General features: G+C 38.0%; 60 protein-coding genes, 5 tRNA genes, 1 other RNA gene and 1 CRISPR repeat array (1 of these 67 only partly in view). Of the genes, 52 read left to right on the top strand and 14 right to left on the bottom strand.

The features are described from left to right. The 22 genes in view from trmD to OXU73_01635 are tightly spaced (at most 56 nt apart) and all read left to right on the top strand, a layout consistent with a single transcriptional unit that may run on beyond the window. On the top strand, positions 1-380 hold the 3' portion of the coding sequence (gene trmD, locus OXU73_01740) for a tRNA (guanosine(37)-N1)-methyltransferase TrmD (GenBank protein ID MDD9868031.1). Its footprint begins 265 nt before the window's first position; only the last 380 of its 645 coding nucleotides appear in the window; the start codon falls outside the window, past its left edge; its stop codon occupies positions 378-380. Between the two features lie 56 nt (positions 381-436). Next, complete coding sequence (infA, locus tag OXU73_01735; protein ID MDD9868030.1) at positions 437-658, top strand: translation initiation factor IF-1; 222 nt, start codon at positions 437-439, stop codon at positions 656-658. Between the two features lie 34 nt (positions 659-692). Continuing rightward, positions 693-809 carry a 50S ribosomal protein L36 gene (gene rpmJ / locus OXU73_01730; protein ID MDD9868029.1) on the top strand — a complete coding sequence of 39 codons (117 nt, stop codon included), beginning with the start codon at positions 693-695 and terminating at the stop codon, positions 807-809. A gap of 3 nt (positions 810-812) precedes the next feature. Further along, complete coding sequence (rpsM, locus tag OXU73_01725) at positions 813-1,190, top strand: 30S ribosomal protein S13 (GenBank protein ID MDD9868028.1); 378 nt, start codon at positions 813-815, stop codon at positions 1,188-1,190. A 1-nt stretch (position 1,191) separates the two neighbouring features. Then, positions 1,192-1,626 (top strand): 30S ribosomal protein S11, encoded by a 435-nt coding sequence (gene rpsK, locus OXU73_01720; protein MDD9868027.1) that lies wholly within the window; start codon positions 1,192-1,194, stop codon positions 1,624-1,626. A 6-nt stretch (positions 1,627-1,632) separates the two neighbouring features. Then, positions 1,633-2,241, top strand: coding sequence for a 30S ribosomal protein S4 (gene rpsD, locus OXU73_01715; protein ID MDD9868026.1), 609 nt, complete (start codon positions 1,633-1,635; stop codon positions 2,239-2,241). Between the two features lie 3 nt (positions 2,242-2,244). Next, positions 2,245-3,192, top strand: coding sequence for a DNA-directed RNA polymerase subunit alpha (locus tag OXU73_01710; protein MDD9868025.1), 948 nt, complete (start codon positions 2,245-2,247; stop codon positions 3,190-3,192). Between the two features lie 3 nt (positions 3,193-3,195). Then, complete coding sequence (gene rplQ / locus OXU73_01705) at positions 3,196-3,549, top strand: 50S ribosomal protein L17 (GenBank protein MDD9868024.1); 354 nt, start codon at positions 3,196-3,198, stop codon at positions 3,547-3,549. A 3-nt stretch (positions 3,550-3,552) separates the two neighbouring features. Further along, the gene (gene rplM, locus OXU73_01700; GenBank protein ID MDD9868023.1) at positions 3,553-3,897 is read left to right on the top strand and encodes a 50S ribosomal protein L13; all 345 of its coding nucleotides are present in this window, start codon (positions 3,553-3,555) and stop codon (positions 3,895-3,897) included. After that, positions 3,894-4,316 carry a 30S ribosomal protein S9 gene (gene rpsI, locus OXU73_01695; protein ID MDD9868022.1) on the top strand — a complete coding sequence of 141 codons (423 nt, stop codon included), beginning with the start codon at positions 3,894-3,896 and terminating at the stop codon, positions 4,314-4,316. The genes rplM and rpsI overlap by 4 nt, the downstream gene beginning before the upstream one ends. A 4-nt stretch (positions 4,317-4,320) precedes the next feature. After that, a complete protein-coding gene (locus OXU73_01690) occupies positions 4,321-4,827 on the top strand; it encodes a nucleotide exchange factor GrpE (GenBank protein ID MDD9868021.1) in 507 nt (168 codons plus the stop codon). Positions 4,828-4,863: 36 nt separating this feature from the next. Further along, positions 4,864-6,750 carry a molecular chaperone DnaK gene (gene dnaK / locus OXU73_01685; protein ID MDD9868020.1) on the top strand — a complete coding sequence of 629 codons (1,887 nt, stop codon included), beginning with the start codon at positions 4,864-4,866 and terminating at the stop codon, positions 6,748-6,750. Between the two features lie 9 nt (positions 6,751-6,759). Then, entirely contained in the window at positions 6,760-7,800 is a 1,041-nt protein-coding gene (locus tag OXU73_01680) for a J domain-containing protein (protein ID MDD9868019.1), read from the top strand. A 7-nt stretch (positions 7,801-7,807) separates the two neighbouring features. Beyond that, a complete protein-coding gene (locus OXU73_01675) occupies positions 7,808-8,278 on the top strand; it encodes a hypothetical protein (GenBank protein MDD9868018.1) in 471 nt (156 codons plus the stop codon). 1 nt (position 8,279) lies between these two features. Then, positions 8,280-9,263 carry a tryptophan--tRNA ligase gene (trpS, locus tag OXU73_01670; GenBank protein ID MDD9868017.1) on the top strand — a complete coding sequence of 328 codons (984 nt, stop codon included), beginning with the start codon at positions 8,280-8,282 and terminating at the stop codon, positions 9,261-9,263. 22 nt (positions 9,264-9,285) lie between these two features. Next, positions 9,286-10,605 carry an aspartate--tRNA(Asn) ligase gene (gene aspS, locus OXU73_01665; protein MDD9868016.1) on the top strand — a complete coding sequence of 440 codons (1,320 nt, stop codon included), beginning with the start codon at positions 9,286-9,288 and terminating at the stop codon, positions 10,603-10,605. Continuing rightward, complete coding sequence (locus OXU73_01660) at positions 10,602-11,333, top strand: segregation/condensation protein A (protein ID MDD9868015.1); 732 nt, start codon at positions 10,602-10,604, stop codon at positions 11,331-11,333. The genes aspS and OXU73_01660 overlap by 4 nt, the downstream gene beginning before the upstream one ends. Continuing rightward, the gene (locus OXU73_01655; protein MDD9868014.1) at positions 11,330-11,887 is read left to right on the top strand and encodes an SMC-Scp complex subunit ScpB; all 558 of its coding nucleotides are present in this window, start codon (positions 11,330-11,332) and stop codon (positions 11,885-11,887) included. The genes OXU73_01660 and OXU73_01655 overlap by 4 nt, the downstream gene beginning before the upstream one ends. A 3-nt stretch (positions 11,888-11,890) precedes the next feature. Then, positions 11,891-12,844 (top strand): hypothetical protein, encoded by a 954-nt coding sequence (locus OXU73_01650; protein ID MDD9868013.1) that lies wholly within the window; start codon positions 11,891-11,893, stop codon positions 12,842-12,844. A 50-nt stretch (positions 12,845-12,894) separates the two neighbouring features. After that, entirely contained in the window at positions 12,895-13,347 is a 453-nt protein-coding gene (locus tag OXU73_01645; protein MDD9868012.1) for a hypothetical protein, read from the top strand. 1 nt (position 13,348) lies between these two features. After that, positions 13,349-15,739 (top strand): type IV secretion system DNA-binding domain-containing protein, encoded by a 2,391-nt coding sequence (locus OXU73_01640; GenBank protein MDD9868011.1) that lies wholly within the window; start codon positions 13,349-13,351, stop codon positions 15,737-15,739. 11 nt (positions 15,740-15,750) lie between these two features. After that, a complete protein-coding gene (locus tag OXU73_01635; GenBank protein MDD9868010.1) occupies positions 15,751-17,820 on the top strand; it encodes a hypothetical protein in 2,070 nt (689 codons plus the stop codon). A 26-nt stretch (positions 17,821-17,846) separates the two neighbouring features. Here OXU73_01635 and OXU73_01630 read toward each other — a convergent pair whose 3' ends face one another. Next, complete coding sequence (locus OXU73_01630; GenBank protein ID MDD9868009.1) at positions 17,847-18,299, bottom strand: GatB/YqeY domain-containing protein; 453 nt, start codon at positions 18,297-18,299, stop codon at positions 17,847-17,849. Between the two features lie 27 nt (positions 18,300-18,326). On the opposite strand from OXU73_01630, the gene OXU73_01625 reads away from it, so the two are divergent. The 6 genes from OXU73_01625 to OXU73_01600 all read left to right on the top strand — a co-directional run bounded on the left by OXU73_01625 (position 18,327) and on the right by OXU73_01600 (position 24,382). Then, entirely contained in the window at positions 18,327-19,031 is a 705-nt protein-coding gene (locus OXU73_01625) for a VTT domain-containing protein (GenBank protein MDD9868008.1), read from the top strand. Continuing rightward, complete coding sequence (locus OXU73_01620; GenBank protein ID MDD9868007.1) at positions 19,028-19,486, top strand: DUF192 domain-containing protein; 459 nt, start codon at positions 19,028-19,030, stop codon at positions 19,484-19,486. Before OXU73_01625 ends, OXU73_01620 begins: the two co-directional genes overlap by 4 nt. Before the next feature lie 10 nt (positions 19,487-19,496). Next, positions 19,497-19,834, top strand: an RNA gene (gene rnpB / locus OXU73_01615) — RNase P RNA component class A. A gap of 64 nt (positions 19,835-19,898) precedes the next feature. Next, entirely contained in the window at positions 19,899-21,569 is a 1,671-nt protein-coding gene (locus OXU73_01610; protein ID MDD9868006.1) for an oligosaccharide flippase family protein, read from the top strand. Continuing rightward, on the top strand, positions 21,566-23,365 hold the full coding sequence (gene lepA, locus OXU73_01605; protein ID MDD9868005.1) for a translation elongation factor 4: 1,800 nt from the start codon (positions 21,566-21,568) through the stop codon (positions 23,363-23,365). The genes OXU73_01610 and lepA overlap by 4 nt, the downstream gene beginning before the upstream one ends. A 63-nt stretch (positions 23,366-23,428) precedes the next feature. Further along, on the top strand, positions 23,429-24,382 hold the full coding sequence (locus OXU73_01600; protein ID MDD9868004.1) for an MBL fold metallo-hydrolase: 954 nt from the start codon (positions 23,429-23,431) through the stop codon (positions 24,380-24,382). An 86-nt stretch (positions 24,383-24,468) separates the two neighbouring features. Here the strand turns inward: OXU73_01600 and OXU73_01595 are convergent, their stop codons facing one another. The 3 genes from OXU73_01595 to OXU73_01585 form a co-directional block, all read right to left on the bottom strand. Beyond that, entirely contained in the window at positions 24,469-24,897 is a 429-nt protein-coding gene (locus tag OXU73_01595; protein ID MDD9868003.1) for a hypothetical protein, read from the bottom strand. 135 nt (positions 24,898-25,032) lie between these two features. Then, on the bottom strand, positions 25,033-25,818 hold the full coding sequence (locus tag OXU73_01590) for a hypothetical protein (protein ID MDD9868002.1): 786 nt from the start codon (positions 25,816-25,818) through the stop codon (positions 25,033-25,035). Positions 25,819-26,060: 242 nt separating this feature from the next. Then, positions 26,061-26,834 (bottom strand): hypothetical protein, encoded by a 774-nt coding sequence (locus OXU73_01585; protein MDD9868001.1) that lies wholly within the window; start codon positions 26,832-26,834, stop codon positions 26,061-26,063. 354 nt (positions 26,835-27,188) lie between these two features. Here OXU73_01585 and OXU73_01580 point away from each other — a divergent pair, with 354 nt between their 5' ends. The 6 genes from OXU73_01580 to OXU73_01555 all read left to right on the top strand — a co-directional run bounded on the left by OXU73_01580 (position 27,189) and on the right by OXU73_01555 (position 29,341). Then, positions 27,189-27,566: a hypothetical protein gene (locus OXU73_01580; GenBank protein MDD9868000.1), complete on the top strand. Its 378-nt coding sequence runs from the start codon at positions 27,189-27,191 to the stop codon at positions 27,564-27,566. 55 nt (positions 27,567-27,621) lie between these two features. Continuing rightward, positions 27,622-27,858, top strand: a complete 237-nt coding sequence (locus tag OXU73_01575; protein ID MDD9867999.1) for a glutaredoxin family protein — start codon at positions 27,622-27,624, stop codon at positions 27,856-27,858. An 8-nt stretch (positions 27,859-27,866) separates the two neighbouring features. Further along, positions 27,867-27,940, top strand: a tRNA-Arg gene (locus OXU73_01570). A gap of 26 nt (positions 27,941-27,966) precedes the next feature. Continuing rightward, entirely contained in the window at positions 27,967-28,281 is a 315-nt protein-coding gene (locus tag OXU73_01565) for a hypothetical protein (protein ID MDD9867998.1), read from the top strand. 9 nt (positions 28,282-28,290) lie between these two features. Then, positions 28,291-28,363, top strand: a tRNA-Phe gene (locus OXU73_01560). 687 nt (positions 28,364-29,050) lie between these two features. Beyond that, on the top strand, positions 29,051-29,341 hold the full coding sequence (locus OXU73_01555; protein MDD9867997.1) for a hypothetical protein: 291 nt from the start codon (positions 29,051-29,053) through the stop codon (positions 29,339-29,341). Positions 29,342-29,407: 66 nt separating this feature from the next. On the opposite strand, the gene OXU73_01550 is transcribed toward OXU73_01555, so the two are convergent. The 5 genes from OXU73_01550 to OXU73_01530 all read right to left on the bottom strand — a co-directional run bounded on the left by OXU73_01550 (position 29,408) and on the right by OXU73_01530 (position 34,097). Continuing rightward, the gene (locus tag OXU73_01550) at positions 29,408-29,890 is read right to left on the bottom strand and encodes an Hsp20/alpha crystallin family protein (protein ID MDD9867996.1); all 483 of its coding nucleotides are present in this window, start codon (positions 29,888-29,890) and stop codon (positions 29,408-29,410) included. 43 nt (positions 29,891-29,933) lie between these two features. After that, positions 29,934-32,132 carry a valine--tRNA ligase gene (locus OXU73_01545; protein ID MDD9867995.1) on the bottom strand — a complete coding sequence of 733 codons (2,199 nt, stop codon included), beginning with the start codon at positions 32,130-32,132 and terminating at the stop codon, positions 29,934-29,936. 46 nt (positions 32,133-32,178) lie between these two features. After that, positions 32,179-33,351, bottom strand: a complete 1,173-nt coding sequence (locus OXU73_01540) for a tRNA (adenosine(37)-N6)-threonylcarbamoyltransferase complex transferase subunit TsaD (protein MDD9867994.1) — start codon at positions 33,349-33,351, stop codon at positions 32,179-32,181. A gap of 6 nt (positions 33,352-33,357) precedes the next feature. Next, positions 33,358-33,975 carry a rhodanese-like domain-containing protein gene (locus OXU73_01535; protein ID MDD9867993.1) on the bottom strand — a complete coding sequence of 206 codons (618 nt, stop codon included), beginning with the start codon at positions 33,973-33,975 and terminating at the stop codon, positions 33,358-33,360. Between the two features lie 48 nt (positions 33,976-34,023). Further along, a tRNA-Val gene (locus tag OXU73_01530) sits at positions 34,024-34,097 on the bottom strand. A 367-nt stretch (positions 34,098-34,464) separates the two neighbouring features. Here OXU73_01530 and OXU73_01525 point away from each other — a divergent pair. The 10 genes from OXU73_01525 to radC all read left to right on the top strand — a co-directional run bounded on the left by OXU73_01525 (position 34,465) and on the right by radC (position 44,782). Continuing rightward, positions 34,465-34,537: transfer RNA gene (locus OXU73_01525), tRNA-Glu, on the top strand. A 55-nt stretch (positions 34,538-34,592) separates the two neighbouring features. Beyond that, positions 34,593-34,664, top strand: a tRNA-Glu gene (locus OXU73_01520). A gap of 86 nt (positions 34,665-34,750) precedes the next feature. After that, entirely contained in the window at positions 34,751-35,161 is a 411-nt protein-coding gene (locus OXU73_01515) for a VOC family protein (protein MDD9867992.1), read from the top strand. A 67-nt stretch (positions 35,162-35,228) separates the two neighbouring features. Further along, positions 35,229-35,786 (top strand): NUDIX domain-containing protein, encoded by a 558-nt coding sequence (locus tag OXU73_01510; GenBank protein MDD9867991.1) that lies wholly within the window; start codon positions 35,229-35,231, stop codon positions 35,784-35,786. 211 nt (positions 35,787-35,997) lie between these two features. Beyond that, on the top strand, positions 35,998-36,903 hold the full coding sequence (locus OXU73_01505) for an SPFH domain-containing protein (GenBank protein MDD9867990.1): 906 nt from the start codon (positions 35,998-36,000) through the stop codon (positions 36,901-36,903). Between the two features lie 12 nt (positions 36,904-36,915). Next, the gene (locus tag OXU73_01500) at positions 36,916-37,389 is read left to right on the top strand and encodes a hypothetical protein (protein MDD9867989.1); all 474 of its coding nucleotides are present in this window, start codon (positions 36,916-36,918) and stop codon (positions 37,387-37,389) included. 110 nt (positions 37,390-37,499) lie between these two features. Continuing rightward, entirely contained in the window at positions 37,500-41,171 is a 3,672-nt protein-coding gene (gene cas12d, locus OXU73_01495) for a type V CRISPR-associated protein Cas12d (protein ID MDD9867988.1), read from the top strand. Next, complete coding sequence (gene cas1 / locus OXU73_01490) at positions 41,155-42,198, top strand: CRISPR-associated endonuclease Cas1 (GenBank protein ID MDD9867987.1); 1,044 nt, start codon at positions 41,155-41,157, stop codon at positions 42,196-42,198. The genes cas12d and cas1 overlap by 17 nt, the downstream gene beginning before the upstream one ends. 113 nt (positions 42,199-42,311) lie before the next feature. Then, positions 42,312-43,195: direct repeats of the CRISPR family, unit length 24 nt; unit sequence CCCCGATAATAAGGGGAGATAAGG. A gap of 265 nt (positions 43,196-43,460) precedes the next feature. Beyond that, the gene (locus OXU73_01485; GenBank protein ID MDD9867986.1) at positions 43,461-44,027 is read left to right on the top strand and encodes a hypothetical protein; all 567 of its coding nucleotides are present in this window, start codon (positions 43,461-43,463) and stop codon (positions 44,025-44,027) included. Positions 44,028-44,101: 74 nt separating this feature from the next. Next, the gene (gene radC / locus OXU73_01480) at positions 44,102-44,782 is read left to right on the top strand and encodes a DNA repair protein RadC (protein MDD9867985.1); all 681 of its coding nucleotides are present in this window, start codon (positions 44,102-44,104) and stop codon (positions 44,780-44,782) included. Between the two features lie 16 nt (positions 44,783-44,798). On the opposite strand, the gene OXU73_01475 is transcribed toward radC, so the two are convergent. Then, on the bottom strand, positions 44,799-45,419 hold the full coding sequence (locus tag OXU73_01475; GenBank protein MDD9867984.1) for a hypothetical protein: 621 nt from the start codon (positions 45,417-45,419) through the stop codon (positions 44,799-44,801). Positions 45,420-45,595: 176 nt separating this feature from the next. Between OXU73_01475 and OXU73_01470 the strand changes: the two genes are divergently transcribed. The 5 genes from OXU73_01470 (at position 45,596) to OXU73_01450 (ending at position 50,587) form a co-directional block, all read left to right on the top strand. Further along, a complete protein-coding gene (locus OXU73_01470; GenBank protein ID MDD9867983.1) occupies positions 45,596-46,540 on the top strand; it encodes a DNA adenine methylase in 945 nt (314 codons plus the stop codon). A gap of 5 nt (positions 46,541-46,545) precedes the next feature. Then, positions 46,546-47,331, top strand: coding sequence for a hypothetical protein (locus OXU73_01465; protein MDD9867982.1), 786 nt, complete (start codon positions 46,546-46,548; stop codon positions 47,329-47,331). 114 nt (positions 47,332-47,445) lie between these two features. Continuing rightward, on the top strand, positions 47,446-48,321 hold the full coding sequence (locus tag OXU73_01460; GenBank protein MDD9867981.1) for a hypothetical protein: 876 nt from the start codon (positions 47,446-47,448) through the stop codon (positions 48,319-48,321). 79 nt (positions 48,322-48,400) lie between these two features. Beyond that, a complete protein-coding gene (locus OXU73_01455) occupies positions 48,401-48,664 on the top strand; it encodes a hypothetical protein (protein ID MDD9867980.1) in 264 nt (87 codons plus the stop codon). Between the two features lie 69 nt (positions 48,665-48,733). Continuing rightward, positions 48,734-50,587, top strand: a complete 1,854-nt coding sequence (locus OXU73_01450; protein ID MDD9867979.1) for a hypothetical protein — start codon at positions 48,734-48,736, stop codon at positions 50,585-50,587. Between the two features lie 4 nt (positions 50,588-50,591). Here the strand turns inward: OXU73_01450 and OXU73_01445 are convergent, their stop codons facing one another. Further along, complete coding sequence (locus tag OXU73_01445; protein ID MDD9867978.1) at positions 50,592-51,866, bottom strand: pitrilysin family protein; 1,275 nt, start codon at positions 51,864-51,866, stop codon at positions 50,592-50,594. A 100-nt stretch (positions 51,867-51,966) separates the two neighbouring features. Between OXU73_01445 and OXU73_01440 the strand changes: the two genes are divergently transcribed. Continuing rightward, the gene (locus OXU73_01440; GenBank protein MDD9867977.1) at positions 51,967-52,533 is read left to right on the top strand and encodes a hypothetical protein; all 567 of its coding nucleotides are present in this window, start codon (positions 51,967-51,969) and stop codon (positions 52,531-52,533) included. A gap of 65 nt (positions 52,534-52,598) precedes the next feature. Here OXU73_01440 and OXU73_01435 read toward each other — a convergent pair whose 3' ends face one another. After that, positions 52,599-53,633, bottom strand: coding sequence for a hypothetical protein (locus OXU73_01435; protein ID MDD9867976.1), 1,035 nt, complete (start codon positions 53,631-53,633; stop codon positions 52,599-52,601). A gap of 41 nt (positions 53,634-53,674) precedes the next feature. Here OXU73_01435 and OXU73_01430 point away from each other — a divergent pair, with 41 nt between their 5' ends. Further along, positions 53,675-54,115: a DUF192 domain-containing protein gene (locus tag OXU73_01430; protein ID MDD9867975.1), complete on the top strand. Its 441-nt coding sequence runs from the start codon at positions 53,675-53,677 to the stop codon at positions 54,113-54,115. A 3-nt stretch (positions 54,116-54,118) separates the two neighbouring features. After that, complete coding sequence (locus tag OXU73_01425) at positions 54,119-54,505, top strand: hypothetical protein (protein MDD9867974.1); 387 nt, start codon at positions 54,119-54,121, stop codon at positions 54,503-54,505. A gap of 129 nt (positions 54,506-54,634) precedes the next feature. Here the strand turns inward: OXU73_01425 and OXU73_01420 are convergent, their stop codons facing one another. Both OXU73_01420 and ftsZ read right to left on the bottom strand, forming a co-directional pair. Next, positions 54,635-55,570, bottom strand: a complete 936-nt coding sequence (locus OXU73_01420; protein MDD9867973.1) for an FAD-dependent oxidoreductase — start codon at positions 55,568-55,570, stop codon at positions 54,635-54,637. A gap of 1 nt (position 55,571) precedes the next feature. Next, positions 55,572-56,694, bottom strand: a 1,123-nt coding sequence (gene ftsZ, locus OXU73_01415) for a cell division protein FtsZ (GenBank protein ID MDD9867972.1), incomplete at its 5' end; no start/stop codon positions are given.

Genomic DNA, 56,694 nt, shown 5'->3' with positions numbered 1-56,694 from the left:
CACCAAGCGGTGAAGAATTTACATCTTCCATATCAAACAGAATCAGAAAAAAATATAAACACATAATACTGATATCCGGTCATTATGAGGGGATTGATGCGCGTGTTCAAAAAATAACAAAAGCAAAAAAAATTTCGGTTGGTAGGTGCATATTGACGGGCGGCGAACTGCCTGCCATGTTTGTCATAGACGCCATTTCAAGACATCTGCCGAATGTCCTTGGTAACCCAGATTCCATAGAGGAATCCCGTGTCTCAAATAGCGAGGTATATACGAGACCAGAGGTATTTTGCTATAAGAATAGGAAATATAGGGTCCCAAAGGTCCTTTTATCAGGTCATCACGGGGATATAGATAAATGGAAAAAGGGCAGAAAATAGACACTTGCAAATAATTGGCCTATCTGTTATTATATAACTTGTCAAAACAATGATAGATGGAAGCAAATAATAAGAAAGCTAAGGGTGTCATGGGGACGATTGACGAATCACTTTCCAATGCAAACTTCCTTGTAACAGTCGATGATACAAAGGAGCAGGTTATTGCCTATGTTTCTGGAAAGATGAGAATAAATCGAATCCGTGTACTTGTTGGCGACAAAGTGATGATTGTATTAGACGAATATGGAGGTAAGGCGCGTATTATTCAGCGTCTTTAATCTTTGTGTGTTTTGACTTCTTGGTAAACAAAGTATGAAAGTAAAATCCTCTATTAAGAAAAGAGATAAAAACGATCAGATTGTCCGTCGCGGGGGACGAATTTATGTAATTAACAAAAAGAACCCAAGAAATAAGCAGCGACAAAGATAAAATATGAGAATAGCAGGGATAACAATTCCAGAAAAAACTCATCTTGAGATAGGCCTAACAACCATATACGGTGTAGGTCGTGTAAGTGCGCGTCGCATATTAAAGGAAGCTAATATAAAAGAGCACACCACCCCAGAAAATTTAACAGAAGCTCAAGATCAAGCAATAAGAAAATCTATTGAGTCTCTGAAAATAGAAGGTGACTTAAGAAGGGAGGTTTCCTCTAATATAAAAAGAAAAAAAGATATAGGTTCTTATCAGGGAAAAAGACATATGGTCAGATTGCCTGTTCGTGGACAAAGAACAAAGACAAACGCAAGAACAAGGAAGGGTGCCGTTAAAACAATGGGTTCTGGTCGCGTAAAATTGCAGAAGAAGTAGTATGGGTAAGAAACGATCTGTTCAAAAAGCGGGTGGGACAGCAGATAGAGGCCTTCTTTCAAGGTCGCTTTCACGCCTTCCAAAACGCAAGATAAAAACTGGTGTATTGCATGTAAATGCTACATATAACAACACAAAATTGTCTTTGTGTGATGAAAAGGGAAATTCTGTTATGTGGTCATCAACCGGTGCGCTTGGTTTCAAGGGAACCAAAAAATCAACTCCTTTTGCGGCAGCAAAGGTTGCAGCACTTCTCGCAGACAAAGCAGAAGCAATAGGTCTTCAAGATGTTGATGTGGTGATAAAAGGAGTGGGTCCTGGAAGAGAATCGGCTATGCGTTCTTTTGTTAATAAAGGTTTTGTAATTGGTTCTATCGTAGACAAAACACCAATTCCACATAACGGACCTAAGAGAAGAAAACCAAGAAGAGTATAGATTAGTATGATTAAACTTAAAAAATATAAAATAAGTAGACGACTCGGCGCTCCTGTGTTTGAGAAGTGTCAGACTGCTAAATATACTCGCTCCGAAGAGAGAAAAAGAAAAAGCAAATCTTCTTATTCTGGCGTGTCAGAATATGGCAAACAGCTTGTTGAAAAACAAAAAGCAAGATATACCTATGGAATACGTGAAGGTCAGTTAAAGAAATATGTAAGAGAAGCCGAAAAACAAAAAGGCATAGGAGTAACTGATTATTTTATTTGTTCACTTGAGAGAAGGGTTGATAATGTGGTGTATCGTCTTTCATTTGCAGAGACAAGAAAAAAAGCAAGGCAGATGGTTTCACACGGGCACATCACAGTAAACGGAAGAAAAATCCGCATACCTTCACGAGCCCTTCGTGTGGGTGATGTCGTAGGCATCCGAGAGGCGAGCAAGAATAAAAAGAATTTTGATGGAATGGCAGAATTGCAGAAGGAACGAAAAATTCCAAGCTGGCTGTCATTTGACAACAAAACCAGTGCAGGAACTGTAAAAGAATTACCAACAACTACACCTCAGGACATATTGTTTGATGTTTCAAGAGTGTTTGAATATTACAGTAGATAAATTATGATGTTAGATGAATATAGCATAAATCTTCCTTCTAAACCCCGTGTGGTAAAGGAAAACGAGACAAGTGCCGTCTATGAGATAGATGGTCTGTATCCAGGTTATGGATATACATTAGGAAATATTTTACGCCGTGTTATCCTTTCTTCAATACCAGGAACAGCGATTACAAGCGTGAAGATAGATGGAGTGTCTCACGAGTTCACTACCATAAAAGGAATAAAAGAAGAAGTTTTGATAATACTTCTTAACTTAAAGAGAATATTATTCAAAATGCATACAAATGAACCGCAGAAAGTAAAAATTAAGAAAAAAGGCATAGGTGTTATAACAGCGGGGGACATATCAAACAACCCACAGGTTGAAGTGGTGAATAAAGATTATAATATAGCCGAAATAACTGATCCTAAAGTAGAGTTCTCTGCAGAACTGACAATTGAAAGAGGTGTTGGTTTTGTTCAGAGAGATAGTCACAAAGATCGTGTTGAGATTGGAACCATAGTTGTTGATTCTTTTTTCTCTCCTATAAGAAGAGTGAATTATGAAGTAGAGCCAATGAGAGTTGGTGATAGGATTGATTTCAACAGGCTTCGCGTGTTTATAGAAACAGATGGGACGATAACACCAAAAGAAGTATTTCGCAGAACTGTTTCAATAATCATAACGCAGCTTCAGGCTATTGTAGGGTTTAAGGATGATTCAGACAGCGAGGAGATTAAGATGACAGAAAAAGAACTTGAGGCGGAGAGGGGAACGGTTGATCAGCTTGGCTTGAAAAATCGCGTAACAAATGCCCTCAAAAAAGCAGGGATAGTAAGCTTAAATCATTTGGAAGAAAAGACAAGAAAAGAGCTTGCAGCCCTCCCAGGTCTTGGTGAAAGGGCAATAGATGAAATTGAGATGGTTCTCGCAGAGAGAGGTCTTTCAATCAGAAAAGCAGATAAATAATTTATGAAAAAGAGAATAAAAGAAAGAAAATTTGGCAGAACTCGAGATATAAGGAATGCGCTTATGCGTTCTCTTGCTCGTTCTCTTATTCTCAATGAAAAAATAAAGACAACAGAAGCAAAAGCAAAGGAGTTGCGCCCACAGGTTGAAAAAATGATAACCCGTTCAAAAACAAACACTCTTCACTCAAGAAGGATTTTGTTAAAGGCGCTTGGTAATGACAACAAAACAGTGTCCAAACTTCTAAGTGCGATAGGTCCGCGATATATGGAAAGAAACGGGGGATATACACGCATAACCAAAATATCTTCTAATCGTACAGACGGTGCTAAAGAAGCAATAATTGAATTTGTATAAAATATGAAAGAAGTTACTATTGATGCAAAAGGACAAAGTTTAGGCAGGGTCGCTACAGAAGTCGCCAATGTGTTAAACGGAAAAACAGATGTAAATTATGCTCCAAATCGTGTGCTTGATGTTTCCGTGTTGGTTAAGAATGTGCCACAGATGAAAATAAGCGGAAACAAGCTGACAGATAAAAAATATTTCTCACATTCTGGTTATGTTGGAAACGACAAAACAAAAACAGTCAAACAAGTGATTGAGGCAAAGGGTAAGGAAGAAGTTTTGATGCGTGCAGTGTCGGGGATGCTTCCTAAAAACAAACTAAGACAAGTAAAATTAAATAAAATAAAATGCGTATGACCGTGGAAACCAAGCAAAAAAAGAATACTAATAGCAGTAGATACACAGAAGGAATAGGAAGGAGAAAAACTTCTGTGGCTCGTGTTCGTGTCGTGCCAAGTTCTAATACAGTTATATCAGTAAACAAGTCAGACCTTGAGCAATATTTTAAGAACAAGAGCCACCAGAAGAAAGTAAAATCTCCATTTGAGGTTATTGACGATGCATTTACAGTGGATGCAAGAGTAACAGGTGGCGGTCTCACATCCCAAGCAGACGCGGTTTGTCTTGGGATTGCAAGGGCGGTTGTAAAACACAAACAGGAGCATAGAAAATTATTAAAACAGAATTCTCTTTTGAGAAGAGATCCGAGAAGGAAAGAGAGGAAGAAATATGGCTTGAAAAAAGCAAGAAGGGCTCCACAGTGGAGCAAGAGATAGTGGTATGAAGAAAAAGCCACAACAAAAAGTGGGCGATAACGAAGAAAAGGTATTGAAAGAACTTGAAAAATGCAAAAAGGAGCGAGAAGAATACTTAAAAGGATGGAAGCGTGCTCTTGCGGATTCGGCAAACGAGAGAAAGCAATTTGAAAAAATGGGTGAACAGTCAAGATTGAACGGGATAATATATTGTGCAAAGAACATTATCCAAGTGATAGATAGCATTGAAATCGCACTTTCTCACGATTCTTCGGACAAAACTTTACACAAAGGTATCGTAGGCATCCACAAGCAATTCATAGATTCATTAAAGTCGTGTGGTGTTTCACAATTTGATCCAACTGATGAGATGTTTGATCCTATGAACCATGAATCTGTAGGGTCTTGCCCCGTTGAGAAAAAGAAAGATGACGGTAGGATTGTTGAGGTTGTGCAGAAGGGGTATAAGATAGAAAAAACGATTCTCAGACCTGCAAAAGTTATGATAGGTTTTTGGGAAGAAAAAAAATAAAATAAATTATAAAAAACTTTTAATTAATATCAAATTATGGGAAAAATAATAGGCATAGACTTAGGAACAACAAATTCCGCAATGGCGTATATGACCCCTGATGGTGCAAGAATAATTGAAAACACAGAGGGTAATAGAACGACTCCTTCAACGGTCGCAATTTCAAAGAACGGACAGCGGCTTGTTGGTCTTTTGTCAAAAAGACAGGCGGTAACAAATCCGAAGAATACAGTATATGGAATAAAACGGTTCATAGGTCATAATTTTGATGACAAGGTAGTCCAGGAAGATAAAAAAACAGTCCCATACGAAGTGAAAAAAAGTGAAAATGGTGGTGTGCTCGTTGTTATGGACGGCAAGGAGTACAGACCAGAAGAGATATCAGCAATGATATTGCGAAAACTAAAAGAAGATGCGAGTCAGAAACTTGGCACTCCTGTCACAGAGGCGATAATAACTGTTCCTGCATATTTCAATGATTCACAGAGAAAAGCAACAAAAGATGCGGGTAAAATCGCAGGTCTTGAGGTTAAGAGAATAATAAATGAGCCAACTGCCGCAGCGCTTGCTTATGGTTTTGAGAAAAAGAAAAATGAAAAAATTGTTGTGTTTGATTTTGGTGGCGGAACATTTGATGTGTCTATATTGGAGGTTGGAGATGACACTGTTGAAGTAAAATCTACTAACGGTGATTCTCATATGGGAGGTCGTGATATAGACAGAAAATTAATTTATTTCATTGCTGATGAATTTAAAAAAGAACAGGGTATAGATATAGTTAAAGATCCGTTAGCACTCCAAAGATTGGATGAGGCAGCAGAAAAAGCAAAAATTGAGTTGTCGCAAGCAAGCCAAACAGACATAAACATACCTTTCATAACATCCGATGCGTCTGGTCCAAAACATCTTGTTATGCAGATTAACAGAGCACAGCTTGATAAACTCGCTGGGGAATATGTTGACCGTGCACTTGATATAACAAAAAAAGCAGTTGAAGATTCCGGTATAACGGTTAATGAAATAAACGAGGTTATACTTGTCGGTGGTCAGACCCGCATGCCATTGATACAGGAAAAAGTTAAAGAATTCTTCAATAAAGAGCCCAATCTAAGCATAAATCCAGATGAAGTTGTAGCACAAGGCGCTGCAATTCAAGCGGGCATACTTGCAGGTGATGTGAAAGACATATTATTGCTTGATGTCATACCGCTTTCTCTTGGAATTGAGACTATGGGGGGCGTCTCCACAAAACTCATTGATAGGAATACAACACTACCAACAAGTCATTCACAGGTTTTTTCTACAGCAACAGACAACCAGCCATCTGTTGATATACACATAGTTCAAGGTGAACGCGCCATGGCTTCTGATAACAAAAGTTTAGGCAGGTTTCTTTTAGACGGAATATCTCCAGCACCTCGCGGTGTTCCACAAATCAAGGTGTCATTTGATGTTGATGCCAATGGAATACTTGATGTAAAGGCGGTTGATGAAAAAACAAAGAAAGAGCAGTCCATAAGAATTGAGGCGACATCTGGTCTTTCTGATGAAGAGATAGAAAAAATGAAGACTGATGCTGAAACACATGGCGAAGAAGATCTTAAGAAAAAAGAAGAAGTAGAGGCAAACAACTTTGCAGATCAGGCGATTTATACAGCTGAAAAGTTTCTAAATGACAACAAAGAAACAATAAGTGATGATGATAAAAATAAGATAACAAAATCTATAGAAGACTTAAAATCAGCAAAAAAAGAAGTTGGAACTGAAAAATTGAAAGAAGCAACAAACTCACTTACAAGTATTATTCAAGAAGTTGCACAGCGTAATGTGAAAACAAACGCAGAGAATCAAGCAGACAAAAAAGAAACACGGGATGCCGATGCGACAGAAGGAGAAGAAGCAAAAGACGACAAAGACAAATAACCATTGTATATGTCAAAGAAAGATTATTACAAAATACTTGGCGTCTCAAAAAACGCGACAAAAGAAGAGATAAAAAAAGCATTTAGGAAACTCGCACACAAACATCATCCCGACAAAGGAGGGGATGAGGCATCTTTTAAAGATATAAGTGAAGCGTATAATGTTTTGTCTAATGATAAAAAACGCGCTGAGTATGACACATACGGAATGTCTTTCTCGTCTGGTTTTCAAGGCGGAGCAAATGATTTTGACTTTTCTTCTTTTAGAAACACGGCTGACTTTAGCAACATTTTTGAAACATTTTTTGGCGGATCAAGAAGAAAGAGTAGAGGCGCAGACATAGCGGTTGATATAGAGATAACACTTGCTGAGGCTGTGTATGGAGTGGAGAGAAAAATAGAATTAACACATAGAACAAAGTGTGGTGCGTGTGGTGGCTCTGGAGGAGAAGCAGGTTCAGAAGAAATAACTTGCACGAAGTGTGGGGGCAATGGTTCTATAAATGAAAGTCGTAGGACAATATTTGGATCTATAAGCGCAACAGTCACATGTGAGATATGTTTGGGTTCTGGTAAAATTCCAAAAGTAAAATGCAAAAAATGTCTTGGTGAAGGGGTCAGCCGTATGACAGAATCAATTAATATCGTGATACCATCGGGCATTGAAGACAGTAATGTCATCCGTATGAACGGCTTTGGTGAGGCTGTGAGCAAGGGCATATCGGGTGATTTATATGTAAAAATCCATATAATTCAAGACAAAAATTGGTTTCGTGAAGGACAGACACTTATATACAGGCTTCCCGTAAAGATAACAGATGCCCTTCTTGGCGGCTCTTACTCCATTCAGACACTCAACAAAAAACCGCTTAGTATAAAAGTCCCACCAGGAGCCACACATGGAGAGCGATTTAGGATACGCATAGGGGGCATACCGCTCAAAGAAGGTATATATAAGAATGTAATGATAGAAGTATCTTTGAGTATGCCACAAAAACTTTCTACAAAAGCAAAACGCTTAATAGAAGATTTGAAAGGGGAAGGGGTATAATACTTTTATGGGTGTAACAATTGGAAGTCTATTCATACCCTATGACCTTCTCTCTTTTATTTTGTTGGTTATAGTTGGTTCTGTGTTCGCAGTGATGCGTAAGGAGTTAACACTTGCACTCATAATATCTTTTTATCCTGCGCTCATATTATATCCGCTCACTCCTTTTGAAAACTTTTTGCCAGAATCTTGGGTTAATTATGAAGCACTTCTTTTGTTTTTGATATTTTATGTATTTTCGTTTATGGTTGTGCATCAAATAATTTCAGATTCTCTGGGTGAAGTAAATGTAGCATTTTGGGAAGCAGTATTGTTAGGGATAAGTTTTGGAATACTGGTTGCCCTTGTTGTTTACAACACAATCGGTCTGAATAATGTTTTTGAAACTTCTGATATAATAGACACTATATTCGGCAAGCCATACAATTTTTACCAACAACTCATCCCCCTTGTATTAGTTTATCTCGCAACTCGTTAATATGACAAACAAAACAAAAACATTAGTAACAGGAATTCAACCGACAGGTAGGTTACACATAGGAAATTATTTTGGCGCATTTCATCAGTTTGTAGAATTACAAAACACATATGAGTCATATTTTTTTATCGCAGATTTACACGCCATAACCTCAAATGAAATACAAAAAGATTCAAAAAAATTTAATGACTTCATTAATGATATAGTCTTGGACTCTCTCGCACTTGGTGTTAATCCAGATGAAACTTATATATATAAGCAATCAGAAATACCAGAAATATCAGAGATAATGTGGATTCTCTCCAATTTCATAACGGTTCCGACTTTATCCTTGGGTCATGCCTACAAAGCGGCAAAGTCCAGTAAGAAGGAGCTTATGTTTGGTTTGTTTGCATATCCATTGCTTATGGCATCAGACATATTGTCTGTATCTGCTGATGTTGTGCCTGTTGGTAAAGATCAAAAACAACATTTAGAACTTACAAGGGAAATAGCAAGAAAGTTTAACAGCAATTATAAATGTGAACTTTTGAAAATACCAAAAGGGCATTTTTGTGATATGGAAGAAGTTGTCGGAACGGATGGAAGAAAGATGAGCAAATCATACAAAAACACAATACCTTTATTTGTCGGTAAAGATGATATAAAAAAAGCTGTAATGGGTATAGTAACTGACTCTAAAAAAGAAGGGGAGCCACTTGATCCGTCAAATTGCACTGTCTTTAATTATCACACCATATTCAGCAAAGATGCACTTTCAGACATTGAGGACAGATATAAAAGTGGAAAAATAAATTACAAAGAATCCAAAGAAATACTCGTTGATAGTATAATCTCTTATTTTGCTCCTTTTGAAAAAAAGCGTAAAGAATATGAGGACAATCCACAACTTGTGTCAGAAATTCTTGAGAAAGGAACTTCACAGGCAAGGAGCAAAATAACAGAAATTCTCAAACAAATCAAAAAAACTGTTGGAATCCTCTGATAAAGATTTATAATAAATGATGATGGAAAGAACTGTTATAAAAGACATAAAGAAAAATATAGGCAATACAATCCGTTGTTTAGGATGGGTTCAAAAAGTTCGCGACCACAGTAAAGTGGTTTTTGTAGTATTGCGTGATAGAAGTGGCACTGTTCAGTGTGTGGCAAAAAATGAAAATCTTTGCGGTGTTGCGAAATCATTAAACCCAGAAAGTATAGTTGAAATAACTGGGACTGCAACTGAAAGACCGTCAAAAGAGAAGCGCGATGAGGAAGATGTGGAGATATCTATTGAGTCCATAAATGTTATATCTCAAGCAGAAGAATTGCCATTTGATTTGAATACAAACCTAAATATAGACACACTTCTTGATAACAGACCCATAACTCTGAGATCCAAAAACCAAATGGCAATTTTTATGATTCAGGAGTGTGTTGTTAACGCTTTCAGAGAATATTTTAATAAAAATGATTTTGTTGAATTTCAATCGCCAAAATTAGTCGGTGATGATGCAGAGGGTGGTGCAGGCGTATTCAAAACACAATACTTCGGTTATGAAGCGTGTCTTGCAACAAGTCCGCAACTCTACAAACAGATAATGGTCGGTGTGTTTGAAAGAGTCTTTACCATAGGAAATGTCTATAGGGCAGAGAAGCACAGCACAACCCGCCATCTTAATGAATACACAAGTTTAGACTTTGAACTTGGTTTCATTGATGATCATAAAGATGTAATGAAACACGCGGAAGGTTTTATAAGACAAGCAGTGTCCAACATTGAAAATGTTTGTAATGAATATGTTGAGAAATTTGATGTTCCAAAAGTATTGCTTCCTAAAGAGACCTTTCCTTTGGTAACGCTGAAAGAGGCGCAGGAGATAGTTGAGAAGGAGTCCGATGAAAAATGTGTTGGTGCATCGGACCTTGATCCATCACATGAAAGAATACTCTGTGAGTTTTCCAAAAAAGAATATAAGTCAGATGTTATATTTGTTACACATTATCCAATCAGTAAAAGACCTATGTATACATACGAAGATGAAAACGCAAAAGGGCTTACAAAAAGTTTTGATCTATTGTTTCGTGGAAAAGAAATTGCAACTGGCGGTCAACGAATACACTCATACGAACAACTAAAAGAAAACATAAAGAAACGCAATCTAAATATTGAAAACTTTTCTTTTTACTTACAAGCGTTTAAATATGGAATGCCTCCACATGGGGGCGCCGGTCTTGGACTTGAAAGGATAACAGCAGCACTGCTTGGCATACAAAATGTAAAGGAAGCAAGCTTATTTCCAAGAGATATGGGTCGTATAGATAAACCATTAAAGGATATATGACAATAAATACTGATTACAGCGTGAATACAACAGCATTTAAAGGTCCATTGCCAATGCTGTACGATATGGTGGTAGAGAAAAAACTCTCTATAGATAGGGTTTCATTGTCAGAAGTTGCATCTACATACCTTGAAAAAATAAAGACAATACAGCCGTTTCCAGCAAATGAGGTAGCAGAAACATCAGTAATAATAGCAACATTGATGCTGATAAAAGCCCGTTCACTTCTTCCTCTCTTTGAACTTACTCAGGAAGAGGAGGAGAATGTCAGTGAGTTGGAAAGGCGTCTTAAAATATATTCTCATATAAAAAAGATTGCAAAACAGATCTCTGCTGATTATGACTCAAATTTTCTTTATCCATTAGAAAGAAAAAAAATGAGAGATGCAACTGTTGTGTTTTTTCCCGACAGTTTTGTGAGCAGTAATCAAATGTTAAGTGCAGTTTATGGCATGTCCAACAAAGAGTATACCGTTAAAGAAGAACTGCCAAAGAAAGTTGTTCGTGCAACAGTAACACTTGAAGAAGTGATGAAAGAAATAACAGAGCGCATTACAACCACACTCAAACAGACGACATTTTCAGATTTTGTTTCAGAGATAGGAAAGAATCGTTACGACACAGTAGTTTCTTTTCTCGCACTTCTTGAACTGGTCAAACAGGATATGCTGTTGGTCTCGCAGGATGATTTATTTGTTGAAATAAGTATGGTTCCAAAATCTTTATGAATAATATAACAAAACAACTTGAAGCACTTTTATTTTATACTGGTGAGCCAATGGCACGCGATGAGGTTTCAAAAATTCTTGGCATAAAAAAAGAAGAATTAGAAGAAGCAATAAGTGAAATAAAGGCAATATATGAAGACAGGGGCATTTCTGTTGTGGATAGTGGTAGTAAAATCGCCTTGGTAACTGGTAAAAATAACGCTGATATAATAGAAAAATATAGGAAAGAACAACTAAAAGGTGAAATTGGTAACGCAGGTGCCGAAACTCTTGCTATCATTTCCTATATGGGTCCGGTATCGCGTGCGACCATTGATTACATAAGAGGGGTTAACTCGCAGTTCATAGTTAGAAAACTTCTTATAAGAGGTCTTATCGAAAGGGCAGAATCAGGAGAAGACAAAAGGACTCCAAAATATACATTGAGCATAAACTCTCTCTCACATCTTGGTGTAAAAAGCAAAGAAGAACTTCCTGAATACGAAAGTGTGAAAACAAAATTGCAAGAATTACTTAATCAAAGACAAGAGAGCTTGAACAAATCAGAAGAATAATTTATGAGAAAAAATATATTTATACTCGCAGTTGGGTTATTGATAGTGGTGTTTGTCGCTTCTCTATTTTTTGTTGTCTTTGAAAGAAACACAACAGAAGGTGTGTTAGCTGAATCTGAAGAGGAAGAAAGAATACCATCCCTTGAAGTGCCAAACATAGAAGGTCTTGGTGCTGTTGTTTATGATATTGATAAAGATATGGTTCTTTATGGAAAAAATGAGAGAGTGCCTCTGCCTCTTGCTTCCATAACAAAATTGATGACGGTGATAACCGCTTATGACTACCTTTCCAGTGATTCAATAATAGTTATTAAAAAATCAGATACAGATGTGGAAGGTGAAAGCAATCTCCGCGTGGGAGAAAAATGGACCCTTGAAGACCTTTCTGCTTACTCTCTCGTTGTCTCATCAAATGACGGTGTCTCCGCGATTGCAAGAAGCGCTGAGGAGGCATCTTTTCAGAACAGCGGAGAGTATAAATCTTTTGTTGAACTGATGAACAAAAAGGCGAACGACCTTGGCTTTGTTCAGACCGTGTTTTTGAACCCTACAGGGCTTGATATGACCCCTGCGATAGCCGGAGGTTATGGTTCTGCCTACGAAGTCGCCATTTTAATGAAAATCTTTATAAAAGAATTCCCATCTCTTTCGGAGGCGACATCACAGAAAGAAATAGTTAAATCTCCCATAGGCGGTTTGCCCAAAAAGGCGAGGAACACAAACATAAGCACCGATGACATACCCTTCCTATTTTCCTCCAAGACTGGATTTACAGATCAGGCAGGCGGCAATCTCGTGCTTTCCTTTGCCCCTGGTGTGTCAAACCCTTTCATAGTCACCGTGCTTGGCTCAACAAAGGAGAAGAGGTTTATTGATGTAAAAACGCTTGTAAATAGAACCATTAGGCATATAAATACAAAGGAAGAGGCGGCCGATGAAACAGAACAATCAACTTAATTTTATAGTTTTTTATTAAAATATTACCTGTATTTGTTATAATTAAGGCAATGGCAAAAAGCGATAAAGCATCCCTTGAAAAACAGGACATACTAAACTCGGTGATAGGGCGATTAGAGGAGCGACTCGGTGGTGAAGAGAAGGATATAGAGCTTGACTTGGAATCCATAGGAGAAGAAAAAATTGAAAAAACTCTGGAATCTGAGAAAATAAAAATTGAGAATCCGTGGAAAAATAAACAGATAGGCAAATCTTTACCTATTGTGAATAACAATGTAACCAACCAAAACTCAAAACACTACACACAAGATATAGATGGCGAGACCGCGAAACAACTTGAAAAGATTTTTGACCTATTAAACAATGAAAAAATAAGCGCAAAATTTATAAAAGAACTGAACAAACAAAGCCCTTTTGTTATTGATGCGTTTCATGATGTCGTTGCAGATTTTCTTTATGATGACTTTGTCAAAAAGGGGATAATAAAAGAAAAAAACAAGTAATATGTTGAATCTTCTTTCAAATCCAATACTAATTCTGATAATAGCGGGGGCGTCTGCCATTATTCTTGGTCTGATAATTCTTTTTTTATTTTTTATCCGCAAAATCAATAAAAAAAAGATGATTGCCCAATCTCTTCAGATGACACTTCTTTCTGTATCTATATATAGGGATGAAAAACAAAAAGAAACAAAAAATCCAATAGAAGAGGTTGCAAGATCCGAACAGTTATTCAACGCACTTGCTGCGGTGAACAGCGTGTTTGCTTTTGAAATGGCGCTTCCTTATGGAAAACCATCTTTACAATTTTTTATAAGAGTTGCAAGAGATAAAGAAGATGTTACAGAAGAACAAATAAAGGGAATATTTCCAGAAGCAAAAGTGGTAAAGACAAATGACTACACTATTTTTAGTGAAAAATCGCACGCAGTTGGAGGGTATGTAGAAACAAAAAAGCATTTCTCAATTCCAATACGAACATATAAACTAACTGAAAAAGACACCTTTCTTCCGATACTAAACACTTTTACAGGCGCTTCGCAAAAAAACATAGGTCTTATGATGCAAGTAATTGTCCGCCAAAGTTCAAAAAGCAACAGCAGTACAGTCCATCGTATATTGGGCAGATTAACAAAGGGCTCTTCCTTGAAAAAAGCAATCAAGGCAGAAAATGCTTTTCATTCTCTCGTTTCCTCTTTTTCTGGTGCTAAAGATAAGAAAAAAGGGGAGGTACCACAGCAACCAGAAGTCAATCAGGATGAGGTAGAAATATTGAAAGCAAAGGTGGAAAAGCCGATACTGGATGTTGTTGTTAGGGTGTGTGCATCTGCAACAACAGAAGACGCCGCAGAGAGCCTTTTTGATGTTCTTTCAAGCGGCTTCGGTCAATTTTTAGGAACAAATTATAATGAGTTTGTGGTAAAGAAGGCAAAAGATATATCTAAGTTTGCTTCTGACTTGTCCTTCTCTCTTTTTGATGAAAGCAAAAGGATGCGTCTGAACCTTGCCGAGTTGGTAAGTATCTTTCACTTGCCCACATTTACAGATAGACACAGGCTTGTTGAGTGGGAAGAGAACAAAACAGTTGCACCACCACACGATCTTCCAACCGAAGGACTTTTGCTTGGAGAATATGTAGGCAAAGATGGAACAAAAGAAATCCGACTGTCACATGAAGACAGAAGAAGACATATTTATTCCATCGGACAGACAGGAACAGGTAAAACAAGTCTCATAAAAAGTATGGTGGTTCAAGATATATATGAAGGAAGAGGTGTGTGCGTTCTTGATCCCGCAGGTGACATGATAGACGATCTTTCCAGTCTAATACCAGAGCACAGAAGCGAAGACACAATTTTGTTTAATCCCGACAATTTGGAAAGACCATTTGCTCTCAATATGCTCGAATACGACCACTCAAGACCAGAGGAAAAAACTTTTATAGTAAACGAAATATTAAATATATTCAAATCACTCTTTTCGGAAGAAACAATGGGTCCAATGTTTGAACAATACATGAGAAACGCGCTGTTGCTACTTATGGAATCAGAAGAGGGAAGACCCTCAACACTCATAGAACTTCCGCGTATTTTTGTTGATGAAGAATTCCGTAGGAGAAAAATATCTCTTGCCAAGACGGGCATCGTCATTGACTTTTGGGAGAAAGAGGCATCAGTGGTTACAGGTGAGGCATCACTCTCCAACATAACGCCATATATAACCTCAAAATTCAATGTTTTTATAGCAAATGACTACATCCGTCCGATTATGGGACAGCCGTATTCCTCAATAGATTTTAGAAAAATAATTGATGAAGGTAATGTTCTTCTGGTAAAATTATCAAAAGGTCGTATAGGGGAAATAAATCAACACCTACTCGGAATGATGATAACAAACAAACTCACACTTGCTGCATTTGCTCGCGAAGATATCCCAGAAGAATCAAGAAAAGATTTTTATCTATATATTGACGAGTTTCAGAATTTCACCACCGACACCATATCAACAATACTTTCAGAGGCGAGAAAGTATAGATTGAATCTGATGATAGCCCACCAGTATGTCCAACAACTGTCCGACAAGATAAAAGGTGCTGTCTTTGGAAATGTCGGAACAATAGTGAGTTTTAGGATAGGAAATGAGGACGCCGAGATTCTTGAAAAACAACTGGAGCCATCCTTCTCTGCTTATGATCTCATATCAATGAAAAATCTGAATGCCGCAGTTCGCATTCTCTCTGGCGGTCATCCCAAGAAACCGTTTTCTATGAATGTTAAGTTTGTAGATAGAGGGGATAGGGAGATAGCCGATTTCATTGTTATGAAATCACTTGAAAGATATGGAAGTCCATCAGAAGAGGTTGAAGATAATATAAGAAAAATTACACAAATGTAGTATATATAATTATGGATGAGAGATTTTATAAAAGTAGAGAAGGTGAAGATATAAGAGTCCAGTGGAAGGTGTTTAGGCGATTTATTGAATCAGCAGATCAGATTGATTTTAAAATACTGGAAAAATTAAATGAAATAGTTCAACTTGCCGATACTATTGAAGATAAAGAAACTCGTCGGAAAATTGAAGGTCTATGTGTGGATGCGAAAAAGTTGGCTAATGAAAATATGGCGAGGGTTAAATTGATGAGAAAGTCAGAGGTATTGGATAAATTAGAAGCATTATTTAAAGGAATGTCACCAAGAGTAATAAAAATAATAATAGCAAGCGCAAAGAAAGATAAAGCGAGACAGGAAGCAATAAAGGCAGCGAAACAGAAAGCAACAGTAGATGAGCTTGAAAAGACAATTCCACAAGCACCGCCAACAGGACTAGGCAAAGATTTTTTGATACTTCCCGGTGAAGAGGAAGATGGGACCCCACAAGCACCAACAACCAGTGAAGGGGAAGATAAGACCCCACAAGCACCACCACAAGCACCGCCAACAGGATTAGGCGAAGGTTCTTTGAGAATCCCATCAAACAGACTTGGAGATACAAATCCACAAGCACAACCAACCGGTGAAGGGAAAGATAAGACCCCACAAGCACCACCACAAGTGTCACCGACTGGTGAAGGGGAAGAAACAGATGTGGGTGAAGGCTCAGTTTCTCCATTTGACGTTGGCGAGGCATACCCAAGCCAAGAAGATTTGAACAAGATAAATGAATCAAAAATGAAATTTTATGATCTTATAAATTCTGAGGTTGCGAAAAATGTTTCGGATAAAATGGCATTTTTTGGTGTGGAGAAGATTAATATGGCAGAACCACTTCCAGCATTGGAAGATATGATAAAGCAAATGTCAGAGAAAAAAATTAATGAAATCGTGATAGATTCACTGTCACCGCTATCATTTTCCGTTCTAGAAGAAATGTCCGAAAAACAAGTGGAAGAATTAAAAGCCACAACACTAAGTAAATTGTATGATTGTCAGGCAAGTCTGTTAAAAGAAAAAGATTCAGAGTATAAAAATTATAGGTTAGAAAAAATAGAGATTATGATGTTAGACATAGGCGCTATGACAACTAGCGATAAACTTGATGATTTATATGCAAGTCTATTAAAAGAAAATAATAAAACCGAAAAATATGAAGCATCTTCACCAAACCTATCAAAAGTGATTAATGATTATATATCAAATGGACTCCCTATTTCTAAACAAATAAAAGAAAATCTTGGTGGGGCGATAAATAGATATAATGAAAAACTGGAGAGACAGCCAGAAGGTATTTTGTCTGGAAAATCAATTGATGGGATGTCTGTGTTATCCAAAAGATTAGAAAAAATATATGCAAAGGCAGAGGAAAAAATAAATTCAATTCCATACCAACACGACAAGGAAGACTTATTGGAATTAGGTGCAAAAATCAAAGAGATAAAAAAGCTGGAGGGTATGATGGAAAACGATGAAATAAACTATGAAGAAACAGTAGAACAACTTGCAGACCTCAACGATAGTAAAGAAATTATAATGGAAAAGATGAAGCTAAAAGAAGATGCGCACTTCTCCAAGCAAAGACTGGCTCATAGAAGCAGAGTACTCTTTGACTACATCTCAAAGTTGTATGAAAGCGACATAAAGACAGACGAAGAAGCCAAAGAGTTCAACAAGACCTATATAAACAATATCAAAAAGGAGAAGAGGCACAATAGAGACTTATATAAAAAAATTGATGCAAATGCAGATATGATTTTCTACAATACAGAAGGTATGTTGGGAATTACAGAGATAGTTGAGAGTCTTTCGCAAGAAACTTTATTTCTACTTGACCAAATAGATAACCAATCTTATTTATCCAAAGGGGAAGAATTATATAAGCAGACAAGCATAATGCTTTCTAAATCTATTATGCTCCACGACTTTTTGAGACATATTGAAAAAGTAAAGGGTATTAAGTTGAGTGGAAAAATTGAGCAAGTGGAAAAAATTATAGGTGACGCAATGATCCATGAGAGGCAGTATAGCACAAACGCCTAAAACAAAAAGGCAGAACAACTAAATGATTAGTTGTCCCCCATCTTACTAAGTGCTTGCGACACTCTTTTTCCATCTACTTTTCCTGCAAGTCTTTCAAGAACAGTTTTTATCACACGACCCTTATCAGCAGGGGATGAAAGACCAATCTCTTCCACACACTCTTTCAAAACTTTTTCCAATTCTTCATCCGTTGCCTGCTCGGGTAATAACTCGCTCAATATTTCTGCTTCTTTTCGTTCAAGTTCTGCTTTTTCTTGCGCATTTGCCTCCTCATATTTCTCCTGCGCTTCATTCCTTTGTTTTAGAAGCCGTCTTATGATTTTTTCTAACGCTTCATTCGGCAAAGTATCAGTGGGCTTTTTCCCGCTCGCCACCAACTCATTTGTGATTGAGGTCCTTATATCCCTCAATACGCTTAGCCTCAGGGAGTCCCTTTCTTTCATTGCTTTTGCTATCATTTCTGTGATATCAGGTATCATATTGTTATATAGTATATATTTATTTTAATGAAAAATGCAAGTAAAAAAATAATAACAGCCATTGTGGTATTAGTGATAATTGCCCTTTTCTTCTTTATCTCCAGAGTGGATTTTATGAGCATACAAGATATGATTGTATCATTTATTGAAAGCGTTGGCGACAATATGGTGGAATCAGCACTCTTTTATGTCATCATTTATGTGTCTTTGACCATGGTGGGATTTTCAGCGTTAGCCCTCACAATTCTCGCAGGAGTTTTGTTTGGTGTCTGGTGGGGAGTAGTGATAGCGATAATCTCAGCAACCATAAGCGCTTCAATAGCCTTTTTTATAGGCAAGTTGTTTAGTGAAAAAGTATATGAATGGAAAAAAAATAACAAAGGCAAATTATCACACATATTTAACAAAATATCAGTCCACACTGGTAGACACGGATTTATCAGCGTAGCAATACTCCGTTTACTTTTCTTGCCTTACATACCTCTGTCATTGGTACTGGGGACAATAAAAGAGTTAAAATTCATTCCTTATGTTTCAGCAACATTTATAACAAATATAATTTCAACCACACTTCTCGTCTATTCTGGAACAGGGATATCTATGATATTTACAAATGGCACCACAGCCAGCAATTTCCTCATAATCATCATACCGCTTGTTATAATAGCAGTTATGGTTTCACTTTTACCTCGCTTGGTTGAAAGAGAAAATAATAAAAAACGATCCCAATGAAAAAAACCATAATTATAATAATAATTGCTTTATTATTTATACTCGGCTTTTTCCTCTACCCCAATGGAAATAGGGAAGACGGAACCATACCAATATCATTTGGCAACCTCACAATTCACACAGAAATTGCAGACACTAAAGATAAAAGAACTCTTGGCTTGGGAGGAAGAGATTCACTCGCACAAAATAGGGGAATGCTGTTTGTTTTTGAGGAAGAAGGTCTTTGGGGGTTTTGGATGAAAGACACCAGATTTCCAATTGATATAATTTGGATAAATTCAGATTACAATATCGTCCATATTGAAACAGATGTAAAGCCAGAAACCTATCCGACAGTCTTCAGACCAGATGAGCCAGCGCTTTATGTCATTGAAGTAAACGCAGGCGTTTTTGAAAGATCTGGGCTTCAAAAGGGCGGCACAATAGGGGGTATTTCACTTTTGGAGAATAAGTGATATAATGTAAATGCTTGGTTGAACGATTGCGTACATACATAGGTGATGTATGAGGAAAATCCGGACACCCCCGAAGAAATTCGGAGCAGGATGGCGGGTAACGCCCGTCCGCTGCAAAGCGAGGGATGCGAGCAGAGACGCCACAAATCGAGAGATATGTGGCACCTCATTTGAGGTGAGCTTGTATGGTGACATACGAGGTGAAACGGCAAAAATCCCATCTGGGTGCAAGACCGTGTCGTCTTAATTGGCGGAGTGTCGCATGAGGTTTGCGGTAACGCAGATCCCAGATAAATAATCGTTGTCTCGCAAGAGATACAGAATCCGGTTTATAGATCAAGCGCCAAAAAGCACACTGATAAAAAGGTGTGTTTTTTGGTATACTCATTGAAAGCATATAATAAATAAAAAAATGGTAAGAAAATTTCTTGTTTCGGTAGTTCATAAAAAAATATCTGAATTGCATCTCGCATCCTATGCACTGACAGGCATGTTTTTGCTGTCTTTAATAATGGCGTTCGCAAGAGATCGTCTTCTTGCTAATATATTCGGTGCAGGTGAAATTCTTGACATATACTTCGCAGCGTTTCGCATACCCGACATAATTTTTGCGCTACTTGTTTCTTTTATGTCCGTCTACGCACTACTTCCTTTTTTTGAAAGAAAACTCGCAGAATCACAAGAAAAATTCAAAGAGTTTATAGACAACACATTCTCATTTTTTCTTACAATGTTGATAATAATATCTGCAGCGGCATATATTCTTATGCCCGCAATAGCAGATATAGTTTTTAAAGGACTTGATGCTGATGTCCGTGAAAATGTGATAGCACTTTCTCGCCTGCTTTTACTTCAGCCAATTTTTCTTGGTGCTTCCAGTTTTTTCTCAAGCATTGCACAGTTGAAACATCGTTTTATAATATTTGGTTTAAGCCCAGTCCTTTATAATTTAGGAATAATTTTAGGCATAATCTTCCTAAACCCTATATTTGGAATAACGGGTGTTGTCTACGGCGTTGTTCTTGGCGCAATTTTCCATATGGCACTTGTCATACCCTTTCTATTGTCTGAAAAATCACTTCCACGCTACAGACCGAAAATTAAGTTTGATTCCGAGATAATAAGGGTAATAAAGACATCATTCCCGCGTGCAGCGGTCCTATCCGCAAACAACATAACCCTTTTTGTTCTCATAGGTATCGCATCTTTGCTTAGCGCAGGATCAATCAGTGTCTTTTCTTTTGCTTATAACTTAGGACAAGTCCCATTAACACTCATAGGTGTAAGTTACTCTGTTGTTTCTTTTCCAATACTCTCAAAACTCTTCATAGAAGGAAAAATAGATACATTTATTCAAAGACTTCAAACTGCTCTCAGACATATTATCTTTTGGGCATTCCCAGCAGTTGCCTTTTTTGTTGTCCTTCGCGCACACATAGTTAGGATAATTTTGGGATCTGGTGAGTTTGATTGGTATGACACCCGTTTGACCGCAGCAGCACTTGCGATATTCTCCATCTTTATAATCACACAAAGCATATCGCTCTTGTTGATAAGGGCTTGTTATGCCTCAAACAAAACAATGATCCCAGTGGTATCAAGTTTTCTATCAACAATAGTCTCTGTATCAATAGGTCTTTTATTCTTAAAAATTTACGAGGCGAACAACGAAATAAGTCAAAGCATAGCAGCAGCATTCAGAATCCTTGATGTCCCAGGTTCTGAAATCATAATTCTACCAGCCGCCTTTGTGATTGGATCCGTGATACAGATGTCAATACTTTTAATATATATAAACGCAGTATATAAACTGATATCAAGAGATGTGTGGCTTGCGTTCTGGAAAAGCGCAATAGCGGGCGGTGTGTTTGGCTTGTCGGCTTATGTGGTATTGCGCCTTTTAGACGGTGTCTTTGATATAAACACATTCATAGGCGTGTTTATGAACGGCTTCATAGCGGCGATAGTCGGGATTGTGGCTTGGTTTATAATCCTATTTATCTCAAGAAGCAGGGAATTGCTGGAATTTTTGGACACAGCGAGACCTGTCTTGTTGTGGGCACAGAGTAAAATAAAAAGATGAGTAATATAAAAAACATAAGAAATTTTTCTGTCATAGCGCACATAGACCACGGCAAATCCACGCTCTGCGACAGGATGCTTGAAATAACAAAAACAATAAGCGCAAGGGAAATGAAAGATCAAGTATTGGATCAGATGGATATAGAAAGAGAAAGAGGAATCACCATAAAAATGCAACCAGCAAAAATGCATTATGAAAAAGACGGCACAACATACACGCTGAACCTGATAGACACACCAGGACACATAGATTTTTCATATGAAGTATCTCGCGCACTCGCAGCAGTTGAAGGCGTCTTACTTTTGGTTGACTCCACGCAGGGAGTAGAAGCACAGACCTTATCAACACTTGATAGAGCAAAAGAATCCAATTTAATTATCATCCCAGTTCTCACAAAGGCAGATTCAAAAAACGCACAAATAGAAGAATCAAAAAAAGAAATAATGGAACTCATAAAATGCAACGAAGAAGACATATTTGTTGTGTCTGGAAAAACAGGAGAAGGCGTTCAGAAATTAATTGATGGAATAATAGACAAAATACCATCACCAGAAACAGAAAATAAAGATTCCTTCACATCATTGGTCTTTGATTTCTCATACTCAAGCCATTTAGGAGTGATTCTTTATGTTCGCGTTATGAGTGGATTTGTAAAAACAGGAGACAAATTAAAACTAAAAATAGCAGGCAAAGTTTTTGCAGCACAGGAAGTAGGTGTATTTATCCCAAACAGAACAAAAATGAAAAGTATCGGAGAAGGCAACATAGGCTACATAGTAACCGGCATAAAAGAAACAGGAATAGCAAAAGTGGGGGACACCGCAGCGGAAGAATATGACAAAAGCAACCCCCTCTCTGGGTATCACGACCCACAACCAATGATATGGACCTCAATATACCCTGAAAATCAAAACGATTTCAGCCTTATGAAAAAAGCACTTGGAACAATGCACCTGTCAGACGCATCCCTTGTATTTGAGGAAGAACACTCACAATCCTTCGGCAGAGGTTTCAGATGTGGTTTTTTGGGAATGTTACACCTTGAAGTTGTGGTTGAAAGAATAAAAAGAGAAAACAATCTTCAGTTTATACTTCTTCCGCCAACTGTCCGTTATGTTATATACGAAAAAAATGGCAAATCATACGAAGTTCATTCTCCAGAGAATTTTGTTGATACCAATCTCATAGAAAAAATAATAGAGCCATGGGTCTCAATAACAATCATCACCCCCTCTGATTATGTCGGAGAAGTAATGAAACTTTTCTTTGAGTATGAGGTTGAACACGAAAGCACAGAATCCTTTGGTGAAGACAGAATGAGAATAACATCTAAAATGCCACTGAGAGAACTGATGCGAAACTTTTTTGATAAATTAAAAAGCATAACATCTGGTTATGCGTCTTTCTCTTACGCCACAGACGAACCCCGTGAAGCATCAGTAACCCGTCTTGATGTTCTGGTTGCTGGATCTGTTGCACCCGAGTTTACAAAAATAGTCGCCAACAGAAGACTACAGGAAGAAGCAAAAACACTTGCTGAGCTCATATCAAAATCTCTCCCAAAACGAATGTTTGTGGTAAAAATACAAGCACAGGCAAACGGCAGGATAATCGCCTCAAGGACCATATCAGCACTTCGCAAAGATGTTACAGCAAAACTATATGGCGGTGATATAACAAGAAAAATGAAACTCCGCGAGAAACAGAAAAAGGGGAAAAAGAAAATGAAAGAAGTAGGGCGGGTCCAGATACCGCATGATGTCCTGCTAAAAGTGATAAGAGGCAAGGACTCTTAACAAAATTTGATTGCTGTGATAGGATTTATTACATAATAAAAAGTAAGAATTTTTAACATTATCATGAATACAAAAACAATAATCATATTACTTATAGTCGTGCTTGTCATAATAGCAATATTTTTCAGCACAAGTGAAACAGATGATTCCTATTATTCTGAAGACAGAAAGGAAATGGATGACGGACACGATCACTCAGAACCAATGATCCCTTCAGAGCCAACCTCAAAGAAACTTACTGATGGGGTTTATAGTTGGTTTGGATTTTTCACAAACAGTCTTATTGTAATCTCTGGCGATGATGTCTTAATCACAGATCCATCTAACGACCCACGCGCAGAAGCCCTTAAAAGTTATGTAGCAACACTAACGGACAAACCAGTATCTCACATAGCTCTTACACACGAACACTATGACCATGCAGGAGGAACAAGCATCTTTCCTGATGCGCGAGTGTATTGTCATGTAAATTGTCAGCCAATCTTTGACCTTAACACACTCGGTGATGTCCCAGAAGTAGATGAAACCTTCACAACACAAAGAACGATAAACATAGGTGACAAAAAAGTTGACTTATATCACTTTGGACCAGGAGACGGTGACGCGACTACTGTTATAGCTCTCCGTGACGAAGGAATTGTTCTTACAGCAGATATGTATGAATACAAGGAAATCACACATAAAAACTGGGTTGATGATAAGAACTTCACAGGAACAAGAAAAATCTTAAACACCATAAAAGAATGGGACATAACACACGCGATAAGCACACACACAGAATCCACAGACCCACAGTTGCTCATAGAAGGAGCAGAATATTACAACGACCTATATGATGTTGTGTATGCAGAAATTGTTAAAGTTCAAAAAGAACAAGGGCCATTTGCAGTTTATGGATTGTTTGATGTCCTTCCACAAAAAATTAAATTAGACAAATACAGCAGTTGGAAGAACTACGACTCCTCATTCCCAGACCATGTTCTTAGGATGATGCTCTCAATCTTCCACGGAGATTAAGATCTAGACAGATACTCAAAAGAAACCAAAATAAAAACGACCTTCCGCAGTTTTTATAACCGCGGAAGGTCGTTCGTTGGGTGGGATCAAGCAGATGGACTTGAGGGTACCTCTAACAGTGGTCTATTTTTATCATACCACTTGCGAGATTGCTCAAGTGCATTCCACAAACCACGAGGCTTTCTGTTTGTATCTCCATCCACTTTCACACCAGATGGACCGAATCTCTCAGCACCTTTGGCACAGTTTGCGACGATGTGACCTTTATACCCTTCAATGATAAGAGCACGAACAACATTAACGCCATTAAGACGCCGACCTTGCCCCAGGTCATAATTGACCAATATCACATTTGGTCTGAGATTCTTCACCCTTTCGCAAGTCCGTTCAATAGAATTAAACGGTTCGGCAGGCAGTAGTTCAAAGGCATCTTTGCGATTCCCACAGCCAGAAAGTTTCCAGAGCCTTTTGGCCCTGTGGATCCGATGGTCCACGATGTAGACGCTAACAATCATATCTTTCCTCCTTTTTGAAAAGTTCAGCTAAATTAAGGATAATATATTAAATCTCTTATGTCAACCCCAAGATTAAAATAAAAACGACCGCTCGCAAGCCATAGCTTTTGAGCGGTCGTGTGGTCGTCGGAGGCGTTAGGCAGTCTCGCCAGCGGCAAGGAGGTCCTTGAGGACGAGTCCCCAGTCCTTACCCCGGGCGTTGCCAGACCCTCTGCAGGTCTCGCAATCGTAGTCGCTGTCAATTTGCCCAGTACCTTCGCAGGCATGGCATACCCCTTCCACTTCCACCATCTCTGGGCTGTTGTAGAAACCTACCGTCGCTCCGTTGATTTTGAAGCGAGGTTTCTCTCCTTGACTATGGGTTACATAGTCAAGCATAGCAGAAACAGGGTGGTCATGGTGATTGGTATCAGTCACAACCGCCGCATACTTCACACTATGAAAGGGGTTGTCCACTGCCATGAGGACAAGACCGAAACCAGCCGGCATTTCCTCTCGGGCAAACTTCTCCTTCCTCCACCTCAAGCTTTCTCTACCATCCATGGTGTTCACTATATTTGCCGCTGGCTTCATGAACAGATCGCAGAGGACGACATCAAAGGCAAAGGGTGGAAAGTGCTTGTTAACAATCTCCTCCCTTGCCTTGTCACATGCCCTAAGATACTCACTCGGACTCCCATATGAATCGGGGTTAAGCTCGAGACACTCCATCTCTTCCTTCACCTTTTTGCTATAAAGCCTGGGAAAATCTTCCCGATTCAAGGTCACAAGCGCCTCCTGATGCGTCTCGATGATTGTGAGATCGTGGTCCGCGAGGGTGAGTCGGGCGCTCTTTTGGTGGCGTTCGCTGTCATCAATGACGAGAACGCGAAGGGGGGTGGTGCCCTCTTTACCCAGGGCAGGGTTGGTTTGCTTTTGCATACCGTTCTCCTTTTGTTGGTTTGTGGGACCACTCACGGTTGCGAGTGGCATTTTGGGCACCTAAGGGCACCCTTTCAAAACATAAATTCTTTGTCTGCCTTTTACCTCCTTTTTTGTGAAAGAGCAGTACTATTTTTAATTGTAGCACAAGACCCCCAATCTTGTCAAGCCCAAGATTAAAATAAAAACGACCGCTCGCAAGCAAAAGCTCTTGAGCGGCCGTGTGGTCGTCGTCGGAGGTGTCAGGCAGTCTCGCCAGCGGCAAGGAGTTTCTTGAGGATACACCCCCAGTCCTTACCCCGAGCGCTGCCAGACCCTCTGCAGGTCGGGCACTTGTATTCGCTGTCATGCCGTTGTCCAGTGCCGTCGCAGGCATGGCATACCCCTTCCACTTCCACCATCTTTGGGCTGTTGTAGAAACCTACAGCAGCACCATATCTGTCGCCAGTTGTTACACCGCGATGGCGATGGAAGCCGGTAATTGTGAATTGAACCTTAAAACTTAGGGGGTCAAGCATTGCGGATGCAGGGTGGTCGTGATGACCGGTGTCAGTCACAACCGCCACATACTTCGCACCATGCTTAGCTGCCTGGAAAGCGAGGCTGAAGCCGAAGGGCATTTCCTCCCCGGCATACTCCTCATTCTTCTGCTCCCTCAAAACCGACATATGCACCACTGGCATAAGCAGGTCGCAGAGGACTGCGTCAAAGGTCGGGAAGAGCTTCTTGGCGATTTCTTTCTGGACCTTGCGGAACTCTTCCCAGTCCTTGTATGACTTAACGTCAGTGCTAAAACCGAGACGCTCCATCTCTTCCTCCACCTTCGGGCCACCTGCCTTATAGATGGCAGGAAGCAGGATCTTCTCTGCCTCCTCGTAAGTCCCAACGATCGTGAGATCGTGGTCCGCGAGGGTGAGTCGCGCACTCTTTTGGTGGCGTTCGCTGTCATCAATGACGAGAACGCGAAGGGGGGTGGTGCCCTCTTTACCCAGGGCAGGGTTGGTTTGCTTTTGCATACCGTTCTCCTTTTGTTGGTTTGTGGGACCACTCACGGTTGCGAGTGGCATTTTGGGCACCTAAGGGCACCCTTTCAAAACATAAATTCTTTGTCTGCCTTTTACCTCCTTTTTTGTGAAAGAGCAGTACTATTTTTGAGTATATCAAACAACCCCAATCTTGTCAACCCCCCTATAAATACTGCAAATATTAATAGAAGAACGGCAGGAATAAAGAAGCTATCATTATTATCGCGAGCAATATCGCTATTATTGTCGCTATTATTTTTCTCATTTTTTCCATAGTATTCTTAATACATTTATTATTTCCTAATTATATCACATTAATCAGCATTTTTGTTATATCATATTAGTATGACATTAAGGCGAAGATTTTATAAACGCAGTTTCTTTAAATCCAGCATCTTCCACTATGGTGTTTTGCTGTTGTTTATCCTCATACTCCTTCCTTCACTTATAGATTCCGCAAAAAAGACCATATATGCGTGGAGAATAGACAGGGTACATACCAACAAACTCATAGAAACAAGCCAGCATAACGCATCAATTATGGCGGAAATAGAAAACCTAAAAAACCCATTCAGCCGTGAGCAGAAAATCCGCGATTACTTGAATATATCAGGTGAGGGCGAAAAGCTCATTCTCATATATGAGAAAGAGAGGAAAAATGGCGATAATAAACCAAAAACCTTTCCTAAAGACAGCACATATTCCTTTGATGTCTCTTTCTAAAAGTGGTATACTTTCTATATTATTACAATTAAATTAAGATTTATCAGTAATAAATATGGATAAAAAAGTAGAAGTTTACAGCAGCCCAACCTGTCCTTTCTGTGTTCAGGTGAAAGATTTTTTGGAAGAAAATAAAATAGATTTCAAAGAAATCAACATTCTTGAAGACGAAGAAAAGAGGGCAGAATTAACAGAACGCAGCGGTCAAGCACACATACCGGTTACATTTGTTGGTGAAGAAATGATTATAGGTTTTGATGAAGATGCGTTGAAGAAAGCGTTGGGATTATAACAATCAAGCTCCCTGTAGTTTAAGGGAAAAACAGATCCCTCCTAAGGATCAGATTCAGGTTCGATTCCTGGCAGGGAGACCAGGGAGTTCGGAATAAACAAGATTAAAATGAACAACGAAGAAATAGAAAAACTATTGAAACAAAACATAAAGTTATCTCGTGAGAACTATAGATTGTTGCGTGCTCTCAGGAGATCCACTGCGATAGGGAGCATAATTCGTTTTTTGTTTATTATAATCGTGATTGCTTTTGGTTACTACGGAACTATAAATTTTGTTGTCCCAGCAATAGATGTGTTCAGGGCATTTGAACAGAAAGTTGAAAGTGTTGAAGAAAAAATAGAAGATGAAACAGAAAGATATAAAGCCGTTGTTGAAGTGATTGACAATCTTGTCGTTCCACCTGAAAATAAAGAGAACTAACCAAAATCCGCCGAGATAGCTCAGTTGGTAGAGCACTTGTCTGAAGAACAAGGGGTCGTGGGTTCGAGACCCACTCTCGGCACTCGCTCGTTTCACTCGCTTCTATTTATTAACGCGAACAGCTCCGCTGTTCGCTTGACGCAACTCGCAGGCTCGTTGCGGTCAGACTTATTCTCTCCCAATCTATCACTTTTGCTATATCGCAAATTTGGGCAGGAAGTTCTTAACGAGCGATAGCGAGTTTAGAAACTTGACGCCGAGACCCACTCTCGGCACACCTTATTTATTATCGCTCGTGGCTTCGCCACTCGCTTGATTTTGCTCGCAAGCTCGCAAAGGTCAAGTTTCACGCCCTCCAACCCATTACTTCACTATTTGAACGCTTGACGCAACTCGCAGGCTCGTTGCGGTCAGACTTACACATTCCAATCTATTCCATTTGCTTGGCTCTTTTCATTTGACACCAACATTTATATACCCTATACTTAATAATAGAAGGCAACTCGTTGCCGAATAATCTTTTCAAAACAGGAGGGTAAATGGTATGAATGAAAAACATACCTCAGAAGACTCAGGTTTTGACGATTTTGACAAGTCCTTGATTACCGTCATCGCTTTGATAACAACCGTTTATATCGCTGATGCTGCGGTCTGCATTTTCTCGTCCTGCAGTTGAACCAAAGAGCCAAGCATTCCGCTTGGATCTTTTCATTTTTGGAACTACTTGACAAATTAAAGAGTTTGTAGTAACATTATAGAAGATGGCAGTTTGTCCATCACTGAACTTTTCATTCTTCAAAAGGAGGAAAAAGGTATGAAAACTGTAGAGCACATCCCAGAAGGGATGGATTCTAGTGTGGCTGTAGAGCCCATAGAGTACGACCGTTCAGTTAGCATGGAGACATTTCTTTTGTGGTTGATAAGACCCCAGAAGGACACGGAGTTGCTTCGCACATATAGAGCACTGTCTTCCGACGATAGGCAGGAGATGCGAAAGAGGGACCCTCAGGTCGCAGCCTACTGCGAACAACTCTTGCAGGAGAATCCCATAAGCGGATAGCCGCACGCAAGGGCGGGCATCGCTGAAAAAACCACAAGTGGTTTTGGAGGCGATGCCTTTTTATTTTTATCTCTTAGAAACCCTAACCTTTGTCTTTTTATCTTTATCTATTTTTGGAAGCACAATGGTAAGCATCCCATTCTTTGTATCTGCAGTAACATCTTCTACCTCTATTTCCTGTGGCAGAACAATAGTCCTTGATAAAGTTCCCCAATATAATTCTTGATAAAAATAATCACATTCTTGTTCTTCATGCTTTCTTGCATTTTTCGCGGTAATTATAATAACCTCTCTTGATACTGAAAGATCTATATTGTCGGGGTTAATCCCTGCAAGATTTGCTCTGATTATTATGTCGTCTGGCGTGTTTATCAAATCAACCGGCAAGTGTCGCTCCTCATCTTCATTTTGAGGTAAAGCCCTGCTTGTTTCACCCCCTTCTACTTCTTCTTCATCACTTAGTTCCTCTTCCAGTTCGTCTTCGTTTGTCCCAGTCAACAACTCAAAAAAACTGAACCCTTTTTTCTTTTTGCTTTTTTTATTTTTCATATTTATTTTAAAAAATCTTACTTATTAAAAATTGTATCACAATTTATGACAACTTGGGCCATTTTTCAACCATAAGCAAGTCCATATTTTTATGAGGCAGGGAAGACCATATTTCCTCAGTTATAGACGGCATAAACGGGTGGAGCATTTTAAGGTTTGTGGTAAGGATTTCATAAAGCACCCTTGCCCGTGATTGCTTTGCGGCTTCGTCCTGCCCGTTCAACACCTCCTTGCTTTCTTCAATTATGACATCCGCCAAATTGTGCCAGACATAAGCATACAACTTCTCAGCCGCAAGGTGAAATGAGTAAGAATCAATATTGTCAGTAACATGTTTTATATGGACTTGAAGTTCTTTATGCAGCACCAAATCTTTGTCTGTAAATTCCACATCTTTTTCAAAATCATAATTTGAAGGCATATTTGAAAGAATAAACCTTGTTATATTCCATATCTTGTTAGCAAAATGTTTTGCCGACTTCACTCTGTCATCTGAAAAATTCAGATCATTTCCTGGGGTAGAGCTTACAAGAATAGAAAAACGAAGAGCATCATTTCCATATTTCTCTATCACATCAATAGGGTTGATGGCGTTGCCAAGCGACTTACTCATCTTCCTTCCTTTTTCATCTCTCACAAGACCATTCAGATATACGGTCTTAAAGGGAATATCGCCAACACAAAAACCACTCATAAGTATCATCCTAACAATCCAAAAAATTAAAATATCATAACCAGTCGTAAGGGTTGAGGTAGGGTGATACACCTGAAAATCTTTTTCTTTTGTGTCTGGCCATCCAAGTGTTGAGAAAGTCCACAGCCCAGAAGAAAACCATGTGTCCAATGTGTCAGAATCCTGTTCCCATCCATCACCCTTAGGCGCAACAGCGTCACAATGTATATCATCACCTTTATACCATACAGGTATGCGATGCCCAAACCATATCTGTCTGCTGATGCACCAATCTTTTATATTATTTATCCAATTAAAATAAACTTTTGAATATCTCTCAGGCAAAATCTCTATCTGACCATTTTCAACAGCACACAACAATATTTTTTTGAGCGTTGTTTTATCTCCCGATTTAACCCCTTTTATATTTGACTTCTCAAGGACAAACTCTCTTTCAAGCCCCAGAAACCATTGCTCTTTTATCTGTGGCTCAATTATCCCACCACCCCTTGAATTTGTCGCTATGTTATGCTCGTATTTTTCGTCAATCTTTTCAAGCAGACCAAGAGATTTGAATTTCTCTACTATCTTATCCCTTGCTTTTTTAATATGCATCCCCTCAAACTCGCCGGCGATAGGGAGCAGGACGCCCCTAAAATCAATAATCTGTTCTTTATCAAGATTGTGCCTCTCTGCTATCTCATAGTCAGTTTCATCATGCCATGGGGTTATAGTCATCGCACCTGTTCCAAGTTCCATATCAATTGACTCATCTTTTATTACTGTCGCCTCAACCTTTCCATTTATCCAATCCACACTTATCTTTTGTCCATGCTTGTATTCCGTGTATCTTTTGTCATCTGGATGAACAACCACATATTTATCACCAAACTTTGTTTCTGGTCTTGAAGTTCCAATAACAAACGGTCCATATTTCAAATAATAAAAAGGGGAGACCTCCTGCTTGTATTCAATCTCATCATTAGAAACAGAAGTCTTCAATTTTGGATCCCAATTAACTATGCGATTACCACGATAAATAATTCCTGCATCATACATTCTTTTGAAAGCGGTATAAACTGCTTTCTCTCTCTTTTCATCAAGTGTGTATGCCTCGCGACTCCAATCAAGAGATGCAGCAGACCTTCTTATCTGGCTAACTATTGTGTTGTAATTATCTTTTGCAAATTTTTTAACCAATTCTAAAAATTTCTCTCTACCCAAATCCTCCTTTGTTTTTTTCTCCTCTTTGTATAAAATCTTCTCCACCTTCGCCTGTGTCGCGATGGCAGCGTGGTCTGTCCCTGGAATCCACAGAGTCCTTTTTCCCTTCATCCTGTTGTAGCGAATCAAAAGATCCTCAACCGCAACAACCATAGCATGACCGGTATGCAAAACACCTGTTACATTTGGAGGGGGAAGAACTATACAAAAAGGCTCTGCATCAGGGCTTGTGATACCATCTGCTACACACTTGTCAGGGTTAAAATAACCGCTATTTTCCCATTTTTTATAAATCTCGCCCTCGTATTTTTTAGGGTCGTAAGGTGACAAAAATTTCTCGTCCATATCTATATAATATACAATTTATTTAGTTTTTCCTAATTTGTAAATCTCAGTTTTTTAGATATGAGAGGGAACTGTCAGCCCTTATCTCATACACAGCCATTCCATAATCTTTCTGCATTGAGTTGAGATAACCCGACAGACCAATCATTATCGCGTTGTCAGTCGCATCTTTTGGTTTTGGTATGTGGAGCGAAACAGGGAAATCAAGCTCCGCCACCATCTTTGTCATAGCCTCCTTTATATTCTTGTTTGCAGCCACGCCACCGCCAACGGCAAGCGCACTCGGTCGGTGTTTCAAAATAGCCATTTTTGTCTTTGTCACAAGGACCTCTGTGACTGCATCCTCAAACTCACAAGCAACATCTTCTTTCTCCGCATCAGTTAAATTTTTTCCCTCAACAAAATACCTGACCGCTGTTTTAAGACCAGAGAAAGAGAAATCAAAACCATCATCTTTTATCATTGGGCGTGGAAATCTCACATCAATCTTTTTAGCCCTTGTGCGTGATAGACTTGCCAACCTTGCCACCTCAGGACCCCCTGGATAAGAAAGACCAAGAAGCCTCGCCACCTTGTCAAAACTCTCACCAACAGCATCATCTCTCGTGGAACCAATTTTTCTATAATCATTTTGTTTCTCTGAAAGGACAAGCTCTGTATGTCCTCCAGAAATTAAAAGCGAAAGCAACGGCATAGGAAATTTTTTCAAAGTATTGTTATCAAAAAATGAAGACACAATGTGTCCCTCCATATGATTCACAGGTATTATCGGCTTATCCCACAAAACAGAAAGCGCCTCTGCAAAATTGATACCCACCCAAAGGGTTGGCTCTAAACCAGGACCGACACAAACAGCGATAGCATCCACATCAGGCACCCCACACTTCGCAATTTCCTCAATAAAACTTTCCTTTAACTCCTCCTCCCGTTCAAGAATTTTTCCAATTTTCTCCTCATCATTTTTATCCATAACCCTGTCGCCAACCTTTTCTACACCCACCTCTTCAAGCGCTTTCAAAGTGATGGGAACAAGATTTTTAGCATGCTCGCGTTTCGCAAGAGTAGGGAACACGCCACCATATTCAGCGTGTTTCTCTGCCTGTGAGATTAATATATGAGACAGAACCTCTATCTTGTGATCGCCACCATCTTTCTCTACCGCATCCAAAAAACAAACAGCAGTTTCATCGCAACTTGTCTCAATAGCGAACAACCTCATAAAACCTTAACACCCAAATTCACCTGCCGTGCATCCTGTGTCAATAAGGAAAGGATTTGCATTTTCAAGGACACCTGGCTCGGGACCCTCTGTTACATATTGCTCTGGACTTGTATCTGCAAGTTCATGCTCAACATTCCATAAATTCCAAAAATATCTCCACTCATTCCAACCTATATTAAGATGCTTAACATAAATATCATTTTCAACAAGTAGCTTTCCAATTCTGCGACTCGTCATACACGGAACACTATAGCAATATGTTATTATCTCCTTGTCTTCTGGCAACTCCCTAAAAGAACCAACAATCCTCTCCACCTCATGATACGCACTTGTAAACTTATCACTATATGCAGGGATATTTATCGCACCCGTGATGTGCTCTCTTTCATATTCCTCCTGACTTCTTAAATCAACAAGTATAAATGTCTGATCACCCTTATCCATCCTCAATCTCAAGCCATGCGGACTCACACCAACAGCATTCTCAACCAAGTAATAATCTTTTATCAATTTGTTTTGGTTTTTATCACCCAAAGATTCAAACATATAAGCACCGCCAAAACCGCCCACAACTCCGACAACCAAAGCAACTAAAACCAATAGAATTTTTTGTTTATTCATATAAATAATATAATATGATAATTAAGTGTAAATGTAAATATGAGAATGTGGGCGATACAGGATTCGAACCTGTGACCTCTCCCACGTCAAGGGAGCGCTCTAGCCAACTGAGCTAATCGCCCAACATGGTAATTATACTAAAAGATTTAGGTTAAGGTAATGGGCTTGATTATCGGCTTTTCTTATACTTGACATATTTTGGGAGATATGATAGCATATAAAAATGGGTTAAACCCCAAAGTTCTTTTGCAAAAATCAACGGAGGTACTGATATGTGTCTTGCAGGCGCAGAAGGTTGGAAGTGTTCCACATGCTTGAAGGAAAACGAACCCACGGTGGATTTTTGTGATCAATGCGGACTTCCTTCTGATTTACCGCTACCGCCAGAGGTCGCTTTTGGTTTGGAACGCAACAAGGAACTCCGCAGGAAGTGATTCACCTTGCATACAGCCCCTCCCGCAAATGGGAGGGGTTTACAATTTCAACCGTGACCCTGTCGTCTAACCGGTGAGGACATCGCCCTTTCAAGGCGAAAATCGGGGTTCAAATCCCCGCTGGGTCACAACCCTTCCCATAACTGGGAAGGGTTTATAATTTTAGAGTATAATCTTATCATTGGCCCTATCGTCTAACGGCCAGGACATCGCCCTTTCACGGCGAAAATCGGGGTTCGATTCCCCGTAGGGTCACAAGGTCGCTGTTTATTTATAAAAGTCACAAAAGTCAAAACAGGCAGACAATGTTTGTTAAAAAAATATAGTATATAATTATCCCTATGCAAAAAACAAAAACATTCCTTATGTTTGTTGGTGATAAATGTGGTAAGGCAGAAGAAGCGCTAAAATTTTACACATCACTTATACCAAACTCAGAAATCAAGAGCATTAAAAGGTGGAGTGGCGATGAGCCAATGGGCGTCGCAGGACAAGTCAAAACTGCACTGTTTACACTCGCTGGCACTGAGTACATGGCATCAGAAAACCCCGCAGACCACAAATTCTCATTTACACCCGCAACCTCCATTTTTATTGAGTGTGACAGTGAAGATGAAATCAGACATATCCACAAAGAACCCTGTAATGAAGGCAGGGAACACATGCCCTTAGGCAACTACGGCTTTAGTAAATTGTTTGTGTGGGTAGAAGACCGCTACGGCGTCTCGTGGCAACTCAATCTCGCCGAGTGATCGGGTTTCCCCACAGAGCAATTTCTTTTCGTTAAGAGGTAAAAATTTCCGTGTTAAAATTACCCTAATGAACAATAATGAGATGCTTGAAGTTGTGAACGAGCAAGACGAAGTTATTGGTCTTGAAAATCGCACAAAGATACACAAAGAGGGACTACTCCACAGAGAAGTGCATATTTGGTTTTTTACTCCGAGAGGTGAAATTATCTTTCAACACAGAGCAAAAAACAAAGACACATATCCAGACCGACTGGATGCCAGTGTGGGTGGTCATGTTGAACCAGGGATGTCCTACGAGGAAACAGCCGTCAAAGAATGCAGAGAAGAAACAGGAATTGACATTGACTCAAGCGAACTAATTTTTCTTACTAAAAGCGCAGAGCGTTCCATAGACACAACTACAGGTTTAATAAACAACACCATCAGAGCGCAATACGCATACACACACACACAACCTATTGAGGCGCTTGTCGTAGAAGAGGGGGAGATATTAGGTTTTGAAGTGTGGAGCGTTGAAATACTTCCGAGACTCGCCGAAGAAGACAAAGAGCGTTTCATACCTTTCATTTTGTCTGACGAAACTCTAACTCTATTTGAAACCGCAAGAAAAAAACTATCAATATAATTTTTCATAACATAAGACCAACAACTCCACCCACACAAAGTGCCTTTGTGCCACCAAACCGAAGAGTTGCAAAAAGGGTTTTTGCCATAAATATGGGTACTTGATATTTTTCAATATATATGCTATTCTATAAAATAGCATTGGGCTTGAGAAAGCCCATGTTTTGAACCTTTTACACAGAGGAGGAAAACTCGTGAAAAAAACTATTGCAATGATGGCAATTTTGCTGGGCATGTTTGCCATGGGGGGGTGTGGCGAGAGAGTTGAAGTGCCACCTGCCCATGTCGGCAAACTCTCGACTGAGTCTGGTCTTCAAGAAAAGATCATACAGCCTTCAAAGTTTAGGCTGGAAGGTTTTTGTTGGAACTGTGACTCTCTCATCCTCGTTGAGGCATCAGACCATGCGGTTTTGGAACAGATGGTAATCTTTATGCCAAAGGACCAACTGAACCTCAATGTGGATGTGCGTGGCGTGTTTGCAATCAGCTCTGACAAAGAAAATGTTGAAAAGGTCTTTAGTCGTGTGACTGCCGACCAACAACCAAGCAATCGTGTCCGACTGATTTCAATGGCAAAGGTCTACAACACCTATGGACAGCCGGTCGTTCGTGAAGCAGTCCGCTCAATCCTTGCCGAGCACAGTATCGCACAGGTGATGGAAAACCGAAGCGAAATTTCTGCTATGCTTGTGAAGGATATTCGTGAGCGTTTGAAATCGACTCCTATCACGACCATAAGGTTTGGTTTGGCTGATATTCAGCCACCCCAAATCGTTGTCACTGCTCAGGAAAACAGAAAAGAACGCGAAATCGGGATTCAAAAAGCTGAAGCTGAAAAGCAGATAGCTTTGAAACAGGCAGATGCTGCCCTTGAAGTTGCTAAAAAACAACAGGAGGTTGACCTCAAGGAGGCAGAAACTCAAGCGCTTGTCAATCGCGTACTTGCTGACAGTGTGAGTGAACCATTTGTCACTCAGCGTTGGTTGAAGATTATGGAGACACTCGCCAAAAATCCAGATGGTCGTGTCTTTGTAATGCCCTTCGAGGGATTTAAGAATCCCGCAGTCCTTATGGGCACACTCAACAACGCCATGGCAGAATCGAACCAAGAAAAGTAAAGGAGGTATGTTATGGATATCACTGCCATCTCAGTCTTTGGGTTTGCTCTTATCAAAGTTGTTCTGTGGCTTGTAGTGATTGTTTCGGCAGTTGCTATTTGGCGCAGGATGGCGAACCAAGTGGAGCAAGCAGACCCCAAAATGGTTGACGGAAGCGAAAGAGCGTCTCCAGTCGGCGATGTACTTTGGTCAAACAAGTGGTGCATCGGTCTCTGGATGGTGTTTTTTGCGGCAGCCATTATCTACTCACAGGTAGAAATGGGGTATCGACCCAAAACGGTGATACAGCCCGCAAATCCTCTGCTTGAGGAGCAAGTCCGAGAGTATGACAAAGCTCCAACACCTGAAATCGGTCCTGCAGAGAGTGATTTGCGAGATGCTGCAAACGAAGGTTATAGTGAACGCAACCAGGAACAAAACGAGGTTGCGCGAGACGAGTTTATGAAGTTGATGCAGGATGCTGACTCAACACAGGATGGTGAATAAACCGTTTCTCCTCTAACCGAATTACGCCCCGAGTGCTCTTCGAGCCTCGGGGCTTTTTTTTTATATCGCTTTATTCCAAAATAAAAGTCTTTGTGCTAAAATAAACTGATATGAAAGCAAAACGATCAAGAAAATACAAGGGAATGACAGGTTATAAACTTCATCTAAGAAGGTTAAAATATACTGGTGGTAAGGCAATCAGAACAATAAAATTTCCAATTGTATTTAAGGATGAATCAGAAACAGAAAATCTTATGAATCAGATAAGATGTGATTATGAAGGTCAAGTTGGTCAGTTTAATGCAACAACATTGAAAGATGGCAGAGGAGAATATTCATTATTTGATTTATATCTTGATTTTCTAAGAGTTGGAAGTGTGTTTCATGACAATGTATTTAAAATAAAGAGTTTTATAGATGACAGTGCTAATAATGAGGTCAAGAAGGATATGAAGAAGAAAGATCTAAAATTCTTTGATTTAATAGATTTTGATTCTTTTAATAATAAAATAAGGCTCTCTGGCGGTGTAAGAAAGAAATCTGGAGAAGAAGAAATAAAAAATATATTTTATGGTAATCAAGATAGAATTGAAGGAATTTTATCAAAAGATAAAAATGAAGAAAAATTAAAGGGTAAAACAGGTATTTTTAAGCACAGTATATATATAAAAAATAGAAAAGAGGTTAGGAAATACACAGAACAGATATACAAAGGGATTTGTAAGTCGGATGGCGAGACTATAAAAGCAGATAAACAAAAAGAATTTTGGTCAAAAAATTTTGGAGTTAGTTTTATAGAAAAAGGTAATAATGAAGGTGCGTTGTTTATACACCCAGATTTTGAGTTTGCCAAAGAAGATGTTAAAGAACAGGATTTAATAGACAGAGTAAGGAAAAAGTATGGCGAAAACCCAATCTCTTTTTTGGCTATGGCAACCAATCATAACCCACTAAGTTATGCCTTTAATAAATTCCTTAAACCGGTTCGTGAAGGTGATATAGATAAAGCAAAAGAAATGATATTAAATATTAACTCTGATTTATGGAAGGGTAAAGAAAAAGAATTAGAAAAAAGATTAAAATGGTTATCGTCCCGTGCAAAATTATTACCCGAAACACCATATATGGCAAAAAGTTGGGCAGAATATAGAACAACGATGGGCGGTAAATTAAGTTCTTGGATAAGTAATACAGAAAATCAAAAAGAAGACATAGACCATGTTTTGTTTGGATATACCAAAAAAGATAAGGATGGCAAAGATGTAGGGGTTCCTGGACATGAAGAGCATTTAAAAACTTTGCTTGATATTATCAAAGAAAAAAATAATAAAAATATTGATAGATTAAAAAATTTAACAAATGAGTTGATAAATCTAAATAAATCAATAAAAACTAATTTATTGGCGAAATCATTTGATATATACTCAAGAATTTTAGGCGATCTTCGTGTTGAATTAAATAAATTTATACAAGCACAAAATCCAGAGATGGAAGAAAAAGAATTGAAGAAAGAGAGAAATAAATATAAATCAGTTTTTGCGACATTGCCAAAATTTCCAACTTTTCCTGGTATAAGAAAAAAAGAGCACTTGACAAAAATATTGAATTCAAAAGAAATGTACAAAGATGGTTTGGATATAATTGAACGATTAAGAAAGATGTTAGATAATGATTTAGAATTAAGGAAAATTGAAGATGAAGATGTTGAGAATGAAAAAATTACATTGTTAAGAAGATTTGATACTTTAAACAATCTATACAAAGATTCAACCCCTTGGGCACAGAATATAATTCAAAAGGCAATCACAACAACAACAGGCATTGATATTAAAGGACTTAAGGAGAAAGAAGTTTTTACAAAGTATAAGAGAAGAGGAAATTGGAAAGAGTTAGAATTAGGTAAAAATATAGAAGAAATTTTTGATTCAATACCAAAATTAATTGATTTACTGAGACCTGATTTTAAGAAAAGAAAATTAGAAAATATAAGAGAACATATTGATGCTATTGAACTTGAAAAGATTAGAATAGGATTAATTACTTACTATAAAAAGATAAGTGTCAGTAAAAGTGATTTTCTAAAAAATTTCTCTAAAACTAAACGTTTTGAAGAAGCTGGGGAATATCTAAAATTACAAGAGGGTAAGACATTGGATGGAGATAAAATTAATACAATTTTGCAAAGATATTTCTTTGCAGAAATGAAGGGAACGCTAAATATATTAAGCAAAAAAATATTTAAAGAAAGATATGTTGTTCAGCCCATGGGTTCTGGTGCTGATTTTCCTCTGGTTTTTGATAAAAAAGATAATCTTTGGTATATAGCCAAAAAGGAAAACTTATCTAAAACAAAAACAGAAACAGACTTTTTACAATTATCAGATAAGACAAAGGACCCATCAAAGAAGAAGAACTTTATACCAGTTGAAAATATTAATTGTGGTTTTAAGATCCAAAGTTCAAAATACCAAACTCAATTTTTGAACGAATCTTCTCCATTTTTTGGCAATTCTATTAATAAGGATTTTGATGTAAAAATTTCTGATTATTCATTTATAGGAGAAGAAGATTATCAAATTGACTGGTCAAAAGATCAGCCAGTTTTTAATAAAGTGAGGGGTAGTTCCAAAATCTTTATCTCTATTCCATTTGAGTTAAAGGTAAAAAAGAATTTGGGACAAAAAGAAATAAAGGCAGAGCTTGAAGAAAGGAATAGGTATCTTGGCATAGATGTTGGTGAATATGGTCTCGCCTTTTCTTTAATAGATATTAAAAATAAAAAACTTTTATTTTCTTGGTTTGATTATGAAAAAGGAATAAGGAAAGTCAGAGAGCGATTCAAAGAGAACAAAGAAAAACAAAAAGCAGCGACCTTTACATCCTCTAATACAAAACTTGCAGAAATCAGAAAATCAATAAGTAGTTCATTAAAAAACCGTATACATGATGTGGCTGTTCGGTATAATGCGATACCAAGTTATGAGCTTTCAATAAGTAACTTTGAGACGGGTAGCTCTCGATTGACTGCTTTATATAAAACAGTAAAAACTGCGGATGTTGCAACAGAAAATAATCCGTCAGAAAAAATGACAAGAGAGCATGTATGGGGCACTAGTAACTTTATTGGTGTTCATAAAAGTGCTTACGGGACAAGTTATGTATGTACAGAATGTTGGAGAAGTTTGTACACTATAAGAGATATGCAAAATGAAAAGTCTAAAAAGAAAGCAAGCAAAAAGAAGGAAACAGAAGAAGTTTCTTGGGAGTGGGAAAGAATCAATAATAGTAAATATATAAAAGCAACTATAGATAATGGGCAAGAAGTGTATGGCTTTTTGGAGGGAGATAAAAAGAAGGGTGCTATGAAAACAAAAGAACTAATAAAATCTATACAAGATTTTGCAAGACCTCCAATCTTTGATGTAGAAAATGAAAAGAATGTTAAATTAAACAGCGAGTCTTTTAAAGACCATCCAGTTATAAAAGACGCTTTCTTCAAGAAATATGATAACAAGGAACGGAAAAAGTTTTACGAGACAGCAGGAAACTCTGGAATTTTTGTTTGCCCATTTAAGGGCTGTGGACATATATCAGATGCAGATATACAAGCATCTTTGATTATAGGTTTAAGGGCTTGGTTTAAGAAAGATAAGAAAAATACAAAAGCCAATTTCCAAGATGAAATGAACAAATACAAAGATATGGGTTTCAAACCAGTAAAGTTAAACATGCCAAGAAAATCCTTTAATGATATTATAAGTAAAAATGCCAGGAAAAAGTAAAATACCAATTTGGTTGCCATATACTAGCGATATTTCTTGGCAAAAAGACAAGGCTACTTTTAAATTCAAGGGCGGAGTGCTTGATATTCCATGGAGTAGAATTTCCTCAATTTTATTTTATGGTGCTGTATGTCCTTTGGATGAAGAGTTTTTACAGTTATGCATTAGATATAACATACCAATTTGCATACATAGAAGGCATATGTCAAAGGCTATATGGATTACTGGTACCACAACAACGAATATAGATGACATACTGACTAAACAAATTATTTTCAGAGAAAATAAAATAAAATCTTTACATATAGCAAGGAAATTATTGTTAGCAAAAGTGAAATCAATGGAGTGGCTTCTGCCCAACAATAAACACACAATACATAAGATAAAATTTGCAAAAAGTGTAAAGGACTTAAGATCTATAGAAGCACTTCATGCGGTGAGGTATTGGAAGAAGTATTATGCAAAATTGGGAAACAAAGAATCAGAAAGAAGAAATAGAAAAAATGTTATAAGCTCTGTGTTAAACGCAGTGTCCAAGTTAATCAGCGGTGTGATTTTGAGATATATAACCTATCACAAAATGAGTCCATACCACGGATTTATGCATATACCAACTGACTATCCATCACTTGTATATGATCTTATGGAACCCTACAGAGGTTATATTGAAAAAAATATTTTTGAAACAATAAAAGGAGTACATAAAACTAACAGGGATAACAAAAATTTGGTTGCATTTGCGACTAAGGGCGTAGAAGACTTACTTGATAAAAAAGTTTATACACATCAAACAAGGCAGATAGTTACTTTTCAAGAACTTTTGCATGGTAACATATTGGCACTGAGGGCGTATTTATTGGGCGATGCCAAAAAGTTTATTGTTCCGATCCCCGGAAGGCCACTTGGAGGTCGTCCTAAAAAAGTTGGGTATAAGTTGTATGGTCGCTCTGCTGGACCTACCGACTTTAACATTGAAGCAGAAAGAGTTTCAAAGGATTGGGTTATCAACACCGATAGAGACAAGTAAATAAAAGTATGCTATAATTAAATAGTAGTTAATAAACATTGGTGTTTTGATATGACTTTTGTTTGTTAATTTTGTTCTTTAACAAGTATTTATATGGGGAAATCGGATAAACTCCCCGATAATAAGGGGAGATAAGGCAACCTTAAAAATTGAAAACCCCGATAATAAGGGGAGATAAGGCATGAATACAAAAAGAGCACCCCGATAATAAGGGGAGATAAGGCGTGTTCTTTTGAAGATGTCCCCGATAATAAGGGGAGATAAGGCATGTCGGTAATCGTATTTCCCCGATAATAAGGGGAGATAAGGCGAGGTCGATATAATCCTGCCCCGATAATAAGGGGAGATAAGGCCGATTCTGAGAGAATATACCCCGATAATAAGGGGAGATAAGGCGAAAACGAAGGACTAACTCCCCGATAATAAGGGGAGATAAGGCATCCGTGGGATTATCTCACCCCGATAATAAGGGGAGATAAGGCTAGTCATGATATGACACTCCCCGATAATAAGGGGAGATAAGGCGAGATGCCTTTTATAACCCCCCGATAATAAGGGGAGATAAGGCTTGTTGTAAGCGTAAAATCCCCGATAATAAGGGGAGATAAGGCATGTCTTTATCTTTTGCGCCCCGATAATAAGGGGAGATAAGGCCTGGGGGTGTTGACGCTTCCCCGATAATAAGGGGAGATAAGGCATTATAGAATGCGAGCGACCCCGATAATAAGGGGAGATAAGGCGAGGGGCAGAATGCATCCCCCCGATAATAAGGGGAGATAAGGCGACAAAGTCAGAAAGGAGCCCCGATAATAAGGGGAGATAAGGCCCGTGCTGGTTTGTGGCCCCCCGATAATAAGGGGAGATAAGGCCCAGTGAGATTACAACTACCCCGATAATAAGGGGAGATAAGGCGCGGTGGTTGTATTATCTCCCCGATAATAAGGGGAGATAAGGCGGTTAGAACTTCTGTCGCCCCCGATAATAAGGGGAGATAAGGTGAAAATAGTGTGAGCGCGAAGCGCGAACTCAATATTCAATATTGATTCTAGTCATTATCCAAGAAAAAACCTTTCTCCTCCTCATCTTCCTAAAACAAAAAAGTTTTTTCGGATAGTTTATATAAACTATCTTTGCCTTTAAACTTTTCTGATTGTCACCTATATAAGTACTTGTTAGAGAATAAAAGCATAAATTACTGGCTTAATGTCAAGCAGGTTTTGCGTGCTTGACAGGGGATGAGTGGTTGTGTGTATAATATATATATGAATTCAAGAGTTGTTAAAAATGTGATAGATGTATTGGCGGCTATTCCTTTGCTGGTTCTCATATCTGTCATGTTTTATGCACCGACTTTGTTACTCCAATCTCTAACACTACCGCTTTTAGTTGGTTCATTGTTTGTTTTGATTTATAGATTTTCTTCCCCAGAAAAGACAAATAAATTAATAAAAGTTTTGTTGGCAATTTTCTTACTGGCTTGGGTATCTGTTATTTTTTTTGGAGAGAATTATTTTGGAGTAGAATATGATTTACATTTAAGTTCTGGTAATTCGCCGATAGTGTTTTGGTTTATTGTTTTATTACCATATTTGTTTTTTATACTTGCATTTCTTTTTGCTACAACGAAAAGAGAAAATGCCAGGGTTTGGTTTTATAAAATAGTTTCAGTTCTTTCGCTTTTCACTTACCTACACCTAATGTATTCAATTTCTCCAGAGTTTGGAGGAATTAAAGAGTTAATCTTTTACAACACAATTACAACCATTCAACTGACAGTATCCGTCCTTGCTCTTCTTTGGACTGTCTATCGCGCTTGGGGTAGGTGGTGAATTAATAATAGAAGGCAATAAAATCATATTGCAACAATGGGCTGAGTATGGCATCATAGACCAATAGTTTTTGTATGGCGATAAAAAAATTTAGTGAATTAGAAACTGAAGATAGACCAAGAGAGATACTCAAAGAAAAAGGGGCAGAGCAACTTTCTGATGCCCAATTGATGCAGATATTGCTTGGTAGTGGAATAAGGGGCAAGGATGTTAAAAGGCTCTCAAGCGAGATATGGCGACTTCTTAGCAAAAAGAATTATAAGATTGAGAGGGCTGATTTGGAAAAGATAAATGGGCTTGGTGATGCGAAGATAAGCCAGATACTTTCCTGTGTTGAGTTGGCTGCAAGATTAAAGGGCGGCAGGTATCCAATAACTTCAGTTGATCCAAAGGAGATTTGGGAGAAGTTGGCTGATATCAGGGTGAGTCAGAAAGAGCATTTTATAATATTTTTTCTTGATTCAAGAAATAAAGAAATATCAAGAGAGATAGTGAGTATAGGAACGGTTAACGCAAGTTTGGTTCATCCAAGAGAGGTGTTTTCATACGCAGTTAAAAACAATGCGGCAAGTATATTGGGAGCACACAATCATCCTTCTAATGATAGCGAGCCGTCTGATGCAGATATAAATGTAACTAAGAGATTGGTAGAGGCAGGGAGTATCCTCGGCGTAGAATTTGTGGACCACATAATCGTCACCAAAGACCATTACTACTCAATGAAAGAAAACATGGAGGACTTGTTTGATGAGTAGGAGGGAGTGATTAACTCTATTGCTCTTCAATTTTGCTAGGGTTTATTGCCCATACCCACAATAACGCTGTAACTACGAGTGTCCAAAGCAGTCCCCAAAGCAAAATAAATAGGAATAGAGATTGCATATACATTCCAAATCCTAAAGGAAAGACAAATGTAAGCCCCAAAACACCAGCAACTTTTGCTAATTTGCTTTTGTTACCAAGCAACACAATTGACGCAAATATTATTCCCGTAGGAACAAGTAAGAAGCTCAAATTTCCAATTGCTTTAAACAAAAACCACCATGCTGTTACATCAATACTTTGAGCATTAGCTATTGCGTTTGTCCATTCGTTCTTCACAAGACCAAACAACATTCCAATAAATGTTAAAATACCCGCAACAGTAGCAACAACTCTGCTTCTCGCTTTTAGAATGGCAATAATACCAATCCATGCTACAAGCCAAGTTATTGTGTAAATTGTATCTATTATGTAATAACGCTCTAATTCAGGCAACTTACTTGCCAATTCTGATAATTCTATGGTTCTAAGTGGAAAAGGAAATGCTACCTGAATAAGCAGGCACAAGGATGCTATGGTTGCTGCCAATGCAATTACCTTGCGCGAAATTGATTTTAAATTTTCTTCCATATAGTAATCATTATAACATCACGCTCTAACCATTATATCCGAGTATTGCATAAGTCGGATTTTGACCACTTTTTAAAGAAAAGGTAAAGGGTAATTAGTAAGATTTTTGACGACTTCCACACTAAACATTTAATTTTCCCATACCACAGTTCTTTTTGCGAAGTATAATGCTGAATATGGGAAGGCTGAATAGGCATATCTTTGAAGAAAAGAGAAAAAGATTATTACAATGTCTTGAAAGCAAAAAGACAAAGTATAAGAGATTGTCACTTTCTCCGATTAGATATGCAGGTGGAAAAAGTTTGGCTGTTGGTCATATTATAGAAGCAATGCCACCAGTAAAAAGAATTATATCTCCATTTTTTGGTGGTGGTAGTATTGAAATAGCATTGGCGCAAAAATTAGATATTGAAATAATTGCTTGCGATATAAACAAACCTCTAGTTAATTATTGGCAATATCAGATAAATCAACCCAAAAGACTTTATGCTGAACTTAAAAAATTAAAACCAACAAAATTAGAGTATGAAAAAATTAAAAAAATTTTAAAAGAATGGAAAAATGGGGAAATAAAGCTAACAAAATTAGAGCAAGCAACTTATTTCTTTTTTAATCATAATTTATCATATGGTCCTTCTTTTATAGGTTGGGCATCGAGTGTATATTTAAATGAGACAAAATATAACAAAATGATAGAGAAAGTAAGGGACTTTAAAGCAAATATAAAAATAACTTGCGAGCCTTTTGAAAATTTATTTTTTAAATATAAAAAAGATTTCTTTTATTGTGATCCCCCTTATTTTTTAAAGACTGATGATGAAACAAGTAAAATGTTTAATGGCATATATCCTGAAAGAAATAACCCAATACATCACAAATCTTTTAATCATGAATTATTAAGAGATTTATTAAATAACCACAAAGGAGGCTTCATTTTATCTTACAATAATTGTTCCAAGAGTAGAGAATATTATAAAAGATATAAGTTAAAATATCCTTCATGGCAATACACAATGGGGCAGGGAGAAACAAGAATATCAAAGGTTTTAAAAAATAGAGATATAAAAAATAAAAATTCTCATATTAAAATGTCTCATGAAATTTTAGTCATATCAAATTAATTTTTATGGGAACGTCAAAAAAGAAAAGAGCAATGTCATCAGATTCTGCGCGAAATGTACGCAAAGAAGGTCATAATAAAGCAAGGTTGTTTGCTACCAAAATAGGATTAAATGAAGATTATCAAAACAATCCGCAGGCAAAAAAGGATGTCATAGACAAAAGCGGCGATGCCCATTCTGTAAAAAGTGGAAAATGGTGGCAAATCTTCTTATATAGCAGAAACAGAATGGATAGTGATTATATTTTTCAAACAATGGATGGTATTGGGGACATAGTAATAAAGATTTTAGATGTCTTTCCTTCAAAAAGAAAGGATTATGAAAAAAACAAAAAATTTTATAAGAAAAAACTTGGACCCCTAATGGTAGAATTAAAAGATAAGCTTTGTGGGAATAGATTAAAATCATTTCTATATAAATCTATTTTTAATGCTGGTGAAGTCCAATATTTAACTATAAATCCAAAAGATACAAATAAATTTTTGGTCTTCTATTATGAGGATGTCATAGATGTTTTAAGCATAAAATTGGTTGTTGAAAATTCAAAAGCACGCGTAGCAGACCAATATGATGATCAAAAGGTTATTTTTAAGGAAAAAAATAATTTCAAAAATGTTGGAGAAATAGAAGTGAGAAATGATAGTGAAGTTCATTATAGAGAAATTAAATTTAGGTTAAACGCTGAAAAAATAACCAATATCTTAAAAGAAAATATAAAAGAAGTAAAAGATATTGGAAAAAATGTAAGATTATATGGTAAGGCAATAAAAAAATTTAAGAAACCAAATTGAAGAATATGTACCCGCCAACTCACCCATTGTGCCGGTAAGTTTTCATCTCTGATTAATTTTATCAAAACATTCTTAATATTGACAAGGTTGTTGGTTTGGTGATATGATTATTTTATGAATAAATTGTTTGGAATAATAATTGCTATTGTTTTGATAATAATTGTCTTTGCGGTGGGTTTTTGGTCTGGCGGAGGAGGGTCTGCGATAACATGTGAAGAAGAATTTTGGTCGCAGCCAGTTAGTTTTAATGAGAGTGTTAATGCAGAAATAAAAGTATGTGATGATGTGTTGCTTTATGATGGATTTATAGGTGACAATGATTTTGATCAGCTTTTGAGTGCTGTTCAAAGTGAAGGAGTTCCAAGAGAGATACAGATTCGTTCTCAAGGTGGATTTACAAAAGTGGGCATAAAAATGGGTGACTTTGTGTTTGACAACGGTATTGATGTAAGGGTGATTGATATTTGTTTCTCCTCCTGTGCTAATTATATTTTCCCTGCTGGAAAGAATAAGTTTATTGAAAAAGATGCCATTGTGGGTTGGCATGGTTCTGCAATACAAGATGATGTTTTGGCTTTGTCTGAAGATAAAACAGGTGAAGAATTGTTTAGAGAAGCAATAACAAAATCACTTTTTGATGCGATTGAAAGTTTACCTGAGGAGCAAAGACAACTGGCAAGGATGGATGCTGAAGAGTCGATTGAGTATGAGATCCAGCAAAGACAAAAGGACATTGAAGAGGAGCGGGTTTTTTATGAAAAAATAGGTGTAAATCAAGACATAACTGTATTTGGTTTGTTGCCAGAAAACTATGAGACATACTATAAAGCGAACATAATAGAAGAAGAATATGGTGAATACGGAGGATGGATTCTTTCCTTGGAAGATATGGCAGAATTTGGGGTTGAAAATATACAATATTTAGGAGATGGGGAATACCCAGAGAGAAACGATTACTACGGTCTCAGGCTCAAACTTTTAAGCAGGTAATGACTTTCTTTTTGGTTTGTAATTTAACAGTATGGGTGTATAATTATAGGTGTACAAATTAAATGTATATAATTAATTTATGATGACAAGAAAAAAGAAATATTTTTGGGTTGCCTGCCTCATTGGTGTTATTATTGCCGCTCTCCCAACATTAACAAATATATTTTTTCTAAGTCCATTGGGTCAATTACTTGATACCTTTGTATTGAGCGTAATTGTCTTGCTTCCGTTTTTTAATCTGTTTTCTTCTGGTACTTCAGTAGTTGTTGCTGTAGTGGTTGTAAATGGAATAATATACGGGCTACTTGGTCTTTTGCTTGAAAAGTTTTCTCGTAAAAAATAGTGGACTTCTATAAAAATATTATTGATTTTACTTTCCGCTTTCTTATTAAAAAGATAGCATAATAAACATATGTCAAAAATGAACACGATATTAATAATTTTACTTCTCGTCCTTGTGGTTGCGGGTTGGTATTTTTATTCTTCTCAAAACAAGGTTTCGTCTGATGGCGAACAAGGTTATTCAGTTTCTTCACCTTTCTTAAAAGAGTATGTGGAGTGGGGTAAATTTGATGTTGGTTTGATGCCACTTTTCTTTCATGACAAGGAAAGATCTTTTGACGGCTGGAACGCTGTTCATGCTTCAGATGAATACAAAGCAGTCCTAAAAGAAATAAATGATGCAGGTGATAGACACATAGTTTCAACAAATGTTTGGTATCCGATAGAGAAAGGGGATACTTCAGGCAGGAAAGCCACATTCACGGACTTGTCAAAGAGTAAGAGCAAAGTGTTTAGCCAGTCAGCGATGGAAGCGCTTGGTTCTTATCTATTTACACTAACAACTGAGGAAAAAGAAAAGATGGATAAATCATTGGCAAAAGAGAAGACAAGAGATGAGTTGGCTCAGGAGTTATTTTCAGACGAGAATTTTGATGCTCTTGTAGAAGAAACTTCAAAAAGAATTGTTAATGCGAGATATGAAGCAGATATCGCACAAGGCACTTTCCCAGTTGTAGTTTTGGCACATGGTTTGGGTGGCACTTCTGCCGGCTGGTCGTTGTTTGCTGAGTATTTAGCGAGCAATGGTTATATAGTAGTCGCGCCGAGCTTTGCGTCAGACAGTTCATTGCCTAATGTCTTAGACAGCCCAGATTCTAAATATTATAAAAAAGTGGGCAAGGATGGTTTAGACAAGGCATACAACCTATTTATTAATGAAGATAAAGTAATTAATAATTTCTTCAAGTATTTCTACGGTAGCGCTCCATCTTCGGAACTTACTTTTGGCGGTTTATTATTTATAGATGGTTTGAAATGGGTTGAGGGCGGTGAGAAGAGGGTTGGCGATATGATGGCTGGATTGTTTACTCAAAGAGTCGCAGATGTCGCCACAATAATAGATGGTCTTGAAAGCTTAAATAAAGAAAGAAATGTTTGTGAGAGCGATTTTGAATCCAACGATCAAAAAGAACAGAGTTCTGTTTGTGGTTTCTTTGCAAATAGCATAGATTTGAAAGGTGTTGGAGTTGCGGGCCAATCGCTTGGTTCAATGACGGCACAGTTCTCATTAGCAAGTAATGACAAGGTTGTTACAGCGGTTGGCTATAATAATGGACCTCCAAGATACTGGGAACCAGAGGGTATATTTGGAGAAGGTGTTTCAGAAGACGGACAGCCGATAGGAAACAGAAAACCTGTAATGCAAATTCATGGTTCTGAGGATGGTTTTGTTCAAGCCGTATTCCGCGGAATTATGTGGAACACAGTAGTTGCTGCTGGTGGCGATCCAAAAGATATATGGGTCCTTGAAAAAGAAAGAGTTCTTCCGACAGATGAAAACCCACAGCCGGTCGCAAGAAACGCATACAATAGGGCAGTAGGAGACAAAATGATTATCTCTGTTAAGGATCTTAGACATGATGATTTGGTAGAAGATTTTCCATCTGTCGCCTCTGAGCTCAACCCTATCGTCATAAATGGTAAAAAATATTGGAGTAAAGTTAGAAGTGATATGAGAAAACCTGTGGGTGATGATGTGCTAAAAACTGATTTTGCGGGCGAACCTTATATGCCGATTGGATGGGATAAAATAGAAAAGGATAGTGCGTATTTACCAACTTTCATAAAGAATTACTACACAAAAAACTGGCTTGATTATTATCTTAAAAAGGATGAAAATGCGTTGTCAAAATTGTATGTAAATCCTCTCAGAGATAAGGGTGTTCTTGACATTAGGTCTTCTGAAATTTCAGTTGAAAGATAAGATATTACAACTCGTTCAATATGCTCTCAATCTCGGGCTTTAATTCTTGATTGAGTGGTCCCACAACAGCAAGTTTCACTTTGTCTTTTGTTAGTAATTTGTTTGCCACTTCTTTAATTTCAGCCGAATTGATTTTTTGTATTTTTTCTATGGTTTCTTCTGGCATCTCTATTACACCCAAATTAACATAATCTCTCATATATTTTCTTGGTCTTCCACCGAATCTATTTTCATTCTTCAAATTTACTGCCACTATCATTGATTCTTTGAATCTCGCCAATTCCTCTGCGCCAACTTCCTCTTCTTTTAATTTTTTCAATTCTCTTATTATTATCTTCATTACTTCTTTTAATTTATCAGGTTCTATTTTTGTATCTACTGTAAAATGTCCATAATCTGCATATCCGAATTGGATTGAGCACACATCATAGCAATAACTTCCTTTCTCTCTCAATTCTTTCCATAGACGAGAAGAGAACCCCCCAGCCAATATTTTTGCTAAAAGTTTTGCAGAGTAATAGTTTTTATCTGCTCTTTTTACAGATGGAACCCCTAAATTAAGTGTGATTTGTTCTCTATCTTTTTTATTAAATACTATGTTGTCTGTATCTCTTGCAGGTTTTATCTCCTCTTTTATTGATTTTGGACCCTTCCTTATGTCTGCGAAGTATTGTTCGGTCAATCTTTTGGCATCTTCATACTTAACATCACCAACTATGGTTATTATCGCATTAGCAGTATTGTAGTGTTTTTCTAAAAATGCGACAAAATCATCCCTTGAAAACCTCTTTATATTTTCTTTTGTTCCAATTATTTCTCTTCCTGCAGGCGTTCCTTTGAATAATTGTTCTACCAATAATTGTTCAACTTTTGAATAGTCGTTATCTTCATGCATATTGTATTCCTGTAAAATCACCCCTTTTTCTTTTTCAAGTTCATCAACGGGGAATTTTGACCTGATAAACATCTCTGATGTTACATCAATTATTTCCTCAAGATTTTTTGCGAGACCTTTAATATAATAATCTGTTATGTCATTACTTGTTGAAGCATTAGCAACACCTAAAGTACTTATGATACTCAAAAGTTCGGCAGGTGTTTTATATTTCTCAGTCCCCTTGAAGCACATGTGCTCAAAAAAATGAGCCAATCCATTTTCTTCCTCTGTTTCGTTGTTTGAACCAACAGAAACTCCCACCATGACCGTTACCAGTTTTGTGTCAGGTATTTCCTCAAAGATAAATGTGGAGCCGTTTTTTAGTTTTTCTACTTTTACCATATTTGGTTATTATAAACAAAGGCACTTAATAATGCAAATTGCCTTATTCCGAGATTTTTGATAGCATTTATTTATGCTTATTTATTAAAATAAATTAATTATGTTTAAAGTAATAGCAATAATACTTATTGTGGCAGGTATAATAACCATAACAATATCGCTATTGGGCGGTGATGATAATGGTCTTATTGATCCAGTCCCAGGAGATGTTCCAAGTGTCAGAGACGCAACTTATTTTAGTAGTGGTGGCAGCACAGAAATCAATGGGTTTAGTTACACTTTCCCATCGATTGTTGTAAATGACTATTTTAAGTCTTCAAATTGGCCTCCAATAATAACAGAGGTTGAAAGAAGAGAGTGTCAAGAGGGTGTTCAGGGAGATGGATATGAATACATAGCAATCCCTTATGGTAATGGGTACTGCATAGGAGGCAAGTTGGGTGAAGGTTTTGACTTTGATGGAAATGAAGTCGGAATACAAGAACTTGTTCTTTATGGCGAAACAGATGATGGTAATTTTGTTAAATTGGAGACAGCACTTCAATTCATGGATTGTACGCCATATGGAAGTGTGCCAAATGAATGTATAACAGCACAATCAGAAGCAATGAGTAATGTCTTCCACGAGATTCTTATAGATATTATTCAAAATGCTAAGAAAGTATAATTCTAAAGAATTAGCAAAACAAAAACAAAAACAAAAGCATGCGGACCATACCGCATGCTTTTGTTTTAAAGACCTATCTCAAGTATTATCTCGCCGTTTATCTTGCGCGTTTCGGGATACCTGCCATCCCCAAGATATATCACATCTCTCACGCCAAATTTTTCCATATCTTTTATGGTGAATGTGTGTCCCAAGACTCGCGCTCCTGGTGCTATCTCGCGTTCGTGTTGGCTTATTATCCTACTCTTGCCGAAGTAGTTGGCGATATCTGGATCTACCCCTATCACTCTATAAAATTCCCGCTCCTGCCTTTTTTCAGCAATATGAGCTTTCACAATATCCTCTTCAATGATTTTGAAATTCTCCCGCGCTTCTCTGCGCTTCTTTATATCCAATGACTCCGTGTCCCTAATAAATTGTTTCCTTGTAAAATCAAGATACAGTTGGTTTTTCCTACTCTCCGAGTCATCATCATCTCCGACAAGCCCAAGAACATTTCCATGCCATCCGACAAGCGCTCCATCCTCTATGTATTTTCTGTCGCCTGCAGGGAATATATAGTTCGCGCAAGATGAAAAACATATTTTTCTCACCTGAACATCTATTTTATTGTCATAAACCCACTCGCCAATCAGTTTTCCATAATATGTGTCGCCACCCCAAGAGGTTATGACGATTTTTTTAATCGCTTTATCATAATTTTCTATCGCCTCAAAAAGCTCTATATACTCCTGCACATTTGTGTTTCCTGAGAAATATATCGTGTCATCCTCAAATTTTAAATCTGCGGCACGATCCTGTTCCGTCCTCACGGCAGGCGCTCTATACTCCTTGTATTTCGGTAGAGGAGAAGGGAATACAGCTCTTTGTTGTTCCTGCCCCTCTTTGGGCGCAGATGTTTTATCTATAACTTCATTGAAGTCAGTACCCCCATCTTTGTCGCGGTCTATCTCCTCAATCTCTACAACCTCACCATCCTCAAACTCTACAACCTCGCCATCCTCATCCGATCTTACAAAATACTCATAAAAAATAATATAAAAGAAAGCGATAAATATCGCCACTATGATTGTTACAACTATGATATGTAACCACTTCATACTTTACATACTATCATTTTATGTGTATATTGTATACATATATGAAGTTATTTACTTTGTCTCTCATATTCACAATATTTTTGGCATCAGTTTTTTCTTTGCCAACCATGGCGGTTACAAACAATTCAAGCGTAACCATAAATGATGCAAAGATTTTTGTGGATGTCGCAGATACGCCACTGTTGAGAATAAGACACATAAACGGCAGATATTATCTGAAAAAAGATTCAGGAGTGTTTCTTATTTTTGATAAAGAACAAAAGTATGGGTTCTTGGCGACACAAACATTTTTTTCTGTAGATGTGGTTTGGTTGGGTAAAAGGAGAGATGTCGTTCACATAGAATACGGCATTGAACCACATACATTTCCCGAAATTTTTTCTCCCGACAAGTCTGCAAAATATATGTTGATAGTCCCTGCTAATTATGTAAAAGAAAAGGGAATAAAGAAGGGGATGAGGGCAAGTTTCTCAGGTATTTAATTTATGTTTTTAAAAATACTCAAAATAATAGGTCTTCCGATTTCCATAATAGTTTTTGCGCTGTCTTTGGTTGTTTCCTCAATCGCCACCTTCGCAGACTTGGGGCAGGGCGTGTTTTCTACAATTGAAGGCATAGTTCTCATAATACTAAATCCGCTTGCATACCTTCTTATAGTGATGTCATTTATCTCGGAGAAATTTATAAAAAGGTCTTACAGACCAGTCCTTGCGGTGATTTTTGCCAATATATTTTTGATTGTTGTCCTTTATATCCACTCAATCCTCATGGCGAACATGTTTGGAGAATCAGAGACGCTTTTGTTGTTCTTAATACCACAGATTATATATCTTTTTTGGGCATTTCCTCAGAGAGAAAATCCACAGAAGTAATGCCATATTCACACAACTTATCTTCCATCAACCATTAAAATAAAAATAGAACGATTTTTCGCTACCTTGGGAATCGTTGTGGGACCGTAGCGGCAGTCAAGGACGACTGCCGCTTTTTTTTGCGTCTGATTATTTTTTCTTTGTGAGTTGTATGTAAATGTCCTCAACGGCTTTTACTGCATCCCCGGCGGCTATGTTGTTCTGATGGTATAGTCCGTTTGAACAATCTCCTGCCGCCCATATTCCGTCTGTACTTGATCTTTGGTTTTTTGGATCAACAACAATTCTTCCATATTCATCAAATTCCAAAAGATCTTTAGAGAGAAATTCTGTTTGCGTTATAAGACCTATCTCAACAAAAACACCTTCTGCATCAAGTTTTTTATCTTCACCACTTTCTCTGTCTGTATAGACAACCCCAGTTACTTTATCCTGTCCTTCCACTTTTTTTATTCCAGCATTCAATATCCCTGTCATCTTTGGGTTTGCAAGAACTTTCTCAACAGTTATTTTATCCGCTTTGTATCTGTCTGAGCGTTGTAGCAAGGTTACGCTCTTTGTATATGCTAAAAGCTGTGCTGCTGTCTCAAAACCAGCGTTTCCACCTCCGATAACCACAACATCTTTGTCTGCAAAAAATGGTCCGTCACAACTGGCACAATATGTAAGCCCCTTATGCTCCAGTTCTTCTGCTCCCTCAATACCTTCCAATTTTCTTCTGCCCGCACCAGATGAAATAAAAACAAATGTTGTTTGGACTTCTTCGCCCTTAGAGTCTTTTATTATAAAAGAGTCGCCATTTTTTTGAATGGATGTAACTTTAGAAGAAGTTTTTATCGTCAAGTGATCTTTTGCATACGCCTCTAAGTGTTTTCTAAATCTTTTTGCGAGCTCAACTCCAGAAACTGAGATATCTCCTATCCAGTTCTGAATCTCAGGGGAGACAATACTTTGTCCGCCAAATGTTTCTGTTATCAAAAGTGTTTTTATCTGCTTCCTTGCGGCATAAACACCTGCTGAAGTTCCTGCCGGTCCTCCACCTATAATTACCAAATCGTAAGACATATCAATCTTTCTTCTTTAGAAAAGAGGGGAGATGCCATGTTTCTCCACCTGTAGCGCCCTCCTTTTTTGTTTTTTCTGCCACTTCACCATCATTTTTATTATTATCGCCATTTGACCTTATCCGTATCACATCATCATTTTCCTTTGCCGCAGGCGTGTTTTTGGAGAAAGAGAAGTGCATTCCATTTTCATTACTGTGGGGGAATCCTGTCGCAATCACGGTTATTTTTATCTCTCCTTTTTTCAATTCTTTATCAACGGATGTTCCGGTTATGACCTTTGCATCCTCACCTATGTTGCTGGTTATAAGTTCTGCCGCCCATTGTAACTCCGCCATCTCAATATCGTTTTTCGCTGATGCGATTGAGAATATAAGTCGTTTTGCTCCATTTATTGATATTTCCAAAAGGGGAGAAGAAATTGCGTCCTGTGTCGCGATTTCAGACCTATTTTTACCTCTTCCGTAGCCGATACCCATCAGCGCGAGCCCAGAGTTTTCCATTACTGTTTTTACATCTGCAAAGTCAACATTTATCAAACCAGGTATCGTTATTAAATCAGAGATACCAGAAACAGCGTTAAGCAGGATATTATCACACAATGAAAACGCATCTTTCATGCTTGTGTTTTTGTCAGATATTTCTAAAATTTTGTCGTTTGGAATTGTTAGGTATGCATCAGTCTCCCGCGCCAAATTTTCTATTCCATTTCTTGCAAAAAGTGCCCGTTGTTTTCCTTCAAATGAAAACGGCTTGGTAACAACGGCAACTGTAAGTATGCCCAAACTCCGCGCGATTTTCGCCACAACGGGCGAAGCGCCTGTTCCTGTGCCTCCGCCCATCCCACAGGCGATAAAGACCATGTCAGCGCCCTTTATGGCTTCAGTTATCTCCTCTAAACTTTCTTCTGCCGCTTTCCTGCCGAGCTCTGGATTCATGCCGGTCCCTAAACCTTTGGTTGTCTCTTTTCCTATGTTTATCTTTTTTTCTGCAAGTGATTTACGCAGATCTTGAGAGTCAGTATTTATGGCTATGAATTCAACACCCTTAACCTTTTTTCTTATCATATGATTTATAGTGTTTCCACCAGAACCACCACAACCAATGACGCGAATGCGTGCAAAT

It is taken from the genome of Candidatus Campbellbacteria bacterium, from assembly GCA_028817035.1.
Taxonomy (GTDB): Bacteria; Patescibacteriota; Minisyncoccia; order Phycocordibacterales; family JABAAK01; genus JAPPQH01.
Note: the sequence above shows the minus strand (reverse complement) of the source record. Positions and strands in the feature narration are given on the sequence as shown.

Excerpts from the sequence above, each read along its gene's own strand:
- infA (MDD9868030.1), top strand. The coding sequence starts at position 437 with ATGGAAGCAAATAATAAGAAAGCTAAGGGTGTCATGGGGACGATTGAC.
- rplM (MDD9868023.1), top strand. The coding sequence starts at position 3,553 with ATGAAAGAAGTTACTATTGATGCAAAAGGACAAAGTTTAGGCAGGGTC.
- OXU73_01655 (MDD9868014.1), top strand. The coding sequence starts at position 11,330 with ATGAATAATATAACAAAACAACTTGAAGCACTTTTATTTTATACTGGT.
- OXU73_01545 (MDD9867995.1), bottom strand. The coding sequence starts at position 32,132 with ATGGACGAGAAATTTTTGTCACCTTACGACCCTAAAAAATACGAGGGC.
- OXU73_01635 (MDD9868010.1), top strand. The coding sequence starts at position 15,751 with ATGGATGAGAGATTTTATAAAAGTAGAGAAGGTGAAGATATAAGAGTC.
- OXU73_01510 (MDD9867991.1), top strand. The coding sequence starts at position 35,229 with ATGAACAATAATGAGATGCTTGAAGTTGTGAACGAGCAAGACGAAGTT.
- OXU73_01515 (MDD9867992.1), top strand. The coding sequence starts at position 34,751 with ATGCAAAAAACAAAAACATTCCTTATGTTTGTTGGTGATAAATGTGGT.
- rpsI (MDD9868022.1), top strand. The coding sequence starts at position 3,894 with ATGACCGTGGAAACCAAGCAAAAAAAGAATACTAATAGCAGTAGATAC.
- OXU73_01440 (MDD9867977.1), top strand. The coding sequence starts at position 51,967 with ATGTTTAAAGTAATAGCAATAATACTTATTGTGGCAGGTATAATAACC.
- OXU73_01660 (MDD9868015.1), top strand. The coding sequence starts at position 10,602 with ATGACAATAAATACTGATTACAGCGTGAATACAACAGCATTTAAAGGT.
- aspS (MDD9868016.1), top strand. The coding sequence starts at position 9,286 with ATGGAAAGAACTGTTATAAAAGACATAAAGAAAAATATAGGCAATACA.
- OXU73_01600 (MDD9868004.1), top strand. The coding sequence starts at position 23,429 with ATGAATACAAAAACAATAATCATATTACTTATAGTCGTGCTTGTCATA.
- OXU73_01430 (MDD9867975.1), top strand. The coding sequence starts at position 53,675 with ATGAAGTTATTTACTTTGTCTCTCATATTCACAATATTTTTGGCATCA.
- OXU73_01585 (MDD9868001.1), bottom strand. The coding sequence starts at position 26,834 with ATGCAAAAGCAAACCAACCCTGCCCTGGGTAAAGAGGGCACCACCCCC.
- cas1 (MDD9867987.1), top strand. The coding sequence starts at position 41,155 with ATGCCAGGAAAAAGTAAAATACCAATTTGGTTGCCATATACTAGCGAT.
- rpmJ (MDD9868029.1), top strand. The coding sequence starts at position 693 with ATGAAAGTAAAATCCTCTATTAAGAAAAGAGATAAAAACGATCAGATT.
- OXU73_01710 (MDD9868025.1), top strand. The coding sequence starts at position 2,245 with ATGATGTTAGATGAATATAGCATAAATCTTCCTTCTAAACCCCGTGTG.
- rpsK (MDD9868027.1), top strand. The coding sequence starts at position 1,192 with ATGGGTAAGAAACGATCTGTTCAAAAAGCGGGTGGGACAGCAGATAGA.
- OXU73_01465 (MDD9867982.1), top strand. The coding sequence starts at position 46,546 with ATGGGAACGTCAAAAAAGAAAAGAGCAATGTCATCAGATTCTGCGCGA.
- OXU73_01640 (MDD9868011.1), top strand. The coding sequence starts at position 13,349 with ATGTTGAATCTTCTTTCAAATCCAATACTAATTCTGATAATAGCGGGG.
- OXU73_01550 (MDD9867996.1), bottom strand. The coding sequence starts at position 29,890 with ATGAAAAATAAAAAAAGCAAAAAGAAAAAAGGGTTCAGTTTTTTTGAG.
- dnaK (MDD9868020.1), top strand. The coding sequence starts at position 4,864 with ATGGGAAAAATAATAGGCATAGACTTAGGAACAACAAATTCCGCAATG.
- radC (MDD9867985.1), top strand. The coding sequence starts at position 44,102 with ATGGCGATAAAAAAATTTAGTGAATTAGAAACTGAAGATAGACCAAGA.
- OXU73_01625 (MDD9868008.1), top strand. The coding sequence starts at position 18,327 with ATGAAAAATGCAAGTAAAAAAATAATAACAGCCATTGTGGTATTAGTG.
- OXU73_01630 (MDD9868009.1), bottom strand. The coding sequence starts at position 18,299 with ATGATACCTGATATCACAGAAATGATAGCAAAAGCAATGAAAGAAAGG.
- OXU73_01435 (MDD9867976.1), bottom strand. The coding sequence starts at position 53,633 with ATGAAGTGGTTACATATCATAGTTGTAACAATCATAGTGGCGATATTT.
- OXU73_01565 (MDD9867998.1), top strand. The coding sequence starts at position 27,967 with ATGAACAACGAAGAAATAGAAAAACTATTGAAACAAAACATAAAGTTA.
- OXU73_01425 (MDD9867974.1), top strand. The coding sequence starts at position 54,119 with ATGTTTTTAAAAATACTCAAAATAATAGGTCTTCCGATTTCCATAATA.
- OXU73_01680 (MDD9868019.1), top strand. The coding sequence starts at position 6,760 with ATGTCAAAGAAAGATTATTACAAAATACTTGGCGTCTCAAAAAACGCG.
- OXU73_01675 (MDD9868018.1), top strand. The coding sequence starts at position 7,808 with ATGGGTGTAACAATTGGAAGTCTATTCATACCCTATGACCTTCTCTCT.
- OXU73_01580 (MDD9868000.1), top strand. The coding sequence starts at position 27,189 with ATGACATTAAGGCGAAGATTTTATAAACGCAGTTTCTTTAAATCCAGC.
- OXU73_01595 (MDD9868003.1), bottom strand. The coding sequence starts at position 24,897 with ATGATTGTTAGCGTCTACATCGTGGACCATCGGATCCACAGGGCCAAA.
- lepA (MDD9868005.1), top strand. The coding sequence starts at position 21,566 with ATGAGTAATATAAAAAACATAAGAAATTTTTCTGTCATAGCGCACATA.
- OXU73_01475 (MDD9867984.1), bottom strand. The coding sequence starts at position 45,419 with ATGGAAGAAAATTTAAAATCAATTTCGCGCAAGGTAATTGCATTGGCA.
- cas12d (MDD9867988.1), top strand. The coding sequence starts at position 37,500 with ATGAAAGCAAAACGATCAAGAAAATACAAGGGAATGACAGGTTATAAA.
- OXU73_01610 (MDD9868006.1), top strand. The coding sequence starts at position 19,899 with ATGGTAAGAAAATTTCTTGTTTCGGTAGTTCATAAAAAAATATCTGAA.
- OXU73_01645 (MDD9868012.1), top strand. The coding sequence starts at position 12,895 with ATGGCAAAAAGCGATAAAGCATCCCTTGAAAAACAGGACATACTAAAC.
- OXU73_01500 (MDD9867989.1), top strand. The coding sequence starts at position 36,916 with ATGGATATCACTGCCATCTCAGTCTTTGGGTTTGCTCTTATCAAAGTT.
- rpsD (MDD9868026.1), top strand. The coding sequence starts at position 1,633 with ATGATTAAACTTAAAAAATATAAAATAAGTAGACGACTCGGCGCTCCT.
- OXU73_01575 (MDD9867999.1), top strand. The coding sequence starts at position 27,622 with ATGGATAAAAAAGTAGAAGTTTACAGCAGCCCAACCTGTCCTTTCTGT.
- OXU73_01470 (MDD9867983.1), top strand. The coding sequence starts at position 45,596 with ATGGGAAGGCTGAATAGGCATATCTTTGAAGAAAAGAGAAAAAGATTA.
- OXU73_01650 (MDD9868013.1), top strand. The coding sequence starts at position 11,891 with ATGAGAAAAAATATATTTATACTCGCAGTTGGGTTATTGATAGTGGTG.
- OXU73_01690 (MDD9868021.1), top strand. The coding sequence starts at position 4,321 with ATGAAGAAAAAGCCACAACAAAAAGTGGGCGATAACGAAGAAAAGGTA.
- OXU73_01620 (MDD9868007.1), top strand. The coding sequence starts at position 19,028 with ATGAAAAAAACCATAATTATAATAATAATTGCTTTATTATTTATACTC.
- OXU73_01420 (MDD9867973.1), bottom strand. The coding sequence starts at position 55,570 with ATGTCTTACGATTTGGTAATTATAGGTGGAGGACCGGCAGGAACTTCA.
- OXU73_01535 (MDD9867993.1), bottom strand. The coding sequence starts at position 33,975 with ATGAATAAACAAAAAATTCTATTGGTTTTAGTTGCTTTGGTTGTCGGA.
- OXU73_01485 (MDD9867986.1), top strand. The coding sequence starts at position 43,461 with ATGAATTCAAGAGTTGTTAAAAATGTGATAGATGTATTGGCGGCTATT.
- rplQ (MDD9868024.1), top strand. The coding sequence starts at position 3,196 with ATGAAAAAGAGAATAAAAGAAAGAAAATTTGGCAGAACTCGAGATATA.
- OXU73_01590 (MDD9868002.1), bottom strand. The coding sequence starts at position 25,818 with ATGCAAAAGCAAACCAACCCTGCCCTGGGTAAAGAGGGCACCACCCCC.
- OXU73_01445 (MDD9867978.1), bottom strand. The coding sequence starts at position 51,866 with ATGGTAAAAGTAGAAAAACTAAAAAACGGCTCCACATTTATCTTTGAG.
- OXU73_01540 (MDD9867994.1), bottom strand. The coding sequence starts at position 33,351 with ATGAGGTTGTTCGCTATTGAGACAAGTTGCGATGAAACTGCTGTTTGT.
- rpsM (MDD9868028.1), top strand. The coding sequence starts at position 813 with ATGAGAATAGCAGGGATAACAATTCCAGAAAAAACTCATCTTGAGATA.
- OXU73_01455 (MDD9867980.1), top strand. The coding sequence starts at position 48,401 with ATGATGACAAGAAAAAAGAAATATTTTTGGGTTGCCTGCCTCATTGGT.
- trpS (MDD9868017.1), top strand. The coding sequence starts at position 8,280 with ATGACAAACAAAACAAAAACATTAGTAACAGGAATTCAACCGACAGGT.
- OXU73_01450 (MDD9867979.1), top strand. The coding sequence starts at position 48,734 with ATGTCAAAAATGAACACGATATTAATAATTTTACTTCTCGTCCTTGTG.
- OXU73_01460 (MDD9867981.1), top strand. The coding sequence starts at position 47,446 with ATGAATAAATTGTTTGGAATAATAATTGCTATTGTTTTGATAATAATT.
- OXU73_01505 (MDD9867990.1), top strand. The coding sequence starts at position 35,998 with ATGATGGCAATTTTGCTGGGCATGTTTGCCATGGGGGGGTGTGGCGAG.